This window comes from Marinococcus luteus, from assembly GCF_034497705.1.
Lineage (GTDB): Bacteria > Bacillota > Bacilli > Bacillales > Marinococcaceae > Marinococcus > Marinococcus luteus_A.
Map to the genome: position 1 here is coordinate 573,227 of NZ_JAXRUV010000001.1, position 57,671 is coordinate 630,897.

Genomic DNA, 57,671 nt, shown 5'->3' on the forward strand with positions numbered 1-57,671 from the left:
ACACTATCCAGCGCTACAAGGGACTGGGGGAAATGGACGCCTCCCAGCTGTGGGAGACGACGATGAATCCAGAAAGCCGGACTCTCATCCGGGTGACCGTGGAGGACGGCGCCCGCGCGGATCGACGCGTGTCCACGCTGATGGGCAATAAAGTGGAGCCCCGGCGAAAGTGGATTGAATCCAACGTGGCGTTCGGCATGGAAGAGGACTTGAATATTTTGGATAACACTGATTTGCAGATTATTAAGGAGGAACCGTAAGTGGCTGATGCAGAACAATACTTGGATCTTCGCCTCGAAGACGTTCTCGGGGAACGCTTCGGGCGCTACAGTAAATACATTATTCAGGAACGTGCCCTCCCGGACGCACGCGACGGGTTAAAGCCCGTTCAGCGCCGGATTCTGTTTGCGATGCTTCAGGACGGTAACACTGCGGACAAACCATTCCGCAAAGCAGCAAAAACGGTCGGTAACGTCATCGGGAACTATCATCCGCACGGGGACTCCTCCGTGTATGAGGCCATGGTGCGGATGAGCCAGGAATGGAAGGTCCGCGCCCCGCTCGTGGAAATGCACGGCAACAACGGCTCCGTCGACGGCGATCCGCCGGCGGCCATGCGTTACACGGAAGCGCGTCTCGCCAGCGTCTCGTCCGAACTGCTGAAAGATATTGAAAAACAGACGGTGGAGCACGTGACTAACTTTGATGACACGCAGGAGGAGCCGACCGTCCTACCGGCAAAATTCCCGAATCTGCTGATCAACGGATCCACCGGCATTTCCTCCGGTTATGCAACCGATATCCCGCCGCATCAGCTGGGGGAAATTATTGATGCTTCGGTCGCGCAGCTCGAAAAGCCGTCGGTGTCGACCGACGAATTGATGCAGTACGTGCAGGGGCCCGATTTTCCGACTGGCGGCGTCATTCAGGGCAAAGACGGCATCCGTCAGGCGTATGAGACCGGACGGGGGAAAGTCGTCGTTCGGGCCAAAACGAGCATCGAACAGGTACGGGGCGGCCGGGAACAGATTCTGATTACCGAGCTGCCGTATGAAGTGAACAAGTCCACGCTCGTAAAGAAGATGGATGAACTCCGGTTTGATCGTAAAGTCGACGGAGTAGCTGAGGTGCGCGACGATACGGACCGAACCGGCCTCCGGGTCGTCATTGAGCTCAAAAAAGATGCCAACGCCCAGAGCGTACTGAACTTTTATTACAAAATGACGGACCTGCAGGTTTCTTATAATTTCAACATGGTCGCCATCAATGACCGCACTCCGCAGCTGATGAATTTAAAACAGCTGCTTGAGGCCTACATCAGCCACCGGCGGAGCGTCGTCACCAACCGCTCCCAGTTTGACCTCAACAAAGCGGAGCAGCGCCAGCATATCGTGGAAGGCCTGATTAAGGCGATCAGTGTGCTCGACCAGGTGATTGACACGATCCGACAGTCGGAAAACAAGAAAAACGCGAAGGAAAACCTGGTGGAGCAGTTTGCCTTCACTGATGCCCAGGCCGAGGCCATCGTGAACCTGCAGCTGTACCGCTTAACGAATACTGATGTTACCCAGCTCGAAAAAGAAGCTGGAGAGCTCGAAAAAGAAATCAAGCGGCTCCGTGGTATCCTGTCGAGCGAAAAGAAACTGCAGCAGGTCGTGAAAAAGGAACTGCAGGAAGTTAAAAAGCAGTATGACGACACCCGCCGCACTGTGATTGAAGCGGAAATCGAAGAGCTGAAAATCGACCGTGAAGTAATGATTCCGTCCGAGGATGTTATTGTGACCGCCACGGCGGAGGGCTACATTAAACGAACGAGTCAGCGGTCCTATGCGGCTTCAAATACCGAACCACCAGGGATGAAAGAGGAAGACGCCCTGTTGTTTTTCCGCGACATGAATACGACAGATATGCTGCTGTTGTTTACGAAAAAAGGACAGTTTATCTACCTGCCGGTACATATGCTTTCTGAAATCCGCTGGAAGGATAATGGCCAGCATATCGGGAATATTTCTCCGCTTGATCCGGGGGATGCGCTGGTGGCCGTCGTGCCGGTCCAGGAGTTTACTGAAGAGGACTATTTTGTGTTTATCACCCGCCAGGGCATGATCAAAAAAACGGCGATGAACGCCTATCAGGCATCGCGATACGGCCGCTCCATGATTGGAGTGAATGTAAAGGAGGGGGACGAAGTGCTTTCCGTGTACCAGACGAGCGGGGAGCAGGAGTTTTTCCTCACGACCTATCAAAACTATGGTCTCCGCTTCCATGAACAGGAGGTTTCTCCTGTTGGTGTCCGGGCAGCCGGCGTTAAAGCGATTGATTTAAAAGACGGGGATGTGGTCACCGGGGCGCATGTAACCTCGGCCTATAAAACTGAGGATGTGGTCATGGTCACCCAACGCGGTGGCGTTAAACGCATGAGTCTGGATGATATTCCGATAACGAACCGGGCCAAGCGGGGGATCGTTCTCTGGAAGGAAGTCAAATCCAGGCCGCACCGGATCATTGCAAGCTCTATCCTGAACGGCGAGCCATTTGTGCTGCAGGCCCGTACGAAAAACATGACGGTTACGATTGACCCGACAAAATACCGGCGGGTGGACCGTTACAGCAATGGTTCCTATGTTATTGATACGAAAAAGCACGGAGTGATTGAAGCCGTATGGAAGGATATCCCGTACCAGTAAACCACACTCCGCTCGCTTTCAAAAAGGACGCTGAACAACCATGAAAGCAGGAACACATGTGATCGGAGCAGTCACGGGCGGCCTGGCCGTTCAGTGGCTGACGCCGGTGCCGTTTGCCTTTTTTGAATGGGAGACCAGTATTTATGTCGCAAGCCTGGTTTTCGGGGGCCTGGTCCCGGATATCTGCCAGCCAAACTCATGGATGGGGAGACGGGTGCCGGGCGTTTCCCATCTGATTTCAAAGCTGGTTGGGCACCGCACCTTTACCCACAGCCTCCTGCTTGTGCTGCTCGTCTTTCTGTCGCTTGGCCAGTGGCAGGAAGGATGGGGACTCGCGCTGCAGTGGGGCATCAGCCTTGGAATTTTAAGCCATATTGTGCTCGACATGATGACAACAAAAGGCGTCCACGTGCTTTTTCCGCTGCACTATGCCTTTCGGTTCCCATTTACGACAAAAACCGGATCCACCTTCGGCGAAGGGCTGATCAACGCTTTGCTCATCGCCGGTTTATTTTATGTGAGCTTTCAGCTGTTTTCGATTGATCTCACGCTATAAACCAATATGTCATAAAATCAATGGAGGAAGCGTCAGTACGGAATGATACTGGTGCTTCTTATTTGTTTTGTCTCAAAATACGAAGTTATCTTTAGTATTGAAACAAAATATCGTTAACTTCCGATAATATATATTATGTTAACTAGAAATAAATAAAGCACTCTGAGAGCTGATTCTAGCTTTATATCTCTGCCTTCCCTTTCATTAGCATCCTTTACCTCATATACAGTGCTTCATCTTTAATCGTTATTTCACTTCTGCAGTTGTCCTCCAGTCATAATTTATAAATTCTCTGCTGTTCTCGTTATTGATGGCCTTCATGCTATGCTAAGTTTTCCTTGCCGTACTCATTATTTAACTCTGCAGGAATTGCTGTCCGTTCCCGAAGCGCGATTATTCACTTGCAGCTGCCGGCGAATCTATTATTGGAATCACGATTTCTTAATCAGTCAGCTTATGAGAGCAGTATTTTCATCAGTCATTCAAATAAGTCTTTGTAAGTAGCTGGCAGCATTTTATTCGATTGCTTTCCGCGCATTTCCATTCTTTTCTTTAAATCATTGCCGTTCCTAAGAGTTTTTATATCTTTTGCTGTGCAAAAATAACAAGCTTATTCTCCGCTATCTTTGCATTGGTTTCCAATTCTGTGTCTGTCTCAAAATCAAATGAGACGAAGCTTGTTTCAATCCGTTCTCCTGAGCATTTGACGATGGGAAACGTTTCCGTATGTATCCAAAGACAACAATAAAGACCCCCCATAGGAGTCTTTTTAAGTCATTTCCGGAAAATCGCCGGCTGAATGACGTTCCCGCTCTTTATCACCACGAGCAAAAACTGTTTTGAGTGCCCTGAGACGCCATTCTGGGCCGCTTCAAAGGCAACGTACATTCTCAGCTGCAAGTTAAATCCTTGAGAGCGCGCTACTTATATTATAAAGGATGTTGTCAGCCGCTCTTCGTTAGACTGAAAAACTGGCGTAATCCCTACCACGGCTGGTCAGTGATTTCCTGCAGCTTCTTCCTGATGAGCTTCACTCGCTTCCACACCTTCATCGGTAAAAGCAAGCGCGGAGTGGTAATTTTCCATCGCCCCCTGTGCGGTATCGCCAAAAGCGTATACGTCGGCATCGCTCGCTTTAATGTAGGCGTACTGCCGGAACAGGCTAGCCGGATCGAGCGTATTAACCACTCACGTCGCATTTCCGTTAATGTTATACATGATCGGCATGCTGCCGATCCATTCTTTCTCAGGGAACTGGCAGTTCGCAATGCCGCGTGCGCCCTGCGTGTCTATGTCGCCTTTATACTCCTCGCCGTTGTACAGACGAAGCTCTCCGGTGCGGGCATCAGAGACAGGTGTGACCTTATTTTCCGTACTTGTTATTCATGTCACTCGCCATGGCGGGACTGTACGCACTTTCAATAAACGACGGGACGTTATCCGCTTTGTACTTGGAAACCGCCCCTGTTTCAAGATCAACGACAACTACCTGTGCGTTCGTATGATACGTGTGCCACGTCCAGTCGCGGTTCTGATAGACTTTTGAACGTACCACAGCTTCTCTTCCTCATCCACCTTCAGATAAATGCTCCCGCTCTGGTACCAGGACGGAAAGGCGCTATAAATCACACGGTTCAGTTTCTCGTTAAAAAAACTGCTGTTGGTGTATTGCATGGAGGATTCCACAAAGATCGGATTGTTGTTCGGGTCGACCGCAGAAATCTGGAAATATCCCGGCGTTCCATCACCACGGAACCAGCGGAACAGGTTCGTGTAAGCCACATTGGCGACATACATCGGCTCTCCGTCGATCACCTGGGCCTGAATGTCTCCAAGGTCATAAAACTGTGCATTATTCACTTCCAACATCGCTTTTTGCATTATTTTAGCCAGCGGTCAGTGCTTCACAGCTGACACGCTGGTTTTTTTACAGGTTCCTTTCGTTTAACGTTTATATGTACAGCCTTTAACCGCTCCCGATAGGTATATTTCCGCCAGTCTGGAGCAGCCCGGGCTCTCATGTTATGAGGGTATCCCCGCTTCTTCACCTGACAAATTATCGTCTCCTTTGGCATAGAGGAATGAAAGACGCTCCCGCTCCACCATAGCATATGCGTACATTGTGCTGTTCGTATTTTTCAACGGCTTTTGAGTTAAACTACGAAATGCACAATGAACCCCCTTAAAAGCAGCGAGTTGATGCGCTCTTCTTTTCGATTGCTGTTCTATATTGGATACGATATTCGCAAACTGCTTAAAGCGGAAATGACGAAGAGACGGAAACAAAGCTAAGTATTATTGTATCAGCCCTGCCACTTTAGAAATTTGGTTGCTTATGTAAAATAAAAAAGCCCCGGAGTCAGGGCTTAAAATTCCACTTGATCCTGATTGGTAACGACGAGCAGCGTTTTACCTTTTTGCAGTTCTTCTTCGAGGCGCTCGGCCTTTTCCGAATCAAAACCGAGCTTCTGCAGCTTAGTTAAAATCGTTTTCGATTTCCCACGAAAAACGTTTTTCAGGCTCGTGCCGAATCCGACTACTTTCATTCCCACTTTTTTGGCGTCAGTATCTTTTCTCGCCCGGCGGTCATGGTCATTATCATATGCCAGAATGTACATATCCTCATCCCGGATCCCGTCATTGCGAAGTTTATCAATCGTTTCACTCAATGTTTCATCGTTATGGAAAATTTTGAACTTAGGTTCCATTCGCTTCACCTCATTAAATTAGTATAGGTCATTTTAGGCATTCGATGCTTTTTTTAGTTTTTTCATTGTTTTTGCCGGCTTTTTCGTCGAGGCTTTTGCGCCTTCAAATTTTTCTTCTTCGTATTCCTCTTCCTGTTCCCAGGCGTCTTTGCTCCCGCTGCTCTCAGAAGTTTCTGCGGCGTTCTCTTCCGTTTCAGACGAAGAGGGCTCTTCCCTGTCTCCACTCTCTGCAGCGGTCCGCTCAGGGTCATACGCAGGTCCCTGGATTTTTTCACCGGTGTGGATGACGGCTTCCCCGACGTGATAGCGTAAAGTATAAATTTTCTTTTTGATTTTTTTCGGAACCTTGGCCATTGCAAAGGCAGCTGCTGATACTTTAGCAGCCCGCTTGACTGTTTTCACCGTACCCTTGGCTTTTTTCTCCATGCCCTGCCCGGATTTAATGGCCTGGTTCAGCGGTTCCGGGCTCAGCTTCCGTGCTTTTTTCGCGGTCTGTTGGACGTTTTTTTCTGTTTTTTTGCCGATATCTTTGCGCAGCAATGGCAGCGCCCCGCCGATTAAACTGCCGGCAGCCATGAACGCGTAGGTAAGGTTGTCATTGCTTTTGGAGCTTTTCTTCTTGCTGCTCACTGTCCCACCACCATTCAAAAGTATGATTGCATGTACCATACCCGTATCTGTTTGTTCTTAAGCCACACTCGTTTCATAAACATACTTTAGGTCCAGAGATACGAGGGAACATGCTCCCGCTCAAGCCCAAACTAAAAAGGTGCCCGGCGGTCAACGCATTCGTGCCACAAAAAAAGCGACCCTGGGAGGGGCCGCTCTTCTATCATGATATGCTGCCTGGTCTCGTAAAACCTGCAGCCATTATTCTTCGCGCTCCTCCGAATGCTCAAGCATCAGCATGTTGTTTTCCTGGCGGATGCGCTTTTCCTTCAACAACGAACCAACCGCCCGTTTGAACGCCGCCTTGCTAAGACCGAATTCCTTCCGGATGGTTTCCGGACTGCTCCGGTCTCCGAATGGCAGCGTGCCGCCTTCCTGCTGGATCCGATCCAGGATCAGCCGGGCGTCTTCCCCGATCGCTATTTCCTTCGGCGGATACATCGAGGCGTTTAACGACCCGTCCTCCTGGCGGTGAGTGATACGCACTTTCAGCTCTTCCCCTACGCGCGGCCGGTGGGTCCAGTCCGATTCATGGATAAAGATTTTGTAGCGGTCGGCGGTGAATAAAAAGGCACCGAACGGCGGGGAACTGTACACCGTAGCATTGAGCCACGTATGGTGCAGTTCTGCAGGGGCCGGCGCCATCAGCTGCTGTACGTCGTCTTCACTGGCTGGAAAAGCTCTCAGGCCGCTGGCTGTGTACTCCAGGTGTACAAACAGAAACTCCCCCGGAGCGGGCCAGTACGTCTCATCCTGCAGATAGTCATGCCGTTCCACCGGCGCCTTCCACCGTTCGTCGACCGCTACTTCGAGGCCATGGTCCGTGTCGCTTGTCACGACTGCCCGCCAGGCAAATCCTTCCTCTTCTACTTCCGGCTGATGAACGTCCAGCCGCTTGTTTCCTTCTTCGTCAAACCAGCTGATCGCTTCCACCTGGTCCCCGGAGGAAAACTCTCCGTCAGTATCTTCTTTGTACAGCCGGGCAATTTGCGCTCCCGAAGCGAGAACATAGTACTCGCCTTTATCATTCAATACGTTCCATCGCTGCATGCGTGAGAATAGTTGTTTCAATGGATTAGTCCTTTCGTTGTTCAAAATGTTTGGATAAAGCGACAATCATGGCGCCCATCCGTTCGTTTTCCGGCACTACGTAGTCTTCGATGCCTCTTTCTTTTAACGCTTCCGCCGTTACTTTCCCGACCGCCGTCGGCACCACCTGGCGGCGGAGCGCTTCCTGCAGCTCTTCCGTTCGGCCTGCCTCTCCGGCATGCTGAAAGAGAGCGTGCACCTGAATAGCGGTCGTAAAGCAGATAGCTTCACTTTCTGCATTCAAAAGGTCTTCGAGGCATGCGGATGCCACAGCTTCTTCCGGAGGCGTATGCTGATACGGCAGAATGTCATACACATCGGCTCCGTGGTCCTCAAGGTACCGGCGGAGCCTCGGATTTTCAATCCCGTGCAGCTGCACCATCACCTGCTTCTGCTGGAAATCGTGGCCATCAAGAGCGCGGATCATCCCTTCGGTCGTTCCGTCATCATCGCGGGCCGCAATAGCGCAGTCCAGGCCTTTTAAGACATTAGCGGTCTTGTATCCCCGGGCCGCTACCTTTGTCTGCTGGATCTTTTGCACAAATGCTTGCCGGAGTCCTTCCTCCTCTGCAATATCAAGCATTGCGTTCAGTCCCATGCCCGTCATGAATATACTCCAGTCCACCGGCTGTTCCAGATAGGCCCGCATTGGAGCCCGAAGCTGTTCTTCATTTAAAAATGAGGTTCCCTGGAGCGGGTAGTTAAGCGGCTCTCCCCCCTGCCGCCGAATCAACTCTTCCATTTCCTCTGTTTTCCGGGACGCGGCAAGAATCACCCGCCGTCCGCTTAATCCTTTGGCCACCGAAACGCCTCCTTTGGTCTCTATCCGTTTTCTGCATTTACTATATCATGCTTTTTCTGTATCTGACAGCAGTGCCGGTCTACTTTTCTGCGGAAAACCTTCCCTTCCCCTGTTCATTTTGAACCGCCGCGTGTTAGTATGAAACAGACTGTTATTTATAAAGGAGATATGAACATGATCGATGTACAAAACGTTGGGCTCCGGTTCGGGGATCAAATTTTATTTGAAGACGTTAATATAAAGTTCACTCCCGGCAACTGCTACGGCTTGATCGGGGCGAACGGGGCCGGCAAATCCACGTTCTTAAAAATTCTTTCCGGGGAAATTGATTCCCAGAGCGGAAATGTAATTATGGATAAAGATTCGCGGCTTGCTGTGCTGAAACAGGACCACTTCGCGTATGAGGAATATACGGTCATCGATGTGGTCATTATGGGCCACACCCGCCTGTATGAAGTGATGAACGAAAAAAACGAAATTTATATGAAACCCGACTTTTCCGACGAAGACGGCATGAAGGCAGCAGAACTTGAGGCAGAATTTGCGGAAATGAACGGGTACGAAGCGGAAACAGAAGCTGCCCAGCTACTGCAGGGTCTCGGCATTACCGAAGATCTGCATCAGAAGCCGATGTCTTCGTTAAGCGGTTCCCAGAAGGTTAAAGTACTGCTCGCGCAGGCCCTGTTCGGCGATCCGGACGTTCTGCTTCTCGACGAGCCAACCAATAACCTGGACGTGCAGGCGGTTCACTGGCTCGAAGAGTTTCTGATCAACTTTGAAAATACGGTCATTGTCGTTTCTCACGACCGTCACTTTTTGAACCAGGTATGCACGCATATTGCGGACCTCGACTTTAACAAAATTGAACTGTACGTCGGCAACTATGACTTCTGGTACGAATCCAGCCAGCTCGCCCAGAAGATGGCCCGCGAACAGAACAAGAAAAAAGAGGAACAAATCAAAGAACTGAAAGACTTTATCGCCCGCTTCAGTGCGAACGCCTCCAAGTCCAAACAGGCCACCTCCCGGAAAAAGACGTTGGATAAAATTTCTCTTGATGACATCAAGCCGTCCTCGAGAAAGTATCCATTCGTGCAATTTAAGCCGAACCGGGAGCTTGGCAAAGACCTGCTGACTGTTGAAAACCTGTCGAAAACCATTGATGGCGTTAAAGTGCTTGATAACGTCAATTTCACCCTTAACAGCGGTGACAAAGTAGCGTTTGTGGGCGAAGAGGAAACGAAAAAAACCGTTCTGCTGCAGATTTTAGCCGGCGAAATGGAACCGGACAGCGGCGACTACAAATGGGGACTGACCACTAGCCGCTCCTACTTTCCAAAAGACAATTCTGCTTACTTTGAAGGTCTGAACATCAACCTGGTGGACTGGCTGCGCCAGTATTCCCCGGACGACCAGAGCGAAACATTTATTCGCGGCTTCCTCGGGCGGATGCTCTTTTCCGGCGAAGAAGTATTTAAAAAAGCGGATGTGCTTTCCGGTGGCGAAAAGGTCCGCTGCATGCTTTCCAAAATGATGTTAAGCGGCGCGAACGTTCTTATTATGGATGAGCCGACCAACCACCTTGACCTCGAAGCCATTCAGGCATTGAACAATGGTCTGAAGTCATTTAACGGTTCAGTGCTCTTCACGTCCCATGACCATGAATTTGTTCAGACGATTGCCAACCGGATTATCGAGTTCACTCCGGACGGTATGATCGATAAAGAAATGAGCTACGATGAGTATATTGAAGAGCAGTATGCTCGCGCATAACGTTTTTATGTAGCCTATCAGGCATCAGGGTGTTTGAGCCCTGGTGCTTTTTAATGTTCATTTACAACCTTCTATTCCTTAATTATATTTTTTATTTTATAATAAATACGGTAAATGAAATTTTTATTTAATTTAAAATCATTACCACGAACCTGCACACCTCCGCGGTAATTTGCTGCTTTTAACTGTCTTCTGCTTGAGCTATTGCCTCGTGCACCTGCTCCACCGGTGCCGCGAGTCCGTATCGCTTGCCCTGATGCTCTCCGCTCGCAAACACGACCCCGGCCACCTCACCCGCTTCTGTCAGCACTGGGCTGCCGCTGCTTCCGTTGAACACGGGAGCATCAAGCACCAGCTGATCTTCCTCCCTGTCGATGATGTCTCCCCGGTTGGCGACATCTGAAAAGCCGAGCGGATTCCCAATCACGATAACGTCCGAACCGGCAGATGCACTCGTGTCCGCAAGTGTAACGCCACCCCCCTCCCACGGCTCCTTGAGCGTTACAACAGCAAGGTCAGCCTGCTTATCTACAGCTTCCACTGCTGCTTCGGCAAGGTCGCCCTCCCCGGTTTCGACCGCCACACTGTCCGCTCCTTCGACTACGTGATAATTTGTAACGAGAACGCTGGCGTCTTCTACGAAAAAACCAGTCCCAAAAGACGTTTCCCCGTTCTCTATTGCCTGTATTTTCGTGACTGCCTCCTGCCACTGCTGAACATCCTCCTGCTTGGAAAGCTGATAAGAAGCGGTTAAAAAAGACCACGCATCCAAACGGAAGGTATCAATTAAATAATAGGCAGATTGAAAAACCAGCATCCCTGCCATCAGCACTGCTATTATCCGAAACAAGCCGCGGCGTTTATTTTTCGGCTTCCGCGGCGGACCCGGCTCAAAGTCTTCCGGATCCGGTTCACCTTCGAGGCGTTCTTCCCCTTCTTCGTCTCTTCTCATACACCTCTCCTTTTCCGTCTCTTCTCATTCTCTACTTCTGTATTATAATGAGAAAAAGGGACTTCCGCAAAAAGGAGGATTATCTTATGCATTTTCTCCAATCTTTCTTTAAAAAAAGCATTGAAGATAAAATCTATGACATCGCGGCGCAGCTGGCTTATTACTTTCTTCTCGCTATGCTTCCGCTATTAATGCTGATGATCAGTATTATTGGATTTTTTTCCATCAATACAGACGATATCCTTACGCTTATAAGCACCTATGTTCCGGGGGGCGCCTTTACGATTATACAAAACAACCTGAATACCATTTTGAATTCCCGCTCCGTAGGCCTGCTGTCATTCAGTACAGCCGCTACACTCTGGCTGAGTCTTATGGGAACACTTGCCATTATCCGTGCAATTAATGCTGCCTACCGACTAAAGCTTCCTTCCTTTGTCTCCATGGTGGGAAAAGGCATCATTATCGTTTTGTCTCTGCTGCTCGCTATCATTTTATCCCTGCTGCTTCCTATTTATGGTGAACCGCTCGGTGCTTTTCTTTTTCGCTTCATCGGCCTTGATGATTATTTCCTGCAGCTGTGGAGCTGGATTCGATGGATCATCAGTTTTTTGGTCATAGGTGCGATTCTTGCCATGATTTACAAAGTAGTGCCGAACCGCAGAACTACCTGGAAAGAATCCCTTCCCGGAGCTACTCTTGCCTTGTGCACCTGGCAGGCAGCTTCTTTTGGGTTTTCATTTTACGTCAGTGTCAGTGATTATTCCATGATATATGGCAATTTAGGCAACCTAATTGTACTCATGCTCTGGTTTTATCTTACCGGGTTTGCAATTCTTCTAGGGGGAGAATGGAACGCCTGTCTCTATGAAAGAGATAATAAAACTATTTGAATATACCTTTAACTTTATCTCTGTCCCCCTCCAGAGGACAACAAATGTTCACGCCAGGATCCTGAAGGAATAAGTGGATAGCGTTCTGCCTGCAAATGGGAGTACGTGTATATCCACCCTTCTTTTTTCCCCTCAGCGTCTTCCACCCACACCCTTTCATATTCGTTCACAAGTCCCGGCTGTTCGTACTGCTCTAGCCAATCCAGCACACTCATAGCTGCATCATCTACTTGTATCCATTCTCCTACAACATCCATTCCGTTTGCATCGACAACAATTGCAGGGTACGGGCCTGTGTTGTATAAAAAACCCTTCACTTTTCCTTGTTCTATTTTATATACACTATTTTGAATGTAGTAATAATTGTTTAATTTTTGCAACAGAGTGCCATATACAAATACTGTCTGCATTTTGGACCTCCTCAAATTGACAAACTTCATGCCTGAAGCTATAATAATCCTTAGTAAATTAATCAGAATAGTTAACTTTAAAGGAGGAAATGTTCATGCCTCAGGCTCCCCGGGTGCTTCCTGGCGCTGAATCACTTTATTTTCCTGGTGGTGAAACGGCTGTACTGGTCTGTCACGGTTTTTTAGGCACCCCCCAGAGCGTACAGTATGTATGCCGCCAGCTAGCCCAAAATGGTTTTACTGTTTATGCTCCTAGACTACAGGGCCATGGCACCTCCTATCAAGATCTTAGACGTTTTACGCATCAGGACTGGATCAGGGACATTCATACCGCGTACCGGTCGCTTCACGCTGAACACAGCCGTGTTTTCATTGCAGGACAATCTATGGGAGGAACTCTCGCCCTTCATACCGCTGCTTTTTTTCAGGACGCTGCGGGAATTGCTTTAATAAACCCAGCCATAGACGTTCCAGAAATGGAGCGTGCAGTTAAGCAGACTTCCTCTGCTTTTATTAAAGAAGAGCGTCCTGATATCCGGACTCCTCAGGAAGAAGAAATTACGTATTCGCATGTGCCGACAGCTTCGGTTCATTCTCTGCTTGAGCTAACCGCCGCCGTGCGAACGCAGGTGCCTTCCATTTCATGCCCGGCATTTGTCGCAGCCTCACGGATTGATCATGTTGTGCCCCCTGCAAATGCAGTCGCTATACATGAAAATCTTTCTTCTTCGTCCAAATCGTTTGAATGGCTTGAACATTCCTATCACGTAGCGACACTTGATGCTGACCGGGATTTCCTCGCCGGGCGTTTATCTTCCTGGGTGTCTTCGGTCGTTGCTGCTGATTCTCATAATTACATTATGTAAATCTAAAGGAGCTGCAGCGACTGCAGCTCCTTTTTATGCTTCTTCAAAGTAGTCTTTATAAAATCCGCCGATACGACCGGTATTGTCGATAATGAAAATGAATTCATCCGTTTCGTTTTTCACGGGATACTGCTTCCCCGGGGTCAGCACGCTGTCGACCTTGTATTTGGCTGCTTCGGCGTGCCGGCATGTCACATATTTTAGGGTTTCACTGTTTTTCCACTGCTCATGGATCATGGTAGGCCTCCTAATCATTTGAGTATTTTTTTATTGTAGCATATCACCTGCTGCGACGCCGTAATTGATACAAAAAAGCGCCCCTTCGAAAAGGAGCGCCTGCGATGGTTCTGAGCTTACAGTACAAACATGCCGGCAATCGATGCACTCAAAAGCGATACTAAAGCTCCGGCTGCTACTGCCTTCAGTCCCATTTGGGCGATATCGTTGCGACGCGTAGGTGCCAGCGAAGCAAAGCCGCCTAAAATAATGGCAAGGGATGAAAGGTTCGCAAATCCACAAAGCGCAAAGGTAATGATAGCCTGAGATTTTTCGCTGAAGGAATCAATTTCCGGTGCAAAGTTCGCATAAGCGACAAATTCGTTTAATACTAGCTTCTGACCGATAAATCCGCCGGCCTGGAGAGCTTCACTCCATGGAACACCAATCATAAAGGCGACTGGGGCGAATACATATCCAAGAAGCAGTTCAAGCGTAATACCATCAGCGCCAAACCAACCTGTTACCCAACCGAGCAGCAAATTAATCATTGCAATCAAAGCGACAAACGCAATCAGCATCGCCCCGACGTTCAAGGCAAGCTGCAGGCCGGTAGAAGCTCCACGCGCTGCTGCGTCGATCACATTGTGGGATTCGGTGTCCTTTTCGACTTTGATTTCATCCGTGGTAAGGCTGAGATCCGGTTCCGGGAAAATCACCTTCGCAATAATTAGGCCGCCCGGCGCAGCCATAAAGCTTGCTGCAAGCAGATAATCCAATGGAATACCAAGCCCTGCATAACCAAACAGCACTGAACCAGCTACCGACCCGAGCCCCCCGGTCATAACCGCAAACAGCTCGGATTTGGTCATGTTCGGGAGAAACGGACGAACCACAAGTGGTGCTTCCGTCTGTCCAACGAATACGTTGGCTGCTGCTGACATAGATTCGGCTTTACTCGTTTTCAGCAGGGCGGAAAGCACCCCGCCGATAAACTTGATGATTACCTGCATAACCCCGACGTAGTACAAAATGCCGATTAGTGAGGAGAAAAAGATAATAACCGGGAGCACTGTAAACGCAAACGCGCCTGTCTCCGTAATCTCTTCACCAAACAGAAAGACATATCCTTCCTCTGCCGTATCGATTACGTCCTGCACGCGGACAACCAGCCACTCAAACGCAGCCCTTCCCCACGTGGAGCCCAGCACTAAAAACGCAAAAACGAGTTGGAATAACAGACCGACAAGAATGGGACGAAAACGAATTGATTTTTTGCGGGAAGATAGTAAAAAAGCTAAAAACAAGACAAAAACAATTCCCATCAATCCCCATAATATGTTCATATACCCACCACCATGTATGTAAGATTGATCTAATTCATAAAGAATAGATCAAAGTTAATGTATCAAAAGGAGGGCATGAAGTAAATAACTATCTCCTTTTATGCTTAAAAATTGTGTAATTTCTCAATTGTCAGTCAGGCTGATCCGCCTGTAATAAGAAAGCGGTTACGAAATTCGAAAGCAGTAAAATTAGAAAACCCTGGCAAATGCGCCAGGGCTTTCTATATAGCATTAAATTTACTCTACACTTAAGCGGAGATCCGGTAAGTGATTTAAAATAAACTGAGCTTTATTTGTGTCTACCTTCATTTTAAACTGGCGGTAATATTTCAGTGCGGTTTCAAAATGTGCAGGCATATGATGATATTCATCCATGACGCGGTCAAAGGCGTCATAGGCGAGCATTAATGAACTGACCATCTCTGTAAGCGGTAAAATATATTTATCAGTGCCGTGGTGCGGAGATGTGCACAGTGTCATCTGCTCTACCTGATCGTCAAAAAAAGCAGCTGCGTCCTCCACGTAAGGACGGTACACAGATTGAACACTTTTTGCTTTTTCTTCAAAATACGAGCGCCATTCGCGGCAGAAGCTGATCATGTACGGAAGATCGTCCCGCGTAATAACGATATCAAAGCCTGCCTGGCGGACACGATCCATACTCATTGGTTCCATCTTCTCCTGGTGTAAAGGCAGATAAAAGAATTTGCGACGATACGCTTTCATGCTGCACCCCGTCTTTCTACTTTTTCGAGCATATTTTAAAATATTATAACATCTTGCTCCAGTGTTTCCTACTGTTTTCCCTTACTTTTTTCAGATTCACCGTGGCTTATTTACCATTCAAAGGAAAAAGGCATATTCGTATCCACAGCCCCCCGGATTTTCGTGATCCGCAGCGACTCTTCGTTCAGCCATCCTGCAAACGGCAGAAGCACTGGATACCGGTTTCCGCCGATCCCGACGTATATCTTTTTTTCCGCAGGAAGGTACTGCGCTGTATGAATAGTTCCGGACCAATGCTCGTAGTCATTCGAATAAATGGAGTCGGTATCATGATTAAAGCGGGCGAACGCGCTGTAGGCCGTTTCCTGTTTCCAGTCAATGGAGCGGATGCGGGCTTCGCGTTCCCGGGAATTGCCCATCAAATGACGGTTTTCCTCCTGCAAGGATGGTACATTGAAATGATTGGTGCAGGCTACTTCCCCCGCCGGGCGCACAGCCGTCCCACGGGGCGACGCTTCCACTACTGCACTCTCTCCGGAGGCGTCCATCATGGAGTAGTTGAACGAGTGCCGGTGCGGAAGCTCCTGCAGAAGCCGCACCGCCTCTCCTGTAGTGCGGCACGTTTCAAGTACAATTCTGAGCAGGTTGGAGCAGACAATTCCGGGTTTTGGCTTAATACGGTGCACGAAATGATACCCGATAGAAAGACCGTATTCATTCATTGCATCCGAACGGCCGATAATCCGCTGGGCAAACCCTGCCGTCCCCGGTCCGTTGATTGGCTTTATGAACAAAAACCTCCCTTCATACGTACTCGGCAAATAGTCATAGTTTCTTATGTACATCCCGTTTGCCATCAGTCCGCTGCATCCGGAACGCACCTTCGATGCCTGATAGCCGCTGAATTCCTGGAGCACATCCGTAAACGGCCACTCAAGACCTTCAGCCAGCCCCTTTAATTCTTCCCATAAACCGGGCACGTACAGCTGATAAAGTTTTTTCACCTCTTCCACTGGAACCTCGAATTTTGCCAGTGAACGCTTTAAGCGCTCATTATAATGGTAACGAACGAGCGGGGTATGTTTTAAATAACGTCCCTGCTGATAACCGATATCTGCATAGGTTCCTTTGTATGCTTTTACGTCAACATGAATATTTTTCATCGATCTTTTGAACTCCTTTGCCCTGCTTTTCTATTTGCTTTTAAGTATAGAAAAAACTGCCCTGTTTATCGAACCATCTGCACCTCAGCATAAAAAAACGCCCGTAAACCGGGCGTTTAAAATAAATATCCAATTTTATAAGCAGGACCAGCGTCTTACATCGCTAATGAGCTCGAGGGTTTCACTGTCACGGAATGAAGTCTGTTCGAGGGTTTCTTTGAACAGATAAATGACAATGGTATGGCGGTCCCGGTTATCAATCATTTCTACGCCGGTTTTTCCCTCGTTGCCATGTACAATGTCGAGATCCAGGCGTTCGCTTACATCTTCAATGGAAGTTCTTCCTTTTGGAATATCAAGCACTATTTTCAGGAAATTTTCCCTGTCATCATTAATCATGCCCCAGCGTTTTCCGAACCAGGCCCGGCAGCCGGTCATACTTACTAACGTATATCCATACGGAGGAGTCGGTACGAGTTTTGTACTGGCCCACCCTCTTAATTCCATCGCATTTGACAATTCTTTCGCTTTTTCCTGAACGAATGTCAGTTGATTTTCCTGTACTTCCATTTTATAGCCTCCTTAAAAATCTCGTTTTACCGCTTGGTTTGCCTACCACTCCCCACGATATACATTCGTCCATGTGTGTAAATAAATATATCATAATCGAAAGCGGTTGTCGATAAAATGAAAGAAAATTCAAACAATGCTTGTTGTTGCACTCACTAAGAATGCTTTTTCATTATACCTTATTTTCATACTTTTAAAACATCTCGTAAAAATTGTACTTTTACTGTTAGAATACGAGAGAGAGTGTTAATATAAGGAGATGAGTTTTTGAGCTGTTCAAAGGTGAAAGTTCGAGGCGTTTCTTTAGATGAAGAAACAAGATGCGCCCATTATCATACATCTGTCGATATTGTTGCCATGAAGTTTTATTGCTGTGGCCGCTGGTACAGCTGCCACGCCTGTCATGAAGAAAGTGAAAGCCACCCCATAGAACCATGGCCTTCTTCATTGTTTGCCGAAGAGGCAGTTTTGTGCGGAAGGTGCCGGCACACTATGAGCGTGTCTGCTTATCTTCATGCTGATCATCGATGCCCGAATTGTCAGGCGGCATTCAACCCAGGATGCCAGCGCCATGCTTCCATCTATTTTTCGCTGTCACAGGGCTGAGAAATTTTTGAAAACCATTAGGTCTTCCTAACCTTTCTTTTCAGCGTAAATGCCTTTATTATAGATTAGTCGTCAATAGATGAGACGCTGGCGGAGTCAAATGACGTTCAAAAACTACTTAGATCATCCAGAAAGGAGTTTGACCCGACCCGTGAATGCACAAAAAATAACGTACATACTTGCTGCGGTAGTCGTTGCAGGACTACTCATTTACGTAGGAGTAACAAATTTTGGAGGAAGTGACCAGAGCGGCTCTGATTCAGAAGAAGAAAGCGCTCAAAACGATTCCAATTCCAGCTCAGGTGCTTCGAGTGACATAGCTTCCGGATCTGACTACGAAGGATACGGAGTCAGTACAGATAATGAACTTGCAACAGATGCCGGCATGGAAATTCTTGAACAGGGAGGTAACGCAGCGGATGCCGCGGTTGCCACCTCTTTTGCCCTGACGGTAACTGAACCGTACGGCTCCGGCATTGGTGGCGGAGGCGCTGCCCTCGCGATGGACGGTCCAAACGGAACCCCTGCCACATATGATTACCGGGAGGAGGCTTCCACTACTGACCGGGGAGCAAACTCAGGGGTGCCCGGTTTTGTCAGAGGAATGGAAACGCTGCTTGAAGAAGAAGGCAGCGGCCAGTTTACTCTTGCCGAGCTTATGGATCCTGCCATTGAATACGCAGAGGACGGGTTTGAAATCAATAATTACCTGTCCCAGCGTATGGCATATGCGCAGCCCCGGCTGAATCAACAGAATTCCCCTGATTTCTTTGGCGAGGACGGAGAGCCTCTCAGTGAGGGCGAAACGCTGGTGCAGGAAGAATACGCCCAGACGCTCCGCACGCTTCAGGAAGAAGGACCGGAAAGCTTTTACAGCGCAGACGGGAGCATCGCCCAGCAGCTGACAACAGATCATCCTCATATAACTACGGAGAGCCTCCAGCAGTATGATGTCCAGACGCCGAATGTAGCACAGGGAACATTTGAAGGACAGAATGTTTACAGTGCCCCGTCCCCTCTCTCTGGCGTTACGTTAATCCAGATGCTCGGCATGGGTGAACGCTTAAATATCGGCGAAGCGCTACAGGGAAATGAAGCGGATTACATTCATACGATGAGCGCTATTACACGGGAAGCTTATTATCAGCGCCTCGAAAACTTAGGAGATCCGGCGTTTAATGAAATCACGACAGAGGAATATGTGAGTGAGGGCACTATCGACGACCTGGCACAAAATGTCCGTGAAGATCGTCTTGATACTGAAGAACTTGAAACCGAGGTAGGCTACGAGTCTTCCGACGGGCAAAATACAATCACCCACTCCAGCACCACCCACGTAAATGTGATGGATGAGAATGGTAATACCGTAGCCCTCACCAACACACTTGGTAATTTCTTTGGCAGTGGACAAACGTCCGGCGGCATGTTCTTAAATAACCAGCTGAACAACTATAATGAAACGGAGTCTTCTCCGAATAATATCGAAGTTGGCAAGCGTCCAAGAAGCTTTATCGCCCCTACCATCGTTCAGGATCCAGAGGAAGGAACAGTGATGGGCATCGGCTCTCCGGGCGGTTCGCGCATCCCAGCTGCTATGGCTGAAGTTATCTTCCGCATGGAATACCTCGACCAGAGCTACGAAGAAGCCTTCGCAGCTAACCGTTCCTTTGTGGATGTCGTCGAAGGCCAGGCAACGCTGGCAGTAGAAAACGGAGACGAAGCGGAGAATGCCGAGCTTATTGAAGAAATCAATAATAAATACGGTGATCGTTATTTGATTGCTCCAGATAAAGGGCCTTCCTATTTCGGAAACGTCACGGCATTGATTAAAGATTACGACGATGAAGAAATGCAGGGAATCATTGACCAGCGCCGCGGAGGCTCTGCTCAAACACAATAAAGGAGAAGTGAATGTGAACATTTTAAAGAAAATCGGCCCTTACCTCTTTTTGTTTGCTTTAGTACTGTTTATGTATTTCTTTAAGGTGGATGCTGAGTTGTCTACGACTGAAGAACTTGAAATCAACAACGCATTGAATACCCAACCCGAAGAAGAATTACAGGAAAGTTCAGATACACAGTAACTATTTTCTTAAATTGGCGTCTTAGTAAAGGTATTGTTTGCAGGAGTGTCTCTTGAACACGAGAGACACTCTACGCTTGCAATGAGACGATTACTCTTGACAGAAGCGGGTATGGAATACTGTTGGTGTTATTTGACATTCAAAGGGAGACAATATTAGAGAGTACCGAGGAGGTAAAGCGTCGGATGTTATTATTATACGGTTCATGTATAGCGATCGCGGCAGTAGGCATTTTTGAACTGCGACGGCACCAGAAAAGGGTCGAGCAGATCCCGCTCCGCGTTAATGTGAACGGCGTTCGCGGCAAATCAACAGTAACCCGCCTGATTACGGGGATGCTGAGCGAAGCTGATTACAAAGTAGTTGGAAAAACCACAGGAACACAGGCACGCACCATTTACTGGGACCGAACGGAAAAGCCCATTGAACGTTCACTTGAAGGTCCAAATATCCGGGAGCAGAAAGAAATTTTAAAGCATGCTTCAAGTCTTGAAGCCAATGCATTTGTCAGTGAATGCATGGCGATCAACCCGGACTATCAGCGCGTTTTGCAGGAAAAATTTCTTCAAGCGAACGTCAGCGTCATTTTAAACGTATTTGAAGACCATATGGAAACACTCGGTCCAACCCTGAAATACGTAGCAGAAGCATTCAGCTCTACGATTCCGTACAATGGCAAACTTATTTTGTCCAACGGCCCTTACTTTCACTACTTCAGTGAAATAGCCGAAAAAAGAAATACGGAAGTATATCTTGCTAATCCGGAGGAAATCCCGGACGGTTTCATCGATAAATTCGATTACATGCTTTTTCCGGAAAACATTGCTGCGGCCCTAGCTGTAGCACGCGCTGTCGACATCGATAAGCGCACGGCTCTTTCCGGTATGCTTAATGCCAATCCGGATCCTGGTGCTCTTCGGATTGTGACTCTTGAAGACGGCAGCCGGGAACGTTCCCACTTTGTGAACGGCTTTGCAGCAAACGATGCCCGGTCCACACTTGAAATCTGGTCCCGCGTCCGTTCGTCAAGCTATATGACCGACAACCCGGTAATCATTATGAACTGTCGTGAAGACCGGGTAGACCGGACCGAAGAATTTACAAAATATGTTCTGCCTTATTTACCGGCAGAGAAATTAATTCTAATCGGCGGAAACGTACGGCCGATCACCCAGGCTTTTGATCAGGGCGAACTGCCATTTAATTCCGTTATCAATTTGGAAGGCGAAGATGCAGATGCCATTTTGGCCCGGGTGAAACGGGAAGCTTCCCATTCACTTATCTTCGGAATTGGAAACATTCACGGTGCTGCTGAAGAATTTATGGAAAAACTTTATGATTCACCAGAGACACTCATTAGTAAAGTCGGCGAGGAGGCCATGTAACATTGTTTGGTACAGATCTTTATATCGCATTAGTCGTAGGAGTTATTATTAGTTTGATATACGCAGAAAAGACAGGAATTATGCCGGCCGGGCTGATTGCGCCCGGCTATCTGGCAATTGTTTTTGATCAGCCTGTCTTTCTGTTAACAATTTTTCTTATCAGTTTTCTGACGTATCTGATTGTTGCCCACGGATTGTCCCGTATTATGATCCTTTACGGACGCCGGAAATTTGCAGCCATGTTGTCTACAGGGATTGTGTTAAAGTTAATCTTTGACTACTTTTACCCTATTCTGCCTTTTGAAATATACGAGTTTCGCGGTCTCGGGGTTATCGTTCCGGGATTGATTGCAAACGCAATGCAGCGTCAGGGCGTCGTCCCTACTGTGGCAAGTACACTGGTTCTTACCGCTGCGACATTTGTAATCATCACGCTATACTATTTAATTTAGGGGTTCTTACATATGGCCAAGCGATTATTAAACTTCAAAGAAAAATATCTAGCCTATACCAAACGCCAGCGGCGGAAAGCTGGTAAACATGCTGTACTCGGCATTATCATTTGTTTGGTGGCAATGACCCTGATCCGTGTGGTGGAACCCTCTGCTGCTGAAAGCGAGTACGAGCAGGAGCAGGATACCATCTTTACTTCTGCCATGGTCGGTGACATGATGACCGGCCGTCACGTAGAGGAAGTAGCCGAGCAGGAGGGATACGAGTCTCTCTTCCAGTATGCAAAACCAACGCTTAAATCTGCGGACTATACACTTGGCAACTTTGAAAACCCAATCGTAGACAATCCGGATGAAACCGAAGAAGCCGACAAGATTATTAACCTTTCTTCGAAATCAGGAGCGATTGATGGTTTGGAGGACGCCGGATTTGATGCTGTCAACCTGGCAAACAATCACTTGATGGATTATCAGTATGAAGGCTTGAATGAAACCCTCCAGGCATTTGAAAATTCAAGCATCGACGTCATTGGCGCTGGTGCCAATGACGATGAAGCCCATGGGTATACTATGAGCACGCACAACGGCATGGATGTAGCTTCTTTAGGCGTGAACGATATTACGTACGCGAATATGGAACAGGCTGGCCCGAATTCCCCGGGAATTTCCACAAGCCAGGATCCGAGCGCTTATATTGATGCTGTTCAGGAAGCCGATCAGGAGGCAGACCTGGTAATCGTGAACGTCCACTTCGGCCAGGAGTACGACAGTACGCCAACGACACGTCAGCGTCAAATGACAGAAGCCATCGCTGATGCCGGGGCTGACGTTATCGTAGGAACTCACCCGCACGTGCTTCAGTCTGCGGAAGTATACAACGATACATTCATCATGCACTCCATCGGTAACTTCGTATTTGACCAGGGCTGGACTAGAACGAGAGACAGCGTTATCGCGAACTACTCTCTTGCCTCCGATGGTACGGCTCATCTGGAGATGCAGCCATTCCGGGTATTTGAAGCATCCCCCCGCCCGGTCGATAGCGCGTTCCACCGGGAGCGGATCTTCCGTCAGCTGACGAAGGATACACAAAACAAGGATGCTATTGTTGAAAACGGAGAACACCTTGTGTTTGAAGCAGATCACTCCGATGTAATTGACAGTATGGAGGAAAACGGCAACCAGAATAACAACCAGAACAGTACTCAAAATTAATAAAAATGACCTTTGTGTACCTGCCGGTTTAAAACCGGCAGGTGTTTTTTATTGTAAATTTAAAATGATTAAATTACAGTAAATGAAATTTTATTTCTTTTGCGAAAAACCCCTGATTTCTCAGGGGCTACATCGTTTCCATCATTATAGTCGATCCATTACCTCCAGGGCTTGCCGGAGTCACCATCAGCCGTTTTGGCACCCGCTGCTGCATATCCGGCACGTGGCTGATAACCCCTACCGATAAATATTCCCCGTGAAGGTTTTCCAAAGCCTCCATTACTGTATCGAGCAGATCCTGATCAAGCGTGCCAAATCCTTCATCCAAAAAGAAGAACTCCAGGGGATATTGTCCTTTCAGCTGAATCGATGTTGAGAGCGAAAGGGCAAGAGCAAGGGAGGTTAAAAAAGTCTCTCCCCCGGAGAGCGTGGAAACTGGACGGTACACTCCTCCGTTTGCATCATCACGAATAACGAAAGCATTATGCTCGTTTACTTCAATTGCATAGCGCCCTCTCGTTAAGGCATGCAGCCGCTGAGAGGCTTCTCTTGTCACCTGCATCAGCTGTTCTTCGGCCAGAAACTCAACAAATTTTCTTCCCTTCATAATTTGATCGAGATCTGTCAGCCGCTCTTTTTCTGCCTGCCTCTCGATCCGGTTTTGTTCAAGTTCCTGATAACGTTCAACTTTCCTCTCGATATCTTCAAGCTTTTCTTTAATGCCGCCGAGCGTTTCTTTGTAATTATCCCACTCATCTGAAGCTTCGTGGTACTGCTCCTCTATTTTATTAAATCCTTCTTCGTTTACCCGGTCGTTCTGAAGCTTTGCCTGCAGCCGGTTCTGTTCGTACTGCAGTTCTTTTAGTTTCGTGTCAAACTCTTCTACCTGGCGCTGCAGCTCAGTTTTTTGCTCTTCCGATAACGAATAGGCAAGCACCTCTTCCGGAGAAACAGTTGAGTCTTTCTGCTGTTTCTGGCGAAGCCATTCGGCTTCAGCTGCTTTTCGTTTAACTTCAGATTTTTGCAGCGATTCAGCACTTTCCCTGCTTGAGGCTTTCGTGCGCTCGTATTCCCTTTCAGCTTCTCTCTGCAGCTCCTGCAACTCTTCTTTTTCTGATTTAAGCGCCTCTTCCCGCTTGTCCACCGCGTCTTTCCATTCCTGTTTGGTCCTTCCCCCAAGCTGTTCATTCAGTTTCTGTTCCGCATCCTGCCTGGCCTCTGCAGTCTGCTTCCATTCTGACACCGCTACGGCTTCCCGGCTTTTAACCTCATAAAATTGGCGTTCCCGGAAAGCTCGTTCGTCCCTTTTTTCCTCGAGGTATTTCTGGCCGTTATCAATACGCTCCTGGATACCTTTGATAGTCTCCCTGCGCGCTTTCGCCTGTTTGTATTCCTCGTCAAACTGGTCCAGGCGAAGAGGCTTGAATGTCTGTTCCCACTGATTTTTTTGTTCCTGCCACTGTTTTTGGAGCTGTTCAAGCTTATTTCCCTGCTCTTTAACTTCTGTTTCCTGCTCGGAGACTTTCACAGAAAGACGGTCCTTCCAGCGGTTCCACTCCTCCCAGGAATGGTTCACTGCCTGCGTCTGCTCCTTTAGCCCGTCTATCGTCTTCATCTCTGCTTCCCAGCGGGCAAAGGCGATGCTTTCCTCTGTCTCCTCCGGGTGATCCTCTTCTTTCAGCTCTTCTCCGTAAGAAAGAGACGAAGCCACATGCTGGAGGCTGACTTTCGTATGCTCCCAGGTCGTTTTCCACTGACGCAGTGCCTCGATTTCTTCCTCTGTGTGTCCCTCTGCCTCTTCTTCCGGGCCGGCAGCCGGGGCCGGGTGCTCCACAGCTCCGCACACCGGGCACGCTTCTCCGTCTTTTAGTTCTGCTGCTAGCGCATGCAGCTGCCGTTTCTGTTCAGCCTGCTGTTTTTTTTCAAAACGCTTTAACTCCTGCTCAATGAGCCTGATGTGCACTGCCGCCCGGCTGTACCAGTAAAAGATATTCTGCGCCGTCTCTTTCGTACGTTTCTGAAGCGCCTGTTGTTCTTTTTCTGCTTTATTGGTTTCTTTAAATGTCTCCGCCAATTTTTCCTTAGCCGCAGCTTCCCCGGCACGCTGTTCATTCAGCTGCTGGTGAAGGGCATCCAGCCATTGCTTTTTCGACGAAGCCTCCCCCATATCCGGCAGGTGCTCTTCTTTCTGCCGGGCATCGGTATATTCCTGCTTGAGCTTTTCGAGCAGCTCGCGCGCTTCCTGCTCTTTATTCTGCAAGTCGTTCACCTGATCGGAAGCTTCCTCGTATAACCTGCGCTGTTTTTCGACCTCCTGAAGCTTTTGTTTCTCCAGTTCGTTGTGCCGCTGATATTCAGCTTCAAGTGTTTCGATCTGCTCGAACCGGCGATGCCACTGCTGGAGCAGACGCTCTTCCTCTTCCCATCGTTTTTCGTTCTGCTCCGCTTTTTTTCCAGCCTGCTGTTTTTTGCGTTTTGCCTCTTCGTACGCCTTTTGTTTTTCTTTTAAGTCGCGCTCCTGCTCCCCGTGCTCCTGCCTTGCTTTTTGAAAGCCGTCCGCATACGGATACAGCGCTTCATATATTTCATTTTCTTTTAATGTATGCCGCTTGCTTTCAATTGTATGTCTCGTTTCCTCCCATTCCTGTATGGTGGCTTCCAGAAGCTTAAGCTCTTCGGTCCAGTGAAACTTCTGCCTCGCTTCTTCGTACTGTTTCCTTCGTTCCTCCACATGCTTCTGCTGCTTTTGAACAAGCTGAACCCAGCGGGCATGCTCTTCTCGGGCTTTTTTTAAGTCCTCCTGCGAAGCTGGGCCGAGCCCCTGCTGTTCTGCTTCGATGTTATGTACGTCCTGCTCTGCAGATGCTTTCCGGGATTTCACGGAGGCAATCAGCTGATTGCCGTACCGCTCGAGATGAAACAGCCGCTCGAGCATTTTGCTTCGGTCACTGCCCCCGAGATGGAGAAATTCGGCAAATTTCCCCTGTGGAAGTACGACCGCACGGGTAAAATCATCGAGGGTGAGGCCGAGAAGTTCTTCGATTTTCTGATTGACTGCTTTTGTTTTTTCCGCAAGCACTACCGGCTCCCCGGTCTGATCGGTTAACCGACACAGCTTTCCTGCCATGGTCGCCTCCCCGGTGCGTTTATAGTGGCGTTCGATATGATACACCGACGGGCCGAGCGAAAACGTAAAGGAGACGCGCAGCTCGTTTTCCGACTGGTTCATGATTCCTTCGGTTTTGGAAGCCCGCTCTACATTTCCGTATAAGGCTAACGTCATGGCATCGAGCAGCGATGATTTTCCGCTGCCGGTGGGACCGAAAATACCGAATACTCCGTTTTCACAAAGCGTTTTAAAATCCACCGTCTGTCTTTGGCGGAAGCTGTGCAGTCCTTGTATCTGCAGTTGTAATGGCTTCATTTTATCCGTCCTCTTGCTGAATAAGTTCTAAAAAGAGATTGGTCACCGACGGGTCAGGTACTGCTCCACCGGACTGTTTTTCATAAAAGCGTTCAAACAGCTGATCGATGGGGATATGTTTTTTACTTTCCACAGGTTCAAGCTCCTGCCGGGAATATACCGGACGAATCGTCAGAAGGCCGGTATGCTTTGTCCGCAGAGCATGAATGTCTTCAATGGACAGCTGGTTTTCCACGTACACATCCACCTCTACCCATGCATTCCAGTCCCGCTTCTCCTCCACCCACTGCTGCAGCTCTGCGAGTCCGTTTCTTGCTTTCCATATGCTGAGCGGCTTACCCGCCGTTAAAGGAATCGTAGAAATACAGGCTTCCTTCTGATTGTCATTTGTATCAATAATCGTCACCGATTTCTGCTGCCCTGCTTCAGAAAAGCTATAGGCAAGAGGGGAACCGGAGTACCTCGCCGGACCGCCTGCTCCGTGTACATCCTGAGGCCGGTGCATATGGCCGAGAGCCGTATAAACGGCATGTTCCGGCAGGCTGTCGGCGGTTACAGTATACGCTCCGCCCACTTCAATCGGTCTTTCGGAATCACTGGCGTCGCTTCCGGCGATAAACAGGTGACTCATCCCAACGATCGTATCCCCCGCCTGCCGGGAAGACGCAAGCCGCTGAAAAATCTCCTGCACTTTTTGATTGTAGGCATCGCGGAGATCTATTTCTGTTGCTTCCTGCATAAATGCCTGCTTCAGCCTCGATTCCGAAGGATACGGAAGCGTCTGCACATACAGCCGTTCCTCTGAAAACGGGACAATTACCGGGTCGATGCCCGGATATCCGCGCAAATGAATGCCGTGCTTTTGCAAAAGCGTCCGCGAGGCCGCCAGCCGTTCCGGATGATCATGATTGCCGGCAATAACGATGACCGGTACCCGTCCGTTATCACTCATCCTGGCCATTGCCTCGTAAAACATTTCCTCTGCAGCCGCGGGAGGATTGACGGAGTCAAACACATCCCCTGCCATCAGGACCGCATCAATATTTTCTTCTTCGATAATCTGGATAATTTCATCAAGTACTGCCTGCTGTTCTTCGAGCCGCGAACGCCCTTCAAGCGTCCGTCCTAAATGCCAGTCAGCGGTGTGCAGTAAGCGCATAAGCTATTGCCTCCTCTTCGTGCTCTTATCGGCCGTTCATTGAGATGGTCTGCATGCCGTCGAAAGCAAAAATGTATACTTCCGGTATAGCTGTTCCCCATATACTCTCCAGGGATGAACGGTATAAATCCAGCTGGGTCTGGTAGCGTTCCCGCAAAAATTCCTGCTGCTGCTTGGGATTTCCCGGGAACCGAGACTGCACCCGGTCTGTTTTATAGTCAATCAGCACCCAGCGGCCGTCTGCCTCCTTTATTACGAGGTCTGCAATTCCCTGAAGCAGCTGTTGGTTCTCAAGGCCGTCTCCGGTTACTCCAGCTGTAATAGGAACTTCCTTCTGAACTGCTTCGGCTGCCAGGACGCGCCGGCCCAATTCGGTTTCGAAAAAGGCAGTGACTGTAGCAGTATCGACGCTTTCCGCCTGGGCGGCAGTGATGTATTCTTCGGCCGTCAGTCTGCCAAGCAGCCGCTGCACCCGTTCTTCGTCCGGGACGCCTGTAAAGGAAAGCTGCTCCATAACGATATGGAGCACAGTCCCTTTTTCTGCCGGACTTACGGCTTCTTCCATCATAAATGACGGCCTTCGTGCATAAGAGGAGGTAAACGTAGTTGCATGCCGCTGCTCCGCCTGGGGATCCTCCGAGCGTCGTTTCCATTCGCTCACCGAAATTTTGGCCGCATGCCGGGTATCTTCCTCGTAAGGGTAACGAAAGTACATGCGGCGCCTGACTTCTTTGTCCCATTCCTCTCCCACCGGCACTTCTTCTTTACTTTTTACCGCCTGCATCCATTCCTGCGCTGACGTCTCCTCCTGCCCTGAGCCGATCTGCAGGCTTGAGGCCGGTACAATATGAACCTTCCAGGAGGAATGATCCGACAGGTTCTTTGAAGTCTGCTGCTCTAACGGGTCGACTTCCGCGTGCTGCAGCAAAACGGGCATCAGCCAGTCAAATGCGTGCTGTGCTTCCAGGCGGTCGTGCAGTTCAAGAGTGTTTCCGGCCTGAGCACTTTTCTGCTCCCATTCTTCAAATTTCTTTTCTGCCCGCTGCATTGAGCTTACGAGAATCAGCTGTTCCTCTGCCCTTGTAAACGCGACGTACAGCACACGTAGTTCTTCAGCAAGGCTTTCCGTTTTCATGCGGTGTTTAATCGCCGCATGCGGCAGTGTCGGCCAGCTGATACGCTGCTTTGGATCAACATATTTCATGCCGATGCCAAGCTCTTTATGAAACAGAAGAGGCTGCCGCTGATCCTGCACGTTAAAACCCTTCTGCAGTCCGGCAGCATAAACAATCGGAAATTCCAGTCCCTTGCTTTTATGAATGCTCATAAACCGCACAACATCTTCCTGCTCCCCAAGCGCCCGCGCAGTAACCAGATCTTCCTTGCGATTTTTCATGCCTTCAATAAATCGAAGGAAGCGGAATACGCCGCGAAATGACGTCGATTCATACACACGGGCACGGTCATACAGCGCAAGCAGGTTCGCCCGCCGCTGTTTACCTCCGTGCAGGCCGGAACAGAAGTCCAGGTAGCCGGTTTCTTCGAGCAGTGCCCATATAAACTCTGACAGCGGCTCATACTTGGACCGACTGCGCCAGCCTTCCAGCTGTTCGAGAAACGCCTGGGCCCGGGGCTGCATACTGGAGGTACCGGCAGCGGCCAGTTCTACACACTGATAAAAGGAAGCATTTTTGTCCTCCAGCCGCACTTCTGCGAGCATCTCTTCATCCCAGCCGACTATCGGCGAGCGGAGCACAGAGGCGAGCGGAATGTCCTGCAGTGGATTATCAATGATCTGCAGCAGGGAAATCATTATTTGAATTTCAACTGCCTGGAAATACCCGCCGGACACTTCTGCGTATACCGGAATGCCGTACGCCTGCATTTCTTCCATCATTTCATTCACCCACGGCATCGAACGCATTAAAATTACGTGGTCCCGGTACACCGGCCGGCGCTTTTCACCCGTCTTTTGATCGGTCACCCAGCCGTTCTGCATCGAATGGCTGACCGCCCGCGCGATCCACCGGGCCTCTGCCCGGGCGTTGGTCAGCTCCGCTGCCTGCGGATCATCCCCCGCGACATCCTCCTGATCAATCACCGTCACCTCGGTTACCATATCTCCAATGTCCGGATACTGGTCGTTTCCCCATTTCAGCTCGGCCTCGCTGTCATAGGCAATCCCGCCAAGGTCATTATCCATCAGCTGGCGGAATAAGTAGTTAACAGCATCAAGCACTTCCCTGCGGCTGCGGAAGTTTTTATCGAGCATAATTCGTTCGCCGTCATCGCTTTCCCCGTACCGCTTAAATTTTTCCAGAAACAAATCCGGCTCTGCCAGACGAAAACGGTAAATGCTCTGTTTGACATCTCCGACCATAAACAGGTTATCACCGGAGGAAAGCTGGGTGACGATTTTTTCCTGCACAAAGTTTGTGTCCTGATACTCGTCCACGAGCACTTCCTGGAAAAATCCGCGGTAATGTTCCGACGCTTCTTCAAAAGCCAGAATCTGCAGGCATGTATGCTCCAAGTCGGAAAAATCCATCATGGCCCGCTTTTGCTTTACCTGGTAGTACCGCTCGCTGAACGTCTGCACGAGCTGACAGAGCTCCTGGACTGACGGATACAGATCCGCAATATCGCTTAACGCATCCTCCGGGTTTTCTGCCACCATTTCCTCCTGCAGCTTCTGAATAACCTTTTTGGCTCCGTCCCGATTATTTCTTATCTGTTCCCGCCGCTCCGGCGCCGCGTCTGCCTCCTTTTTGCTGCTCAGCTTTTTAAAGGTAAAATCAGCGAGCGTCTGCTGCATCTCTTTCCACGTAGTGGCTTCGAGAGCCCTGCGGCACGTCTCAAGCTCTTCCTGCAGAAGCCCAAGGTTTGCTTTCGGTCCGTCCGGCTGCCCGGCAGCTGCAATCGCATTTTCGTATTTGAGCACAGCACCGGCAAGAGCAGTCTCTGCCTGCTGCATCATTTCACGTCCCCACGGAAGCTCTTCGATCGTCCTGCTTCCATCTGGGCGGTACTGTTCAGCCACCTCCTGCAGCCATGCCGATGGATCCGCGTGTGCCCGGGAATACTGAAACAGGCGCAGTACTGCTTCACGCAGCGAGTCATCGCTCCGGTCCTTATTCAGCCGGTCGGCAAGCAGGACAAACTCGTCGTTATTTTCAGCGGCGTAGTTTTCCTCGAGGAGCTCCTCGAGGAGCTCCTCCTGGATCATGGCCCCTTCATTCTGGTCCATGATGCGAAACTGTGGGTCCACATCCACAAGGTAATAATACGTACGGATAACGTTCATACAGAACGAGTGGAGCGTAGAGATGGACGCCCGGTTTAACAGCGCGAGCTGTCTGCGGATGTGCAGGTTGGAAGGATCTGCTTTTAGTTTTTCCTCGAGCGCCTTGCCTACCCTTGTTTTCATTTCAGCAGCGGCTGCGTTTGTAAACGTTACGATTAAAAGCCGGTCCACGTCCACCGGGGCTTCTGCCTGGGTAATTTTCCGGATAACCCGCTCCACGAGCACAGCAGTTTTTCCGCTTCCTGCGGCGGCAGAAACTAAAATATTTGATCCTTCCGCGTGTATTGCCTCCCACTGGCTATCCGTCCAGCGGGCGTCTGTTGGTTTTTCAGGAATGGTCTTCAGACTCATCGTTTTCCTCCTCCTGGAACAGCGTCTCCCATTTCATGCCGCCACTCCGAAAGCTTCGGAATTCGTTGCCCGGAAATCCGCGGTCAAATTGGCATACAGAATGAAATTCACAGTAGTCACATGCTTTCTTTTGTTTCATCTGAAAAGGCTGGATACTTGTATCGCCTGCTCTCAGCTGTTCGCCGATATGACGGATTTTCTCACGGATATGGCCGCGAAGACGCTCAAACTGTTCTTTTGAAACGACCGGTGACTGTTTATTAAACCCTCCGCCTTTATTCAGTCGCGCAGGGACGATAAACGAATCGGCTCCCGCCTCAAGCCGTTCATCCATCATTTTGGCGATTCCAGGGTCATCCGGCAGAATGCCTTTCATGCGGAACTGCTTCATCATCTCTTGTTCAATATCCTCGGGGGACCATGATCTTCCCGCCTGAATAATAGGATTGTGTACGTTGAAATACAGTACGCCGGCCGGATCTGCTTTCGTTCCGAGCCATTCTTCGGAAAAGGAGAGCACAACATCCAAATAGACGAGCATCTGCAGCGCCAGTCCGAAAAATACCTCTTCGGGACGCAGATCCTTGGCACTGGACTTGTAATCAATCACCCTAAGGAGCACTCCGCTGTCTGACACCGCCTGGTCGACGCGGTCAATTCTTCCCGCTACTTCCATCTGTGTACCATCAGCCAATTCAAACAGGAGCGGCGGTATTTCTTCGCTCGGCCCAAAGCCTACTTCAAGTCCGATAGGCGAAAAACGGCTGGATTTCGCCTGCTGGCTCAAAATCATTGAAGCCCGCTGCACGGTTTCTTCGAGCTTTTTCAGTAAATACTGGTGTCTGGAATTGCTTAAAAGAATCTGTCGCTGAATAGCCGGAGCCAGTTCATGCACTGCTTCTTCGGCATAATCGCGGGCGTTCTGCTCGGAAAGCTCCTCCCACGTCCGCCCGTCCCGGTAGACGGCTTTTGTGACGTCCTTTAAAGCCGCGTGAAACAGCTGACCGATATCCGGCGCTTCAAGCTTGTACAGCTGCCTCTCCTTCAGCTTTAATCCGTACGAAGCAAACTGACGGAAAGCACAGGCTTCGTACTGCTCCATCCGCGATACGCTCGTTTTCATTTTCCGGCCGTACAGTTCCCGGGTCGTTTCCCTGGAAAGCGCTACTGCTTCATTACGGTAAAACAGGCTTTTCGTCAGTTTTTCCAAACGGTTGTTTTTGACGAAGACATTGTATACGCTCCACCAAAGATCAGCCACGTCCTCTCCCTGTTTAGAGCGTTCGAGTTCCCCTATTAAAAAGCTCATCGTTTTCATGGAAGCATTCACAAAATAAAGCTGTCTCTCTTTACTGTAAACCCCTGGTTCGTTTTGAATCAGCACCGGCGTCAGGTCCGGAAACATGTCGAGCAGCTGTTGAATGACGATTGAAGGCTGCAGCCGCTTCCCTTCCTCATCAGCCATCGGATAGCTGACAATCAGTCTGTCGGAGGGCAGGCTCATCGTGCGGTAAATGAGAAAGTTTTCATTCAGGAGCTTTGCCTCCCCGCTTTCTTCAAGCTCAACTCCTTGCTGCTCTAGCCAGGCCCGGTCGGACTCCTGCAGCATGCTGCTTTCTTCGAGGGTGGCCGGAAGTATGCCTTCGTTTACGCCGAGCAGGTAGACCACTTTAATACCCAACAGCCGTGAACGTTCCATATCGGCTGCGGTTACCTGGTCCAGGGAAGGAGGTACAATCGAAAAAGTAGCTTTTGTAAAGCCTGCTTCCATCATCTGCTGAAAGGTCTGCATTCCTGCTTTATCGTCGCCGGCAACCTCTACCATCTGTTCAAGCAGGTCTACGGTCATGTCCCAGATCTGCTCATGCTCTCTCGCCATTTCCAGGCGGTTATGTTTGAGACAGTCATCGCGCATCATTTCAAGCTTTTCCGGTATACGAAGCTCCTCCAAAAATGTAAACAATGCGCCCGCTTTTTCCCGTACAGTCCGGGCTTTTTTTAGTCTTGCCTGCAGGGAAAACAACGGGGCGCTTAACCGCATTCGTGTCTGATGAATCTCTCTTTCGATCTCGTGGTTATCTTTATGCTCCCAGTCGTCCTCTACATTTGTGGCATGATACCGGTAGACCCACTGCTCTTCGCTTTTCCAGTCTTTTTCTTTGACGTTTCGTGCGAGCACATAATTTTCCAGAAAATCCACTTGTTTTCTCGCTTCCGTCCAGGACTCATGCACATCAAACAGCATATCTGTTTTGAACGTCCGGAACACCGACTCGTATCTCCACCGTTCTGCAATTGTCTCAAGCGCCGAACGGATAAATTCCACTACCGGGTGATTCAGCACCGGACGCGTTTCATCTACAAACACCGGGACGCGGTAATCCTGAAATACGGTCTCAATTATATGATTATAGTCCCCCGGGTTTCTGGCTACGACGGCAATGTCTTCATACCTGTAATCATGATCCCGGACAAGCGCTGCAATGTCCCGAGCGCATTCCTCAACTTCTGTCCGGCGGTTGACCGCATTTTTAACCGTAATAGCATCTTTGCCCGAACTTGTTTTATAGGAACGGTTTTCCATAAATCTCTCTAAATGCTGCAACGCTTCGTGCTTAGCTGCCGCGCCGCCATTAAACCAGTACGGCCTATTCACTGGTACAGCATGGTCTTCTGCCAGTCCGCTCAGCTGGTAATACGTTTTTGCTGTCTGTCTGAACATATCCGGAGCCGGATGTGCGTCTTCCTTGTTCGTTAAATCGTCGAGCGTCAACGCAACCCGTACCTCCTGCGAGTGCTGAAGCAGCTGCTCAACAACCGACAGCTCCTGCGGGGTGAAGCGGTGAAAGCCGTCAATATAAACGACTGCTTCTGCAATGTAAGCAGAAGAAGCTACCTTTTCAGTCAGCCAGAATAGCTGCTCCTCGCTTCCAATGTAGCGGTCACCGATGACCTTATCCATCTCTTCCCAAATCAGCAGAAGATCCTGCAGCTTGGCTGTCAAAATGCGGTCGCCCCCGGTTGCTCCGCTTTTTTCCAGCTCCTCCGCCATATCGTGCATAGCCGCTTTGGAAACGTTGTGGGTTTTCCATTCTGTGATTACTTCATCCACCTGGTCAATGAAGCCGTCCGTATAGCTCGACGTTTCATACAGCCGAAAATGCTTGCGCTGTTCACTGATCACTTTGCGAATCAGCATCTGTTTGCCTGTTTTCTGAAGCGCGGTTTTGGCCGCTCCACCTGTTTCCTGAAAAACCTTCCACGCAAGTCGCGGAAAGCTGTAGACCTGGGCTCTTGTCATCCCTTTTTCCGACAAACGGACAAGCTGCTGTTCTACCTGAAAAGTCATTTGGTCAGGGGTAATAACAATTACCGGCGGTCCATTGGGATCACGGGTAATCATTTCATTAATCTCTTGATGCATGGCGGTGGACTTCCCCGTCCCGGAACGCCCGAGATAAAATTGTAGGCTCATGAACATTCTCCTCTGCCGGATTAAAAACCGGATCATATGTTTGGTTTTATTATATCAGATTTTTATTTTTTTGTTTAATACAGTATGTGAAATTAATTAAATTTATAAGAAAAACGCCCTGCTGCCAGGGCGTTTTTCTTATTAGGAAACAGCATCTGCTGTTTTTTGTGGTTTGCTGAATCGTTTCACTCCCGCGCAGTTGAGATGTTCGAACGGACCAAATCCATGGAGGAATAGGCGCAATTCTTTTTTCAGCTGCAGGCGTTCATGGACGTACACGGAGATGTCTTCAAACTGGTAACGCGTATACATGGCAGTTTCAGCAGGAGTGCCTACCTGTACTACTGTATCTACTGGGCCTTTGTCTTTTTTCTGATTCCAAAAATAAAATGGGTCCAGCGTAACTACGCCTCCATCTCTTCTAATACGCGCAGCTGTTTTTCGGTCCATTTTAATATTGCTCATACTATCCCTCCTTGGTATATCGTGTTCTCTCAACGATCACATATATGATTATATCAATAGATAGAATCGGAATGCAAGCGTTAAACGAAGAAAAAATCATTTATTTTTATCTCAGCTCTATTTTTACGATAAAATGGCTAAAAATCAGAGATTATCGCGAAATATCAAAAAATGTGTGTTTTCTTATCACCGGGCGGGCGCCGGCAGAAATCATACCTTCCGAATTTCTGCACAGAAAAAAGCCCGCTTTCCAGCGGGCTTTGATCGTATTGTATTATCCTTCAAGCAGGAGGTTTTCCGGATCCTCAAGCAGCTGCTTAAGCGTTACAAGGAAACTTACTGCTTCTTTTCCGTCTACGATACGGTGATCGTAGGAAAGAGCCGTGTACATCATCGGCCGGTTCTCCATCGTATCCTGGTCAATGGCCACCGGGCGCCATTGGATCGTGTGCATCCCGAGTATACCTACCTGTGGAGCGTTTAGAATCGGTGTCGACAGCAGCGAACCGAAAACGCCGCCGTTTGTGATTGTGAAGGTACCTCCCTGAAGATCTTTCAAGGTTAATTTATTATCGCGGGCCTTTAAGGAAAGGTCCATAATTTCCTGTTCGATTTCAGCAAACGTTTTGCGGTCTGCGTCCCGTACCACCGGCACGACGAGGCCGTCGTCAGTGGAAACAGCCATGCCGATATCGTAGAACTGCTTTTTGATCACTTCTGTAGCCTGAATTTCCGCATTCAGAAGCGGGTATTTTTTCAGCGCTGCAATAACACCCTTCGTAAAGAAGGACATAAATCCGAGACGCACGTCGTGCTGCTCCTGGAACGTATCCTTCCGGCGTTTTCTCAGATCCATGATTGCTGACATGTCCACTTCGTTAAACGTCGTCAGCATCGCTGTTTCCTGCTGGACTTCCTTCAGCCGGCTTGCGATCGTCTGACGGCGCCGGGACATTTTGATCCGTTCAACCGGCTTGCCTTCAAATTCGTCCTTCTCGCTCTTAGCAGCAGGCTTTTCAGGCTGTTTTTCCTCTTTTTTGCTGCTTCCTTTTACTTCATTATCCACATCTTCTTTGCGGACGCGCCCCTTCGGATCACTACCGGACACTTCATTCAGGTCAATGCCCTGCTCCCGAGCGTATTTGCGCACAGAAGGAGACGCAACCGGCCGGTCTGCCGGGGATTCTTCTTTCGTGCTTTCTTCCGTTTTTTCAGCTGCCGGCTCTTTGGAAGGTTCCTGCTTTTCTTCGCTTTCCTTTTCTGGAGCCGCTTTCTCTGAGTTTTTTTCTTCTGAGCTTCCGCCTCCGGCTTCACCGTTTTCATCCACTACGGCAATTACTTCGCCGACTTCTACGTTGTCGCCCTCTTCTTTTAACAATTCCTGGAGGACACCAGTTTTCTCCGATGGGATTTCCACATTCACTTTATCGGTTTCAAGTTCAGCGATGTTTTCTCCCTGTTCGACTTTGTCCCCTGGTTTTTTTAACCATTCTGCGATTGTTCCCTCTGTAACGGATTCGCCTAGTTCTGGTACTTTGATCTCTGCCATGACTGCGTCCTCCTTATTCGTTTCCTTTTAGGGCTTCCTGAATGATGCGGTTCTGTTCTTTTTTATGGATTGTAGGGTCGCCTTCCGCCGGACTTGACCTTCTGCGGCGCCCGATATAATCCACCGATGCTCCTTTTGGTGCCAGGTTATGCAGAAGCGGATACATGTAATACCATGCGCCCATGTTCTTCGGCTCCTCCTGAACCCATTGGATCGATTTTACGTTTGGATACGCTTCTAAGATGTCACGGATTTCTTCTTCCGGAAACGGATAGAGCTCTTCAATCCGGACGATATGAATATCGCTCGGCACTTCACCGTCGGCCAGTGCTTCATGCAGGTCGATAGTCATTTTCCCTGTACCTACGAGCAGCCGTTTTACTTTCTTTTTATCCTTGCCCGTCAACGGGTCTTCCACTACGGATTGGAAAGCACCTTCCCCGAAAGCCTCCGGTTCGCTTGCGACGGTCTGATTACGCAGCAGGCTTTTTGGTGTCATGAGCACAAGTGGACGCATTTCGTCTTTTCCAAGAAATTCCGCCTGGCGTCGGAGCAGATGAAAGTATTGCGCTGAACTCGACAGATAAGCAACATTCCAGTTATTTTCTGCCGAGAGTGTCAGGAAGCGTTCGAGCCTTGCACTTGAGTGTTCCGGTCCCTGTCCTTCGTAGCCGTGCGGGAGCAGAAAGACCATCCCAGACTTTTGCCCCCACTTAGCGCGGCCTGCAGATACAAACTGGTCAAATATTACCTGCGCAGCGTTACCGAAATCACCAAACTGGGCTTCCCAGAGTGTAAGTGTTTCCGGCGCCTGCACATTATATCCGTATTCAAAACCGACGATACCGTTTTCGGAAAGCGGACTGTTGTAGAGTGCAAAGGCTGCGTTTGCTTTCGAGAACGCATGCATTGGGGAATAAATATCACCGTTTTTATAGTCATGAAGCACCAGATGTCTCTGTGCAAAAGTACCGCGCTGAGAGTCCTGACCGGTTAAACGCACTGGTGTACCGTCTGCCAGAATCGTTGCAAATGCTAACGCTTCGGCATGACCCCAGTCCACTTTGCCGCCTTCTTCCATAGCCGGTCCACGGCGTTCAAGAATTTTTCTTAATTTCGGAAAGACGTTAAAGTTTTCGGGCCAGGTAATGAGCTCCTGGTTAATTTCTTTCAGCTCGTTTAAATCATAGCCAGTTTCGACTTTAGGAAGACGTTTTTCCACTTCTTCCGGCACCGGTCCAAGCTCCGTTTCCGCTTCTTTATCCTCTGCTACTTTGTTGTACTGATCCCGTAGATGATTCAACGCATCTTCTTTCAACTGATCGGTTTCGGATTTTTTCCAGAATCCGATTTGGTCCAGATGATCCGCGTAATGCTCACGAACAGACGGATGCTCACGAATCAGTCCGTATAAGTATGGCTGGGTTGCTGCCGGCTCATCTGTTTCGTTATGGCCGTAACGGCGGTAGCCGATCAAATCAATCACAAAGTCTTTATTGAATTTGTTTCTGTATTCGTAAGCCAGCTGCACGGCCGCAAGACAGGCTTCCGGTTCGTCTGCGTTCACGTGAATAACCGGGATTTCGTAGCCTTTGGCCGGGTCACTTGAATAGGTGGTACTTCTTGCATCGTGCGTATCGGTGGTAAAGCCAAGCTGGTTATTGGCAATAACATGCACGGTACCGCCCGTCTGATATCCTTTCAGCCGGCTCATGTTCAAGGTTTCTGTTACGACTCCTTCGCCTGGAAAAGCCGCATCGCCGTGCACCAAAATAGCCATCGCCTTAGAGCCGTCCTGCTGCGGAAAGCCCGGCTCACTGACGTCATCCTGCGCGGCCCGTGTATAGCCTTCCACGACTGGATTGACGTATTCCAGGTGACTAGGATTGTTGGCCAGGGAAATACGGGATTCAAACGATTCCTGATTAATGTTTTTATCTGCTCCCAGGTGATACTTTACGTCTCCTGTCCAGCCGTAGTTGATCCCAACGGAACCTTCCGAAGGTACGAGGTCTTTGTTGGGGGAGTGCTGAAATTCGGAGAAGATCAGATCATAAGGCTTTCCGATAACTTTGGCAAGAACGCTCAAACGCCCACGGTGGGCCATACCGATCATAATGTTTCTTGCCCCGTCCTGCATCGCGCTGTGGGTAAGCTCTTCCATAATAGGAGCAAGAATATCAATTCCTTCTATAGAAAAGCGTTTCTGGCCGACAAACGTTTTCTGCAGAAACTGCTCGAAGGCTTCTACCTCCGTGAGGCTTTTCAACAAAGCTTTGCGTTTATCATCCGACACAGCACTGTAAATTTCGCCTGACTCCACCTTGCGATTGAGCCAGCGGTGCTCTTCCACGTCATGAACGTGGTCGAATTCAAAAGCGATGGTTTTTGTATACATCTGTTTTAAATGCTCGATTGCTTCGAGTCCGTCAGATACTGACTCCGGAGCGTCCGGACAGAGGATTTCCTTCGGGATGGTCCGAAGATCTTCTTCACTTAATCCGTATTCTTCTATGCGAAGAAATGATGTTTCTCCGTCTGGCTCCTGGAGCGGATTGATGTCTGCAGAAAGATGTCCGTGAATACGGATATTTTCAGCAAGTTTAACTGCATGTGCGATCTTTTCCATATTAAGTCCGGCACCGACTGCCTGGTCTTTTTCATCCACAGCAGGAGCATAGCTGACTGCTGCTTCCCCATTTGAAGACGGCGGTCCGTACTGGTCAAACCAGCTTTTAATCTCCGGTTCCACAGCGTCAGGATCTTCCTTGTACACGTCGTATTGTTCCCACATATAACCTAGATTGGGACCATAAAATTCCTGCCAGGCTTCTTCAGCCCTGGATTGATGCTTACTCATCGAGTGATACCCCCAGCTTATGTGATCAATAAGTTTTCTAAACTATCATAGTAGTCGTTTAATATCTATGAAGGTGAACCATTTGGAATGGAGTTTCCACCATCACTTCCCTTCTTCGACTCAACCAATTCTTCGAGAACATGCCTTTTCATAAATCAGACATATTTTAACATGCTTAAAGCAGGTGCTCAAAACCTTACACAGCCAAGTATACGAAAAATATGTATGCTCCTCGCTGCAGGAGGCCGAAAATCCGACTGATTTCCACTTTCCGGCATCTTTAAAGCGCCATCGCCTTATGAAGCGTTCTCACACACCTACATTGTACACTAATTCTTTTCACTTGACAGTCCCTAAACTGAATTATTTGCTTTTCCTGGCAGCAAGGCATATTTCTTTTTCTTAAACATTAATCGCTGTGCTATGATTTATACATATCTTTTCACTTTCACAGGGGGATTTTCATGAAAACACTTATTTTTGATTTAGACGACACCCTGCTCTGGGATAAAAAAAGCATCACTGAGGCGCTGCGGGCCACAGCCTTCGACGCCGAGATACGCACTGGTGTGTATGCACCGCTGCTTATGGAAACCGTACAGCAGACTGCACCAGAACTGTATAAGAACCTCTCAATATATGACTTCACTAAAACGATAGGCATTAACGCATTCGAAGGCCTTTGGGGACACTTTGACGATATTGAGCACCGGCGTTTCCAGGAAATGAGCCGGCTCATTTCTTCCTACCAAAAAGAAACATGGACGCGGGCGCTTGCAGCCCACGGCGTCCACCAGCCCGAAACAGGCGAATGGCTTAAAGACCGCTTTATTATGCACCGGCGTCACCTCCCCTATGTATATGCTGATACGTTTGAAGTCCTTCATACACTAAAGGATGACTATCAGCTGCTGATGCTCACCAACGGCTCCCCAAGTCTGCAGCGGCTGAAGCTTTCACTGACCCCGGCGCTCGTGCCTTTTTTTGACCATATTATTATCAGCGGAGAATTCGGGACGGGAAAACCTGATCCCGCCATTTTCACTCATGCACTGCGCCTTGCAGACGCTGCTCCTGAAGATACACTGATGATCGGGGACAATATGAACACCGATATTGCCGGGGCAAAAAAAACCGGTATCAAAAGCGCCTGGATCAATCATGACGGGAGCGTCCCGACTCATGAATTCCGGGCAGAACATGAACTGACGGCCCTCGGGGATCTGCTGCCTCTGCTCCGCTGAGCAAACGTCCGCACCTCCCGGTTCACAAAAACGGACGAAGTTTTTTGACGTAGCGCTTCACACGAAACAGCACCTCCCGCTGCAGCGCGGGCCGGGAGATCTGGGAGGCTACTGCTTTCACGTCAGGATAGACTCCGTAAGCATGGTAAGCCACCGGAATAACAGCTTCAAATAAAATATCACCCTTTTCACGGTGTATTACTTCCGTTCTCACCTCCGCTATATGCGTCCGGAGTTCGTCTTCCGGCTCTTTTAAATACACAGATTCAACGTCAAAGATATATTGCGGCATAGCCTGGTCGTGTCTCCTTTCCCTTGAGACGAATAAAAATGTTCTTTGCAAATGGCGGCTTTCGTGTTAATTTAGTACAATGTTTGTAGTAATTATACATAAAATTGTATGAATATCGAGGTGAAGAAAATGAGTTCCACTCCATCCACCAGGGCGTCGAGCGCCCTTAAGTTTATTATTCCTTCATTGATTGGGATCTTTTTATTTATGGTCCCCATTTCTACTGAGGACGGCTTAACCGTTCCGGTGGCTCTTCTTGCCGGATGGCTCGAAGGTTTACTGAGCGGTATACTGCCTGCGATGGGCGTTATTTTTATCGGCATCTCCGTAGTTGGCGCCATTATTGCCCGGTTCCGTCCGTTTTCCTCAGGTATTGCCGTGTCGTTGTTTCATGTAACCAACGGCTGGCTGCTCATCCGGATTTTAGGCTTTATTTTTGCCTTTTTAACACTTTTTCAAATCGGTCCGGGCTGGCTTATCGGGGATGCTACCGGTGGTCTTTTGCTCTATTCCCTGATTCTTCTCTTAATTACCGTCTTCTTTTTTGCCGGTTATTTTCTGCCTTTTCTGCTTAACTTCGGTCTGCTCGAATTTTTCGGTTCGATCCTGACGATTTTAATGCGCCCGTTATTTACTCTTCCGGGCCGCTCATCAATTGACGGTCTCGCTTCATGGTTAGGAGATGGCACAATCGGCGTGCTTTTGACAAGCCAGCAGTATGAAAGCGGCCACTACACGCAGCGCGAGGCGGCTGTTATCAGTACGACGTTCTCGGTAGTCAGCATCACATTCACCATCACCATACTCGGGGAACTTGACCTGCTTGCCTACACGCTGCCGTATTATCTCACCATCGTTGCAGCCGGCGTGGCATGCGCACTCATTATGCCCCGGATCCCTCCGCTGTCGCGGAAAAAGAACGAGTATTACAACCAACAGCCTGCAGAGGAAATCGCGAACGGTCATACAGGTAAAAATCCTGTGTCCTCCGGATGGGAAAAAGCCCTCGATAAAGCTTCACGCACCCATTGGTCTTCGGTGCTGATCAGCGGTACAAAAAACGTGCTCGATATGTGGATCAGCGTCATCCCGATTGTCATGGGCCTTGGCACCATCGCCGTTGTTATTGCAGAATTTACGCCGCTGTTCGCCTGGCTCGGTGCTCCGTTCGTGCCGCTCCTACAGCTGATGCAGGTACCGGAGGCAGTTGCAGCCAGCGAAACGATGCTCATCGGATTTGCGGATATGTTCCTGCCGGCTATTCTCGGTACGGATATTGAAAGCGAAATGACCCGCTTCATTATTGGGGCGCTGTCGGTCAGTCAGCTCATTTACATGTCCGAAGTCGGCGGTCTCCTGCTCGGGAGCAAGCTTCCGGTCCGCTTTATCGATCTTGTACTGATCTTTCTGGAAAGAACCATTATTTCACTTCCGGTCATTGTTTTGATCGCTCATTTTATCTTCTAATAAACCAACAGACGTATAGAAGAAACCGTAAAAAGCCGGCGGGGATCCGCCGGCTTTCTTTATGCTTCAGTACGCTGTTTTCCGTACCAGTCATCGAGCACTTTTGCATCGAGTATTTTGCTTTCAATAAATTCCTGTTGCTTCGTTTTGAACTCTTTCTGCCAGTCGATATTTAGTTCCTCTGCGAGCTCCACCGTAGTAAGCAGCTCCTGCCAGGCTACATACCGCTTATACCAAAAAAACTGCGGTTGTTCATTCATATACGGATACAGATCGTCAAAAGCGGTGTGCTTACAGTCAATGGTGCGCTCAAATTGAGTTTTGGCTTCCTGCAATTTGCCGGCAAAAAACGTGCTGAGATTCGTTTCGTTTTGACTCATCAGCTCTCCATCCCTTCTGTATATTTACCTACATTCTGCCACAGAAACGCCTAATCGAAAAGAATTATGTTCTCACTGGGTTTTCAAAGCAATAAAAAACGCTGCAGCTCTGCAGCGTTTTGTTCGTCTATTAACCGATCCGGTCAATCCGGCGCTCCATCCGCTCAAGCTGATGGTCTCCCGCTCTCTTTTTATTTGAGGATTTAATTACTTTCTTCAGCTTTTTCTTCGTTGTCCCTGCCGGAAGAAGGCCCTCACTGATCAGAAACTTGTAAAAGAAATCGAGTCGCCCGGTTTCCAGCTGATAAGCACGCGGCACCTGCTGCAGGTACGAAGTGACCGCATCTGATAAGGAAGCGTTGTGAGCATCCAATTCGCTGTAACGTTCTTTATACATGCGGTAATTGTTTTCACTGAGGCGGTTCATAAGCGTCAGCAGAAAACGTTCCTCATTTCCCTGAAGCTGAAAGCCTTTCTTTTCAATCAAACGAAGAAATACAGCAAGATCCGTGTTGTAAAAGTCGAGCGCAAGCTTCATTTCACTTGTGACAGAAAGCGTCAGCGAATACTTTCCCTGCGCACGGGCAAGCAGCCGGTTGTAAAGCGCCCGGTTCACACGGTCGTTTAAAAGAAATGATGGATGGATCGTATACAAATATTTTTCAATATCTTTATTGAGAAGTTCATCAGTCCAATCATCATTTTCACGTCTCTGCCTCATCTGCACCTGCAGATCCGTATTATAATCCTGAATCCGTTCTTCTGTTTGCCGGGCAAGCTGGTCACGCTTGTCCATCCATTTTTGCTTCATTGCTTTTAGCATATGAAAGCCTCCCTTCCTTATCCTCTCTCTTATAGGCTAGTTTATCCAACCCTCTCTTTATTTCCTAGAGCAGTGTATCACATCACAACTTAAAATAAAATAGAGCATTTAAAAGTTTTTCGTATGAATTTAAACCTTTGCGCTACTGAGAGCTTTTATTGGACTCACAGAAGGATATATCACATTACAAAGGCGTTCACTTCTTTTTTTGCAACAAAAAAACCTTTCCGGACCGGAAAGGTTTTACGTATCAATATGCAGGCGGGGGCCCGCAGTCGTTATGTATGATGGATTAATTGAACTCATGCAGGCCAAGGCTTATTTCCAGGCCTTTACGCACCTGTTCCATGGTTTCATCATCGAGATGGGTAATTTTATCAGTTAACCGCTGCTTATCAATAGTACGAAGTTGCTCGAGCAGGATAACGCTGTCACGGTCAAATCGATGCTTGGCTGCATCAATTTCTACGTGTGTCGGCATTTTTGCCTTTTTAATCTGTGCCGTAATAGCAGCCACAATCACCGTAGGACTGAAGCGGTTACCAATATTATTTTGAATGATAAGTACGGGGCGGACGCCTCCCTGCTCTGAACCAACTACCGGAGACAGATCCGCAAAAAATACGTCCCCCCGTTTAACTACTTTTTTATGATGCTGATTGTTTTGTTTCGAATCACTCAAACCACCCATTCACCTCCTTTTCCGGTTGCGCGCTTATGCTGCCGGACAGGATGAACAGCTAGTCTTGTTCGTGCAGCCGTCGTTCTGTCGTCTGTGTAGATTCTGTTTCGGCATATTCAAATTCAGCGCATATTTCAGCATTTAGTGCAGCCATTTCTGCATATCCGTTCTTCAATTGTTCCTGCATGTCTGTGGATTTTTGTTTTTCAATTTGATCTTTTAATACCTGATGAAAAAAAGAATCCTTTTCTGACTGGGACAGATGTTCGATTTCCGTATAGAGTTCTTTTGGAAGTTCTAGAGCGATCTGCTGAAGCTGCGACATACGTAATTGGCCCCCTAATGTTCTGTTTTCCCTCTCTCATTATATAAGAAAGATTCACTAAAATGAAACGTGTTTTTAAAAATTTTTTGACCACCCCGGGAGGAATCCGCTAAAACAGTTGCGGGGAAGGGATAAACAGAGAATATTTAATTATGTTTATTCACGCCAAAATCAGGCAATATAGAAAAGATAATTGATTTTCTGCCGTACTATTGTCTTTCGGGGCGTTATCTGCTATGGTGTAGTTAATTAATTTCATATCCTGCTTCTTTATTTGAGAAGTGAGGTTAGAGGCTGCGAAAACTATTAGTACGCTTTAGGAAGAGAATGAGCTCTGGTGATTAAAGCGGAAAGGGGTTTTTGCCGAAGCTGCGGACGACTCAATCGTTCAACGCTGGTCTCGTATTGAATAAATGCGGGACTGTCATACAGATTTTCTGTATGGAGGGCTATCTCACGCACGTGCGGTTCTGCTTAACAGCTGAAGCGTTCCTGCAACGATGGGCTCTTTCCATGGTTGCTTTTTTCGTGTCCGGATGGAGGCGAAGACGTGAAACCGCAAGCCCTCTCTTTTTAGGCAAGACTATACTTTTAAGAGGGTGAGTAAACATGAATTTTGGCAGATTGAGTACAGCAATGGTGACTCCATTTGATGAACACGGAGATATAGATTACACAGCATTAACCAGACTGATTAATCATTTGATCAGCACAGGAACAGAAAGCATTGTGGTGGCAGGGACGACTGGCGAATCCCCCACGCTCTCCCACGAGGAAAAAATTTCGTTGTTCCGTCATACTGTCCAGACTGTAAACGGGCGGGTGCCGGTTATTGCAGGCACAGGCTCCAACGATACAAGAGCTTCACTCGCTTTGTCACTTGAAGCAGAAAAAACCGGCATTGATGCCGTCATGCTTGTTACTCCGTATTATAACAAGCCTTCCCAGGAAGGTATGTACCAGCATTTCCGTACAATTGCTGAAGGAATTAACACTCCAGTTATGCTTTATAACATTCCGGGGCGGAGTGCGGCCGGTATGACACCAGAAACTATTGTACGGCTGGCCCATGTCAGAAATATCTGCTCCATCAAAGAAGCGAGCGGTGATCTTGAAGCTGCGGCCTATATTCTCCAGCATGCACCGCAGGATTTTACTTTATACAGCGGCGATGACAGCCTGACGCTTCCACTGCTGTCTGTTGGAGCTACCGGCGTCGTTTCTGTTTCTGCCCATGTGGCCGGAGAGAGCATGCAGGACATGATCCAAAGCTTCTTTAATGGACAGCCAGTTTATGCCGCTTCCCGGCACCGCGATCTGCTGCCGCTTATGAAATCCATGTTCGCAGCGCCTAGTCCGACTCCGGTAAAAGCAGCTCTTGAGATGCGCGGCATTATTTCCGGCGATGTCCGCCTCCCAATGGTACGTTTAAACGAGGAAGAAGAGGCACTTCTGCGCCAGGTTATTGAACCAGCAGCCTCCTTTTACGTCGGTTAATACAGATGTATCGTTTTAAACCCCGCCGGTTCAGGCGGGGTTTTTTAGTTCTGCTTTCATTTATGCTACGCTTTAAGTGCAAAAAAGACTATAGGAGTGCGTATGTATGAAAAAATTGATAGTGGCGCTGATCCGGCTGTATCAACGTTATATCTCCCGGTTCACACCCCCTTCCTGCCGGTTTTACCCCACCTGTTCACAGTACAGCATTACCGCCTTTGAGCGTTTCGGTTTCTGGAAAGGGGCCTTTTTAACAGTCCGGCGCATTGTTAAATGCCATCCATTTCACCCGGGTGGCTTTGATGAAGTTCCGAAAAAAAAGCAGGCGTCCGCTAAGCATCATACTTAGCAGGTGCCTGTTTTCGTTTTTTTAACAGCAGCTGGTCCACCCACCCGGTGCCAAGCAGCACTCCGGCCACAATAAATATGAATCCTCCAAGCTGAGCCGGTGATACGTTTTCTCCAAGAATAAGCGCCGAGCTTAACAGGCCAAAAAAAGGCACAAAGTTATTAAATATGGCAGTTTTCCCCGGGCCGATTTTCGAAATCGACGCGTTGTATAAAATCTGGCCAAGGCCGGTGGCAAATACTCCGGAAAGTAAAAATACGAGCCACACCCAGCCAGGAGCCGTAATATACGATTCCCACCCGGACGGAGACAGTACAAAACTAACCGCGAACAAGCCAACAGAGCCGAGCATCAGCGTGTAGATCGTTAATACTCTCGGCGCTACCAGTTCAGATGCTTTTTTAATGAACAAAAAGCTCACAGCCTGGGCAGTCATTGCTGCGAAAATAAAAGCATCTCCCCTCGCTGCTCCCTGAACAGCTCCCCCGCCTTCTCCGGTGATATTAATAAGTACTGCCCCTGCAAACCCTGCAAACACCCCGAGCCAGCGAAGCTTCGTAAAGGCATCTCCCAAAAACAGCATGGACAAAAGCGCTGTTGTAATAGGAAGAAGAGCCAGTATGAGCGAGCTTTTTACAGCGGTTGTTTCACTCAATCCTATAGCTAAAAACGTATGGTGACCGGTCATGCCAAACACTGCAGCCAGCAGAATGTACATGAAAGCAGCCCTTGGCACCCGCTCATGCTCTTTGCGCAGAAAAACAAACAAGGCAACAGACAGGCCCGCGAGCAAAATGCGGGCCGCCTGCATATACACCGGATTTATTTCAGCCACCAGCACCTTCAACGCCACGACATTAAGTCCCCACATCAGCATGACAAGCATGACGGATCCGTATAATTTTCCAGCCTCAAGTGGACGCATGCTGTATTCTCTCCTTCATTTTTACATTACCGTTTCTCCCAGTACAAATAATACAAGGCTCAGCACGACGGCAGCGCTTAGAATAAATGCTGTATTTTTCCTGATTACCTGAATGGTAGTCGCCCCCATTAAATGCGAGGTCATAAGTATTGCTCCTGTAAACGGAGACACCTGAACACCGAGCATCCACGACATGAGCAGCAGCACGGCCATAAACGGAGCACCTACCCCAAAGATTTCCGGCGAAAGGGCCCCGCCGAGACCGGTGACAATTATTACGGGGTGAATGCCTACCGCAGAGAGCACCATTACGATAGCGACCACCCAGGCAATCAGCAGAATCATATAGCCCTGCGACAAAAAGCTGATGGCTTCAGAAAGCCATCTTCCAGCATCGCTGCTTCGAAGCGCCACACTGAAAAATCCAGCCGTCACAAAAATACCAATTTCGTTGTACAGGCGTTCAAACGAACCGCTTACGTGTTTCCACGTGGACTGTGCGAACGAGGCAGCCTGTCTTCGCGCAAGGGCCCACACCCACGGATACAAAAGAGCGAGCACCGAAACAATCGTCAGCATGCTGAAGGGCAGCAGTGCTTCAAGCAAAAAAGAAACAGCAAGCAGAATGCCTAAAAATAGTAAAAATGTGCGCATCGAAGACACAGGTGGATTGGCTTCTTTTTCTTTCTCTGGAACTGTCCACGTATCATCGGCGAATGCTGACGAACGAAAAAATACAATGACCAGGGCTGTCAATACAGCAGCCATCACGATCCCGTAGGGCCCGACTTCTCCCCAGCTTAAATCATAGATGCTTAAAATCAGGGCCATATTTACAAAATACGGTGACCAGAGCATACACGAGCCAAATCCCCTGAGCACCGTTAATGCCATTCTTTTTTTCTCAAAGGATGGAAAGCTTTCTTTGGCAATGCCATACACAAGCGGCATGGAGCCGAGATTCAGAATGGCACCGATGCTTGCTGTCACGCCGTAGCCAAGCCGGTGCGGCGGCACTCCTCTTTTTTCGTTCTGGCGTTCGAGATACTGCTGAAAAGCATGCAGATGTCCCGCTTCCGACATGTACGTCCCAATCAGCGGCACCGTCAAAAAGAGGGCGAGCAGCGGCAGGTTTTCCCCGAAGCTTTTCCACACTCTCTGCCAGGAAACACCGTACGTCCAGAACAGAGCAATGCCGACAGCAATCAGTACGTAAACCACACGCCGGTTCAAGGACGGCATAACAGGCATTGATGCCACAAGCAGCACCCCGGCAATAAAACTGTACCCGTATTCGACAAACGGAACGTTTAAAAGCACTTCTAAAAAATAGCAGAATACAGCTGCAAAAGCTGCAGCTCCCAGTGTTGGTTTTATGTAGGCCTGCCGGTTCATGATCATTCCCCGTTTTAGTCAAATCTTCATTGCAAACACCTTTATGCTACCACTATCCGGAAAAAATAGCCAACACCCGCCTAACATTCATAAAAAAGCGGACTCCCCGTAAAGGAGCCCGCTGCCTGTTTCTTATCTATAGTGGGCGTTCAATCGGTTTTCCGCAAAACCGTCGCCGAGTACCCCGGGTTCTTTTATATACATATCCCGTGGCACGTGACTGAGCAGCTCACACCCATTTTCCGTAATGCGGATCGATTCGGTAATCTCTACCCCGTGATCATCGAGCCAGATGCCAGGCATCAGGTGAAACGTCATGTTCGGCTGCAAAATAGTGTGATCACCCTTGCGGAAGCTGACAGTATGCTCTCCCCAGTCCGGCGGATAGCTGAGTCCGATGGAGTAGCCAAGGCGGGATTCCTTGAAATAACCGCGTCTTGCGATCGTCCGGCTCCACACGCTTTCCACTTCTTCTGCCGTCATCCCCGGCTTAATCGCATCCATCGTAGTTTCGATGCCTTCCACGACCGTTTCCGAGAGATCATACATTTTTTCGGGAGCCTGGCCGATCGCCATCGTCCGTGCCATTGGGGTATGATAGCGCATATACGCTCCAGCAATTTCAATCGTTAAAAAGTCCCCGTAGTTATATTTCCGGTCCGTCCATGTCAAATGCGGGGTAGCTGTATTTTCGTTCGCGGGGATCATTGGCACAATCGACGTATAATCTCCGCCGAATTCCTTTGTTCCAAGAATCTGGGCATTGGTGATAGCCGCAGCTACTTCATTTTCACGAACGCCGACATCTACCGTATCAAAACCAGCCTGCATGGCATTTTCTAGTATACGTCCGGCGCGGTACATGCACTCAATTTCCGCTTCTGATTTTACCAGCCGGACCCAGTTGACAAGCGTGCTGAAATTACGGAATTCGGCATTTGGGAGACCAGCCTGGATTCGTTCATAGCACATGGCGGTAAAATAGAATGCATCCATCTCCAGTCCAATTTTGCGGTTGCCCTGACCGATCTCGGTCAGGATGTTCGCTGCGAAATCCATAGGGTGCTTGATCGTCGACTGCACAAATTCATCAGGATACGGAATGATATGGTCTTCGTCAAGCCATGTAGTGACAGTAGCGCTGTGGGCATCCATTTCCCGCCCGATCCATAATGGCTGATCTTCGTCAATCATCACAATCACCATCTGGTGCACATAAAACGACCATGCGTTATACCCTGTTAAATAGTACATGTTGGATGGATTGGAGACCAATAGCACTTCAATACCATATTCCATCATTTTCATTTTCGTCTGGTTCATTCTCGTCAGGTACTCATCTTTTTCAAATAACATGAGCTGATCCCCCCTTTTATCCCGTTTACATTTAATTATTCATCAATGGTGAAGCATACTAGCCGTTTTTCCGACATTTCTTCAATGGCAAATGCTACGCCTTCGCGGCCGATGCCTGAATGCTTAACGCCGCCAAATGGCATGGCGTCGATCCGGAAATCGCTGCTGTCGTTAACCATGACGCCGCCGACGTGAAGCTTGCGTACAGCCTTCAGCGCTAGATTGATATCATTCGTATAAATGCCGGCCTGCAGGCCAAAAGGCACACTGTTCGAGCGTGTAACTGCTTCATCAAACGTTGCCACAGAAGCAAGTATTACTACCGGGCCGAACACTTCTTCCTTTACAATTGTTATATCCTCCGGCACGTTCGACAGAACAGTCGGCTCGATGAAGGCCCCGTGCCGTTTACCGCCGGCAAGCACTTTGGCTCCTGCCTCCACTGCTTCTTCAATCCAGCTTTCAATTCGTTTGGCTTCTTTTTCATTGATCACCGGTCCAATATCCGAATCTTTGTCCATCTTTCTGCCTGCACGCACCTGTTTGGCTTTATCCACAAACGATGCTTCAAACGCTTCGTAAATTTCTTCGTGAGCATATACCCGCTGGACACTCAGGCAGTTCTGGCCGGCCGCTCCAAACGCTCCGTCCACGCCTGACTGGGCCGCTTTTTCAATGTCTGCGTCCTTCCAGACAATAAACGGGGAATTCGAGCCTAGCTCCATGGAAAGCTTTTTCAGTCCTGCTTTATGGGCAATGCTTTTTCCTGTTTCATAGCCGCCGGTAAAGCTGATCATCTGAACGTCTTCTGCTTCAACCAGAATGTCGCCGATGTCACGGCCTCTTCCTGTAATTACTGTGAGTACTTTTTTTGGAAGACCAGCTGCAATAAACGCTTCGGCCAGCTTTAATGCACTGAGCGGTGTTTCTGTTGCCGGCTTCACAATGACAGCATTCCCGGCGGCAATCGCCGGCGCTACCTTGTGCGCCACCAGGTTCAATGGATCGTTAAACGGCGTGATAGCTGCTACAACGCCTACCGGGAAGTGATAATAGTACCCCATCCGGTTCGTATTGCCTTCCATCTGATCGAAATTAATCGATTCCCCGGAAAGGCGGCGTGCTTCTTCTGCCCCAAGACGTATCGTCTCAGCGGTCCTCCGTGCCTCACCGGAAGCTTCCGCTATCGTTTTGCTTCCTTCAAGAGCAATGATTTCCGCAAATTCTTCTGCACGATCAAGCACATAATCCGCTACTTTATTTAATATATCCATACGTTCCCGGACGCTCAGCGCTTCGGCGATTTCCTTTCCTTCCACAGCAATCCGCACAGCTTCGCGCGCATCGTCACTGCTTGCCATCGGCACTGTGCTGATAACGGACTGATCCTCGGGATTGACGACGTCTAGCGTCTGCTCCCGGCCAACCCATTCTCCGCCGAGCAGCATCTTTTGCTCTGTGATTTTTGTTGTCATATTATCCCGCCTTTATATAGTATTTCGGTCCATGTTAATCAAGTCGATCAACAGTGCAAATCCTGTTTCCGGCACGCCGGCCCCGGCGCCCATCAGCGTAATCGGACCGCTCAGGTCGCATTCATAAGTAACCGCGTTTACCGCACCTCCGACGTTGGCGAGGGCATCGCCTTCGGAGAGCAGCTCCGGTTTTACAGAGCCTTTAATAGTACCGTTGACATTCTCAACGCGCCCGATCAGCTTCCAATGCTTATTTTCATTTTTTGCCTGCTGCATATCTTCTGCAGAAAGAGATGTAATTCCCTGGCGTTCTACATCCTCTTTTTTCAAATCTGCTCCCATAACGACGTTGGCTAGAATGACTACTTTATACAATACATCATAGCCTTCAACATCGCTTGTGGGATCTGCTTCCGCGTAACCGCGGGACTGTGCTTCTTTTAAAGCTTCGCTGTATTCCATGCCCTGCTCCATCTGGGTGAGCATGTAATTGGTCGTTCCATTCATGATTCCTTTAATGGAAGTAATCCGGTTTCCGGAAAGGCTCGTAAGCGGCATCCGGAGTGCCGGTGTTCCGCTCATGACCGTTCCTTCGAATAAAAACCGTACCCCGTTCTCTTCCGCCAGTGCCTGAAGCTCTTTATAGGCAAGGGCCACAGGGCCTTTATTCGTAAGAACGGCATTTTTGCCGGCCTTGAACGCCGTTTTGCAGTGGTCAATTGCCGGCTGGCCGGTCTCTACATTGGTAAACGTAATTTCGATTACGGTATCAGCGTTCGACTGGGTAATCGTTTCGATGCTGTCCCATCCGCGAACAAGTCCATCGGTATCAGGGTAGTTTTCGACCGTGCCGTCTTTTTTCAGGCAGTCGAGCACCTTCTGCATGTCCAGGCCGTCCGGGTGATGAAGGGAGCCTTTGTACAAATCGGAAACAGAAACCACCAAAAAGTCGGAACCAAATGTTTCCTTCAGCCAACTTCCTCGTTCCAATAGTATTTCTGCAAGGCCCCGGCCCACTCCGCCAAAACCGATAAAATCTAATTTATGCGGCATATTTTTTCCTCCCAGTCTAATCTGTCTTGTGCTTTGTCATATAGTGTACAGCTGCTCCTGCAAGCAGGGAAGCTCCAATTGGTAAAATGGTTTCTTCAATATCAAACTGGGGCATGTGCAGCCCGCTGTCTGCGCGATCAGGATAGCCTGCGCCCAGAAACATCATGCAGGACGGTACCTGGCGGGCCATGTAACTAAAATCTTCTCCGCCCATACCGTAGGATTCTTCGTGAATAACCGTTTCCGGGTACAGTTCTTCGAGCACGGTCCGGTAGGCCTTCACAGCTTCGGGACTGTTGACGAGCGCCGGCTCTCCCTCAGCGATCGTTACCTCCTGGGAGGCATTCATTGTCTCAGCTATGCGGAAGGCCTGCTGCAGCTCCTCACGCAGCCGCTCGCGGGTGGCGTCCGAATAGCTGCGCATGGTGCCCCGGATACGGACTTCGTCCGGTATAACGTTGGTCGAAGCTCCTGCTTTTAATTCGCCGATACTCACCACTGCCGGCTCGAGCGGAGACGTCCGCCGTGAAACAATTCCCTGCATCGCCTGCATCACAAATGTGCTGATCCAGACCGGGTCAGTGGCAAGATGCGGATAAGCCCCGTGGCCTCCGCTTGCGCGAATGACTCCTTCAAACGTATCAATGCCTGCCATGCTCGGACCCTCCTGCAGCCTTACATGACCAGGCGTGAACTCAGGGTCCATATGAAGGGCAAATGCTGCCTGAGCGCCCTCGAGCCAGCCACGCTTGATCAAATACGGGCTGCCGGTGCTGCCGTGCTCATCCGTATCTTCTTCTGCCGGCTGAAAAATGAAACGAATGGTTCCGTTCAAATGCTCCTGCTGTTGATGAAGCACAAAGCAGGCACCGAGCAGCATAGCGGTATGGGCGTCGTGCCCGCACGCATGCATTTTCCCTTCATACGTGGAAGCATAATCACAGTCGTTTTCTTCCTGGATCGGGAGAGCGTCAATATCTGCGCGCAAAATGACGAGAGGGCCGTCACCGGCCCCAAGCTCTGCGATTACGGCCGTATCGAGACCCGTTTCCTCTCTACCGCTGTATACTGTTAAATGCTGAAGTCCGGCAAGCGTCGCTTTAATAAACGCTGCCGTTTCATGCTCTTCAAAGCTCAGCTCGGGACGGCGGTGCAGGCCGCGCCTCCATTCCACCAGCTGCTCCCGGATCGCTTCTGCTTCTTCTTTAATCGTTTTGGTCACTATAGTCATCGCTCAAACCGTCCTTTAGTTTTTCACGCTTTCGGCTTTTGGCAGCGAAGCCAGCGCCTGTTGCAGATCGTTAATGAGATCATCTGTATCTTCGATTCCGACCGAGTAGCGCACGAGGCTTTCCGGAATACCGAGCGCCGCCCGTTCTTCCGGCGTATTTTCTACGTGGCTCGTCGTTCTTGCCGGTCCTACCGTCGTTTCCACCGATCCCAGGTTTGCTGCACGGTTGGCGTACTCGAGCTTTGGCAGGAACTGGCGAACGGCATCCATTCCGCCTTTTAACGAGAAGCTGAACATACCGCCAAACTGGTTCATTTGCTTCGCTGCAATGTCATGACCCGGATGAGTTTTGAGTCCCGGATAGAATACCTGGTCCACCTGCTCATGATTTTGCAGGTGTTCGGCGATTTTCATCGCGGATTCGCACTGCTGACGTACCCGGAGATGGAGCGTCTTCATGCCCCGGATCATCAGGTAGGCAGCCATTGGATCCATCGTCGCTCCGTTGATTTCGCGGTAATGGAAGATCTTTTCGACCAGATCCTTCCGGCCGCATACTGCTCCGCCGAGGGCATCTGCATGCCCGCCCAGAAACTTCGTGGCACTGTGAATAACAAGGTCCACACCAAATTCAATCGGGTTCTGGTTGATCGGGGTGGCAAATGTGTTGTCAACAAACACAAGTGCTCCTACTTCCTTTGCAACCCTGGTCATTCGTTCAATATCAGTAATTTTCACCGTTGGATTGGTTGGTGTTTCAAGATATAAAATATCGCAGCCTTTACGGACTTCTGCTTCAATCTCTTCATGGTTGCCCGTTTCGCAGAGCGACACCTCAATATCCATATGCGGCAGAAATTCGGTAAAGATTTTATTTGTACCACCGTACGTGTCCCTCATGGATACTACCCGGTCGCCCGGACGGAGGAACGTAGCCAAAGAGTTACTGATGGCAGCCATGCCGGTCGAAAAGCTCGTAGCCGCCTCAGCGTCTTCCAAAATCCTGATTTTTTCTTCGAACGATTGCAGGGTAGGGTTCGTATTCCGACCATAGATATGCCCTTCTTTCTTTCCTGTTGCCACGTCATACCAATGGTCCAGATCGTCATACGTATAGGCAACACTGTGGACTACCGGAACCTGGGTCGCTCCAAATGCCCGGTATTCTTTTTCCCCTGCCCATACTGCTTTTGTTGAACGATTAATGTGTGTGTGTGTCATGATTGAACACAACCTTCCCTGTTACTATTTTTTCTCTACCTTCAGTGTATAGATTATCTGTTTAAATTCCATTCACACAATTGTATGAAGTTTTGCACTTTCTTTTGCACAAAGTGCATGACACATTATCTTCCATGCAAATATGGTAAAATAATAATCAGAAGATGAATTTACGTTTTGGTATTGTAAAGGGGTGTCTGGCGATGATTTCTATGCAACAAGTATTACAGCTTCCGATTATGAACACGGCCCTTCCATTAACATCGAATGCCGATTCAAGCTCTATTACCGTTTACTGGGCATCGGTTATAGAAACACCTGTGGAGGATTTCGTCCGGCCCAGGGAATTAATTTTAAGCTCGGGGATCGGCTGTCAAAATGAAAGGGATCTGCTTGAGTTTATTGAAGAGCTGATGGAAGCAGGAGCGAGCGGTTTGATTTTGTCTGTCGGCCACTATATCTCCTCCATACCTGACAATGTAATCGACTTTTGTGAGTCAAAAGCGTTTCCGCTCGTCGAAATTCCGTGGGAGATCCGTTTTTCGGATATTACAGAAGCAATTTCCGAAGCCCTTCATAAAAGCTCTCTACGCTCCATCGACGTTTCAAATAAAATCCGCACAGACCTTCTCGAAATCATACTTGAAGGCAAAGGCATGGAGGCAATTGCCTCTTACGTATACGAACAACTGCATATACCAATGCTTGTGGTCGATAAGCGCGGACGCCTGAAGACCCAGACGAACCGTTCGTCGGACCTCGCCGAATGGTGGAACCAGTATTTAAGCCAGGGAGGGAATCCACTTTTTCCCCCTTTTCAGCAGTCTGATCCCGAAAAAAGTCTGCCAGCCAACATGGAATGGATGGATACAGACACCGGCACCTTGCTGCGCCTAACCGTGCAGACCACCCAGGATATCCAGGGCTATATGATCCTTCAGTGGCCGACGCACAAAGAAAAGCACGATGTATTTGAAGAATACACCCTGCTTCTGCTTGAACATTCGGTCACCACTTCCGCTCTATGCTTTTTGCATGACCAGACGGCGCTTGAAACCGAGATGCGTCTGAAAGATGATTTTGTCTGGAGCCTGGCAAAGGATAATTATGAATCCCGGGACCAGGCGCTTTCGCGCGGAAAATCATTAGGCTATAACCTTGAGCTTCCTTATATCTGCTTTGTAGCCAAGCCTGAAAATGTCGAACGGGTCTTCCATGCAGAATCCCCACCGCTTTCCTATGACCACTGGCTTGAACAGATTGGCTATATGTTTGAGGAAGAAGTCTCCCACGCGAGCCGTTATTTAAAAGCACGCGTAATGAGCACCTTCCAAAAATCTGAACTGATAGTGTATCTGGAAATGCACCCAACCATGATGTATGACACGGTATACTATTTTGCAGAAACGGTACAGTACCGCCTCGAACAAAAAATACCCCACCTCGTCATTTCCTGGGGAGTAAGCAAGACAGCTGCACCCTGGGAATTTGTGACAAGCTTTTCGGAGGCTTCCTCTGCTCTTGATGCCGGACGCAGGCAGCGGGGATTCGGCTACATTCATACGTATGAAGACACGCGCTTTGACCGGGCTCTGATGTCTCTTTCTAAAAATGAGGAAATCCGCCAGATCGCTGAAGCTACAGTTGCCCCGCTGCATCATTATTCCGTCGAACGGGGCATTGATTTAATGAAAACGGTCCGTACCTACAATGAATGCAAGGGCAATGTGAGTCAGACCTCCCGGGAGTTAAATCTCCACCGCCAGTCCTTACTATACCGTTTAAAAAAAATCGAATCACTTACGAGCTGTGATTTGAATAATTCCGATGACCTGTTTTTAATTGAACTGTCTATTCGGCTTCACACAGCCGGAGCCCTGTTTGTCACCGATGAGCGCACTCCTCATGTATAAAATACAAAAATAACTCTGCCCGCGGGCAGAGTTATAGTAGTTTTTGCCGTTCATAATCAGCTTTTACCGCATGGAGCGTTTTCAGTGATTTCTGGGAAAATTCATCCTCTTTACTTTCGAGCTCCCTCTCGTAAGCATCAAATGCCTTTCGAAGAGATTCTTTATACGTCATGTCCGGGACTGTTTCAAGCGGCTTCACCGCTTTTTTCTGCACCCAGATTTTTTCTTTTTCCGCCAGTGCCCGGCGTTCATGGAAAATCGGCACATTTGTCTTCTTCGGCTGGTGCA

At 48.9% G+C, this 57,671-nt stretch carries 50 protein-coding genes and 1 riboswitch (2 of these 51 running past the window's edge); of the genes, 17 read left to right on the forward strand and 33 right to left on the reverse strand.

Annotated elements, in window-relative coordinates; all coding sequences use genetic code 11:
• The 3 genes in view from parE to Q9M42_RS02995 are tightly spaced (at most 40 nt apart) and all read left to right on the forward strand, a layout consistent with a single transcriptional unit that may run on beyond the window.
• Window positions 1-260: the 3' portion of a DNA topoisomerase IV subunit B gene (parE, locus tag Q9M42_RS02985; protein ID WP_322525043.1), read on the forward strand. It extends 1,717 nt beyond the left edge of the window; only the last 260 of its 1,977 coding nucleotides appear in the window; its start codon lies off the left edge, out of view; the stop codon is at window positions 258-260.
• Window positions 261-2,687: a DNA topoisomerase IV subunit A gene (gene parC, locus Q9M42_RS02990; RefSeq protein WP_322525044.1), complete on the forward strand. Its 2,427-nt coding sequence runs from the start codon at window positions 261-263 to the stop codon at window positions 2,685-2,687.
• 40 nt (window positions 2,688-2,727) lie between these two features.
• A complete protein-coding gene (locus Q9M42_RS02995; RefSeq protein WP_322525045.1) occupies window positions 2,728-3,243 on the forward strand; it encodes a metal-dependent hydrolase in 516 nt (171 codons plus the stop codon).
• A 996-nt stretch (window positions 3,244-4,239) separates the two neighbouring features.
• Here Q9M42_RS02995 and Q9M42_RS03000 read toward each other — a convergent pair.
• The 6 genes from Q9M42_RS03000 to Q9M42_RS03025 form a co-directional block, all read right to left on the reverse strand.
• Entirely contained in the window at window positions 4,240-4,431 is a 192-nt protein-coding gene (locus tag Q9M42_RS03000) for a hypothetical protein (protein WP_322525046.1), read from the reverse strand.
• Window positions 4,432-4,728: 297 nt separating this feature from the next.
• Window positions 4,729-5,124, reverse strand: a complete 396-nt coding sequence (locus Q9M42_RS03005; protein WP_322525047.1) for a hypothetical protein — start codon at window positions 5,122-5,124, stop codon at window positions 4,729-4,731.
• Window positions 5,125-5,609: 485 nt separating this feature from the next.
• Window positions 5,610-5,951, reverse strand: a complete 342-nt coding sequence (locus Q9M42_RS03010; RefSeq protein ID WP_322525048.1) for a general stress protein — start codon at window positions 5,949-5,951, stop codon at window positions 5,610-5,612.
• A gap of 33 nt (window positions 5,952-5,984) precedes the next feature.
• Window positions 5,985-6,581: a hypothetical protein gene (locus tag Q9M42_RS03015; protein ID WP_322525049.1), complete on the reverse strand. Its 597-nt coding sequence runs from the start codon at window positions 6,579-6,581 to the stop codon at window positions 5,985-5,987.
• Window positions 6,582-6,821: 240 nt separating this feature from the next.
• Entirely contained in the window at window positions 6,822-7,670 is an 849-nt protein-coding gene (locus Q9M42_RS03020; protein WP_322525050.1) for a hypothetical protein, read from the reverse strand.
• Window positions 7,671-7,695: 25 nt separating this feature from the next.
• Window positions 7,696-8,511, reverse strand: coding sequence for a uroporphyrinogen-III synthase (locus Q9M42_RS03025; RefSeq protein WP_322525051.1), 816 nt, complete (start codon window positions 8,509-8,511; stop codon window positions 7,696-7,698).
• 174 nt (window positions 8,512-8,685) lie between these two features.
• Here Q9M42_RS03025 and Q9M42_RS03030 point away from each other — a divergent pair, with 174 nt between their 5' ends.
• Window positions 8,686-10,284 carry an ABC-F family ATP-binding cassette domain-containing protein gene (locus tag Q9M42_RS03030; RefSeq protein ID WP_322525052.1) on the forward strand — a complete coding sequence of 533 codons (1,599 nt, stop codon included), beginning with the start codon at window positions 8,686-8,688 and terminating at the stop codon, window positions 10,282-10,284.
• Between the two features lie 181 nt (window positions 10,285-10,465).
• Here Q9M42_RS03030 and Q9M42_RS03035 read toward each other — a convergent pair whose 3' ends face one another.
• A complete protein-coding gene (locus Q9M42_RS03035) occupies window positions 10,466-11,236 on the reverse strand; it encodes a S1 family peptidase (protein ID WP_322525053.1) in 771 nt (256 codons plus the stop codon).
• Between the two features lie 86 nt (window positions 11,237-11,322).
• Here Q9M42_RS03035 and Q9M42_RS03040 point away from each other — a divergent pair, with 86 nt between their 5' ends.
• The gene (locus Q9M42_RS03040; RefSeq protein WP_322525054.1) at window positions 11,323-12,129 is read left to right on the forward strand and encodes a YihY/virulence factor BrkB family protein; all 807 of its coding nucleotides are present in this window, start codon (window positions 11,323-11,325) and stop codon (window positions 12,127-12,129) included.
• Window positions 12,130-12,143: 14 nt separating this feature from the next.
• Here Q9M42_RS03040 and Q9M42_RS03045 read toward each other — a convergent pair whose 3' ends face one another.
• Window positions 12,144-12,539, reverse strand: a complete 396-nt coding sequence (locus Q9M42_RS03045; RefSeq protein ID WP_322525055.1) for a gamma-glutamylcyclotransferase family protein — start codon at window positions 12,537-12,539, stop codon at window positions 12,144-12,146.
• Window positions 12,540-12,634: 95 nt separating this feature from the next.
• Here Q9M42_RS03045 and Q9M42_RS03050 point away from each other — a divergent pair, with 95 nt between their 5' ends.
• A complete protein-coding gene (locus tag Q9M42_RS03050; protein WP_322525056.1) occupies window positions 12,635-13,405 on the forward strand; it encodes an alpha/beta hydrolase in 771 nt (256 codons plus the stop codon).
• Between the two features lie 33 nt (window positions 13,406-13,438).
• On the opposite strand, the gene Q9M42_RS03055 is transcribed toward Q9M42_RS03050, so the two are convergent.
• From Q9M42_RS03055 to Q9M42_RS03075, 5 genes are all read right to left on the reverse strand, one after another.
• Window positions 13,439-13,642, reverse strand: a complete 204-nt coding sequence (locus Q9M42_RS03055; protein WP_322525057.1) for a DUF6501 family protein — start codon at window positions 13,640-13,642, stop codon at window positions 13,439-13,441.
• A 116-nt stretch (window positions 13,643-13,758) separates the two neighbouring features.
• Window positions 13,759-14,967 (reverse strand): NupC/NupG family nucleoside CNT transporter, encoded by a 1,209-nt coding sequence (locus tag Q9M42_RS03060; protein ID WP_322525058.1) that lies wholly within the window; start codon window positions 14,965-14,967, stop codon window positions 13,759-13,761.
• A 237-nt stretch (window positions 14,968-15,204) separates the two neighbouring features.
• Window positions 15,205-15,633: a hypothetical protein gene (locus Q9M42_RS03065; protein ID WP_091610979.1), complete on the reverse strand. Its 429-nt coding sequence runs from the start codon at window positions 15,631-15,633 to the stop codon at window positions 15,205-15,207.
• A gap of 170 nt (window positions 15,634-15,803) precedes the next feature.
• Entirely contained in the window at window positions 15,804-16,856 is a 1,053-nt protein-coding gene (locus Q9M42_RS03070) for a C45 family peptidase (protein ID WP_322525059.1), read from the reverse strand.
• Window positions 16,857-16,991: 135 nt separating this feature from the next.
• A complete protein-coding gene (locus Q9M42_RS03075) occupies window positions 16,992-17,426 on the reverse strand; it encodes a hypothetical protein (protein WP_322525060.1) in 435 nt (144 codons plus the stop codon).
• A gap of 282 nt (window positions 17,427-17,708) precedes the next feature.
• Here Q9M42_RS03075 and Q9M42_RS03080 point away from each other — a divergent pair, with 282 nt between their 5' ends.
• The 6 genes from Q9M42_RS03080 to Q9M42_RS03105 all read left to right on the forward strand — a co-directional run bounded on the left by Q9M42_RS03080 (window position 17,709) and on the right by Q9M42_RS03105 (window position 23,168).
• On the forward strand, window positions 17,709-18,032 hold the full coding sequence (locus Q9M42_RS03080; RefSeq protein WP_322525250.1) for a CHY zinc finger protein: 324 nt from the start codon (window positions 17,709-17,711) through the stop codon (window positions 18,030-18,032).
• Between the two features lie 151 nt (window positions 18,033-18,183).
• Window positions 18,184-19,932 carry a gamma-glutamyltransferase gene (locus tag Q9M42_RS03085; protein ID WP_322525061.1) on the forward strand — a complete coding sequence of 583 codons (1,749 nt, stop codon included), beginning with the start codon at window positions 18,184-18,186 and terminating at the stop codon, window positions 19,930-19,932.
• A 13-nt stretch (window positions 19,933-19,945) separates the two neighbouring features.
• Entirely contained in the window at window positions 19,946-20,116 is a 171-nt protein-coding gene (locus Q9M42_RS03090; RefSeq protein ID WP_322525062.1) for a hypothetical protein, read from the forward strand.
• A 185-nt stretch (window positions 20,117-20,301) separates the two neighbouring features.
• Window positions 20,302-21,501: a poly-gamma-glutamate synthase PgsB gene (gene pgsB / locus Q9M42_RS03095; protein WP_322525063.1), complete on the forward strand. Its 1,200-nt coding sequence runs from the start codon at window positions 20,302-20,304 to the stop codon at window positions 21,499-21,501.
• Window positions 21,502-21,503: 2 nt separating this feature from the next.
• On the forward strand, window positions 21,504-21,953 hold the full coding sequence (pgsC, locus tag Q9M42_RS03100; RefSeq protein ID WP_022792185.1) for a poly-gamma-glutamate biosynthesis protein PgsC: 450 nt from the start codon (window positions 21,504-21,506) through the stop codon (window positions 21,951-21,953).
• 12 nt (window positions 21,954-21,965) lie between these two features.
• Window positions 21,966-23,168 carry a CapA family protein gene (locus Q9M42_RS03105; protein ID WP_322525064.1) on the forward strand — a complete coding sequence of 401 codons (1,203 nt, stop codon included), beginning with the start codon at window positions 21,966-21,968 and terminating at the stop codon, window positions 23,166-23,168.
• Window positions 23,169-23,295: 127 nt separating this feature from the next.
• On the opposite strand, the gene Q9M42_RS03110 is transcribed toward Q9M42_RS03105, so the two are convergent.
• From Q9M42_RS03110 to Q9M42_RS03140, 7 genes are all read right to left on the reverse strand, one after another.
• Window positions 23,296-26,592, reverse strand: coding sequence for an AAA family ATPase (locus Q9M42_RS03110; RefSeq protein ID WP_322525065.1), 3,297 nt, complete (start codon window positions 26,590-26,592; stop codon window positions 23,296-23,298).
• Between the two features lies 1 nt (window position 26,593).
• Window positions 26,594-27,751, reverse strand: coding sequence for an exonuclease subunit SbcD (sbcD, locus tag Q9M42_RS03115; protein WP_322525066.1), 1,158 nt, complete (start codon window positions 27,749-27,751; stop codon window positions 26,594-26,596).
• Window positions 27,752-27,776: 25 nt separating this feature from the next.
• Window positions 27,777-31,406 (reverse strand): helicase-exonuclease AddAB subunit AddA, encoded by a 3,630-nt coding sequence (addA, locus tag Q9M42_RS03120; RefSeq protein ID WP_322525067.1) that lies wholly within the window; start codon window positions 31,404-31,406, stop codon window positions 27,777-27,779.
• Window positions 31,384-34,881 carry a helicase-exonuclease AddAB subunit AddB gene (gene addB / locus Q9M42_RS03125; RefSeq protein WP_322525068.1) on the reverse strand — a complete coding sequence of 1,166 codons (3,498 nt, stop codon included), beginning with the start codon at window positions 34,879-34,881 and terminating at the stop codon, window positions 31,384-31,386. The genes addA and addB overlap by 23 nt, the downstream gene beginning before the upstream one ends.
• Window positions 34,882-35,022: 141 nt before the next feature.
• Window positions 35,023-35,346 carry a hypothetical protein gene (locus Q9M42_RS03130; RefSeq protein ID WP_322525069.1) on the reverse strand — a complete coding sequence of 108 codons (324 nt, stop codon included), beginning with the start codon at window positions 35,344-35,346 and terminating at the stop codon, window positions 35,023-35,025.
• Between the two features lie 274 nt (window positions 35,347-35,620).
• Window positions 35,621-36,895, reverse strand: coding sequence for a 2-oxoglutarate dehydrogenase complex dihydrolipoyllysine-residue succinyltransferase (odhB, locus tag Q9M42_RS03135; protein ID WP_322525070.1), 1,275 nt, complete (start codon window positions 36,893-36,895; stop codon window positions 35,621-35,623).
• Between the two features lie 13 nt (window positions 36,896-36,908).
• On the reverse strand, window positions 36,909-39,755 hold the full coding sequence (locus tag Q9M42_RS03140) for a 2-oxoglutarate dehydrogenase E1 component (RefSeq protein WP_322525071.1): 2,847 nt from the start codon (window positions 39,753-39,755) through the stop codon (window positions 36,909-36,911).
• A 464-nt stretch (window positions 39,756-40,219) separates the two neighbouring features.
• Here Q9M42_RS03140 and Q9M42_RS03145 point away from each other — a divergent pair, with 464 nt between their 5' ends.
• On the forward strand, window positions 40,220-40,999 hold the full coding sequence (locus tag Q9M42_RS03145; protein WP_322525073.1) for an HAD family hydrolase: 780 nt from the start codon (window positions 40,220-40,222) through the stop codon (window positions 40,997-40,999).
• Between the two features lie 22 nt (window positions 41,000-41,021).
• On the opposite strand, the gene Q9M42_RS03150 is transcribed toward Q9M42_RS03145, so the two are convergent.
• On the reverse strand, window positions 41,022-41,291 hold the full coding sequence (locus tag Q9M42_RS03150; protein ID WP_322525074.1) for a hypothetical protein: 270 nt from the start codon (window positions 41,289-41,291) through the stop codon (window positions 41,022-41,024).
• A 129-nt stretch (window positions 41,292-41,420) separates the two neighbouring features.
• On the opposite strand from Q9M42_RS03150, the gene Q9M42_RS03155 reads away from it, so the two are divergent.
• Window positions 41,421-42,758, forward strand: coding sequence for a YjiH family protein (locus tag Q9M42_RS03155; protein ID WP_322525075.1), 1,338 nt, complete (start codon window positions 41,421-41,423; stop codon window positions 42,756-42,758).
• A gap of 59 nt (window positions 42,759-42,817) precedes the next feature.
• Here Q9M42_RS03155 and Q9M42_RS03160 read toward each other — a convergent pair whose 3' ends face one another.
• The 4 genes from Q9M42_RS03160 to Q9M42_RS03175 form a co-directional block, all read right to left on the reverse strand.
• Window positions 42,818-43,138: a hypothetical protein gene (locus Q9M42_RS03160; protein ID WP_322525076.1), complete on the reverse strand. Its 321-nt coding sequence runs from the start codon at window positions 43,136-43,138 to the stop codon at window positions 42,818-42,820.
• Between the two features lie 130 nt (window positions 43,139-43,268).
• Window positions 43,269-43,949: a hypothetical protein gene (locus tag Q9M42_RS03165; RefSeq protein ID WP_322525077.1), complete on the reverse strand. Its 681-nt coding sequence runs from the start codon at window positions 43,947-43,949 to the stop codon at window positions 43,269-43,271.
• 304 nt (window positions 43,950-44,253) lie between these two features.
• Window positions 44,254-44,643 carry a type II toxin-antitoxin system PemK/MazF family toxin gene (locus Q9M42_RS03170; protein ID WP_022792199.1) on the reverse strand — a complete coding sequence of 130 codons (390 nt, stop codon included), beginning with the start codon at window positions 44,641-44,643 and terminating at the stop codon, window positions 44,254-44,256.
• A 58-nt stretch (window positions 44,644-44,701) separates the two neighbouring features.
• Window positions 44,702-44,968: a hypothetical protein gene (locus Q9M42_RS03175; protein WP_322525078.1), complete on the reverse strand. Its 267-nt coding sequence runs from the start codon at window positions 44,966-44,968 to the stop codon at window positions 44,702-44,704.
• 280 nt (window positions 44,969-45,248) lie between these two features.
• Window positions 45,249-45,428: riboswitch (Lysine riboswitch) on the forward strand.
• Between the two features lie 149 nt (window positions 45,429-45,577).
• On the opposite strand from Q9M42_RS03175, the gene dapA reads away from it, so the two are divergent.
• Together dapA and yidD are read left to right on the forward strand one after the other, a co-directional pair.
• Window positions 45,578-46,465: a 4-hydroxy-tetrahydrodipicolinate synthase gene (dapA, locus tag Q9M42_RS03180; protein ID WP_322525079.1), complete on the forward strand. Its 888-nt coding sequence runs from the start codon at window positions 45,578-45,580 to the stop codon at window positions 46,463-46,465.
• Window positions 46,466-46,571: 106 nt separating this feature from the next.
• Window positions 46,572-46,814 (forward strand): membrane protein insertion efficiency factor YidD, encoded by a 243-nt coding sequence (yidD, locus tag Q9M42_RS03185; protein ID WP_322525080.1) that lies wholly within the window; start codon window positions 46,572-46,574, stop codon window positions 46,812-46,814.
• Here the strand turns inward: yidD and Q9M42_RS03190 are convergent.
• From Q9M42_RS03190 to Q9M42_RS03220, 7 genes are all read right to left on the reverse strand, one after another.
• Complete coding sequence (locus Q9M42_RS03190) at window positions 46,798-47,739, reverse strand: DMT family transporter (RefSeq protein ID WP_322525081.1); 942 nt, start codon at window positions 47,737-47,739, stop codon at window positions 46,798-46,800. The two genes, yidD and Q9M42_RS03190, sit on opposite strands and share 17 nt — an antisense overlap.
• Before the next feature lie 21 nt (window positions 47,740-47,760).
• On the reverse strand, window positions 47,761-49,134 hold the full coding sequence (locus Q9M42_RS03195; RefSeq protein ID WP_322525082.1) for a hypothetical protein: 1,374 nt from the start codon (window positions 49,132-49,134) through the stop codon (window positions 47,761-47,763).
• 132 nt (window positions 49,135-49,266) lie between these two features.
• Window positions 49,267-50,490: a M24 family metallopeptidase gene (locus Q9M42_RS03200; protein WP_322525083.1), complete on the reverse strand. Its 1,224-nt coding sequence runs from the start codon at window positions 50,488-50,490 to the stop codon at window positions 49,267-49,269.
• 35 nt (window positions 50,491-50,525) lie between these two features.
• Window positions 50,526-51,965, reverse strand: coding sequence for an aldehyde dehydrogenase family protein (locus Q9M42_RS03205; RefSeq protein ID WP_322525084.1), 1,440 nt, complete (start codon window positions 51,963-51,965; stop codon window positions 50,526-50,528).
• A 12-nt stretch (window positions 51,966-51,977) separates the two neighbouring features.
• On the reverse strand, window positions 51,978-53,018 hold the full coding sequence (locus Q9M42_RS03210) for a homoserine dehydrogenase (protein ID WP_322525085.1): 1,041 nt from the start codon (window positions 53,016-53,018) through the stop codon (window positions 51,978-51,980).
• Between the two features lie 16 nt (window positions 53,019-53,034).
• Window positions 53,035-54,249: a M20 metallopeptidase family protein gene (locus Q9M42_RS03215; protein WP_322525086.1), complete on the reverse strand. Its 1,215-nt coding sequence runs from the start codon at window positions 54,247-54,249 to the stop codon at window positions 53,035-53,037.
• A gap of 15 nt (window positions 54,250-54,264) precedes the next feature.
• On the reverse strand, window positions 54,265-55,470 hold the full coding sequence (locus Q9M42_RS03220; protein WP_322525087.1) for a cystathionine gamma-synthase family protein: 1,206 nt from the start codon (window positions 55,468-55,470) through the stop codon (window positions 54,265-54,267).
• Between the two features lie 203 nt (window positions 55,471-55,673).
• On the opposite strand from Q9M42_RS03220, the gene Q9M42_RS03225 reads away from it, so the two are divergent.
• Window positions 55,674-57,383: a PucR family transcriptional regulator gene (locus Q9M42_RS03225; protein WP_322525088.1), complete on the forward strand. Its 1,710-nt coding sequence runs from the start codon at window positions 55,674-55,676 to the stop codon at window positions 57,381-57,383.
• 31 nt (window positions 57,384-57,414) lie between these two features.
• On the opposite strand, the gene kapB is transcribed toward Q9M42_RS03225, so the two are convergent.
• Window positions 57,415-57,671, reverse strand: partial view of a sporulation phosphorelay system protein KapB gene (gene kapB / locus Q9M42_RS03230; RefSeq protein WP_322525089.1) — the 3' portion only. It continues 121 nt past the right edge of the window; the window shows 257 of its 378 coding nt (coding positions 122-378); its start codon lies beyond the right edge, outside the window; its stop codon occupies window positions 57,415-57,417.

Bases quoted from the DNA above. Each gene is read 5' to 3' on its own strand.
- Q9M42_RS02995 (WP_322525045.1), top strand. From the start codon at position 2,728: ATGAAAGCAGGAACACATGTGATCGGAGCAGTCACGGGCGGCCTGGCC.
- Q9M42_RS03005 (WP_322525047.1), bottom strand. From the start codon at position 5,124: ATGCAAAAAGCGATGTTGGAAGTGAATAATGCACAGTTTTATGACCTT.
- Q9M42_RS03010 (WP_322525048.1), bottom strand. From the start codon at position 5,951: ATGGAACCTAAGTTCAAAATTTTCCATAACGATGAAACATTGAGTGAA.
- Q9M42_RS03020 (WP_322525050.1), bottom strand. From the start codon at position 7,670: ATGCAGCGATGGAACGTATTGAATGATAAAGGCGAGTACTATGTTCTC.
- Q9M42_RS03030 (WP_322525052.1), top strand. From the start codon at position 8,686: ATGATCGATGTACAAAACGTTGGGCTCCGGTTCGGGGATCAAATTTTA.
- Q9M42_RS03035 (WP_322525053.1), bottom strand. From the start codon at position 11,236: ATGAGAAGAGACGAAGAAGGGGAAGAACGCCTCGAAGGTGAACCGGAT.
- Q9M42_RS03040 (WP_322525054.1), top strand. From the start codon at position 11,323: ATGCATTTTCTCCAATCTTTCTTTAAAAAAAGCATTGAAGATAAAATC.
- Q9M42_RS03045 (WP_322525055.1), bottom strand. From the start codon at position 12,539: ATGCAGACAGTATTTGTATATGGCACTCTGTTGCAAAAATTAAACAAT.
- Q9M42_RS03050 (WP_322525056.1), top strand. From the start codon at position 12,635: ATGCCTCAGGCTCCCCGGGTGCTTCCTGGCGCTGAATCACTTTATTTT.
- Q9M42_RS03055 (WP_322525057.1), bottom strand. From the start codon at position 13,642: ATGATCCATGAGCAGTGGAAAAACAGTGAAACCCTAAAATATGTGACA.
- Q9M42_RS03060 (WP_322525058.1), bottom strand. From the start codon at position 14,967: ATGAACATATTATGGGGATTGATGGGAATTGTTTTTGTCTTGTTTTTA.
- Q9M42_RS03065 (WP_091610979.1), bottom strand. From the start codon at position 15,633: ATGAGTATGGATCGTGTCCGCCAGGCAGGCTTTGATATCGTTATTACG.
- Q9M42_RS03070 (WP_322525059.1), bottom strand. From the start codon at position 16,856: ATGAAAAATATTCATGTTGACGTAAAAGCATACAAAGGAACCTATGCA.
- Q9M42_RS03075 (WP_322525060.1), bottom strand. From the start codon at position 17,426: ATGGAAGTACAGGAAAATCAACTGACATTCGTTCAGGAAAAAGCGAAA.
- pgsB (WP_322525063.1), top strand. From the start codon at position 20,302: ATGTTATTATTATACGGTTCATGTATAGCGATCGCGGCAGTAGGCATT.
- Q9M42_RS03105 (WP_322525064.1), top strand. From the start codon at position 21,966: ATGGCCAAGCGATTATTAAACTTCAAAGAAAAATATCTAGCCTATACC.
- Q9M42_RS03110 (WP_322525065.1), bottom strand. From the start codon at position 26,592: ATGAAGCCATTACAACTGCAGATACAAGGACTGCACAGCTTCCGCCAA.
- sbcD (WP_322525066.1), bottom strand. From the start codon at position 27,751: ATGCGCTTACTGCACACCGCTGACTGGCATTTAGGACGGACGCTTGAA.
- addA (WP_322525067.1), bottom strand. From the start codon at position 31,406: ATGAGTCTGAAGACCATTCCTGAAAAACCAACAGACGCCCGCTGGACG.
- addB (WP_322525068.1), bottom strand. From the start codon at position 34,881: ATGAGCCTACAATTTTATCTCGGGCGTTCCGGGACGGGGAAGTCCACC.
- Q9M42_RS03130 (WP_322525069.1), bottom strand. From the start codon at position 35,346: ATGAGCAATATTAAAATGGACCGAAAAACAGCTGCGCGTATTAGAAGA.
- odhB (WP_322525070.1), bottom strand. From the start codon at position 36,895: ATGGCAGAGATCAAAGTACCAGAACTAGGCGAATCCGTTACAGAGGGA.
- Q9M42_RS03140 (WP_322525071.1), bottom strand. From the start codon at position 39,755: ATGAGTAAGCATCAATCCAGGGCTGAAGAAGCCTGGCAGGAATTTTAT.
- Q9M42_RS03145 (WP_322525073.1), top strand. From the start codon at position 40,220: ATGAAAACACTTATTTTTGATTTAGACGACACCCTGCTCTGGGATAAA.
- Q9M42_RS03150 (WP_322525074.1), bottom strand. From the start codon at position 41,291: ATGCCGCAATATATCTTTGACGTTGAATCTGTGTATTTAAAAGAGCCG.
- Q9M42_RS03155 (WP_322525075.1), top strand. From the start codon at position 41,421: ATGAGTTCCACTCCATCCACCAGGGCGTCGAGCGCCCTTAAGTTTATT.
- Q9M42_RS03160 (WP_322525076.1), bottom strand. From the start codon at position 43,138: ATGAGTCAAAACGAAACGAATCTCAGCACGTTTTTTGCCGGCAAATTG.
- Q9M42_RS03165 (WP_322525077.1), bottom strand. From the start codon at position 43,949: ATGAAGCAAAAATGGATGGACAAGCGTGACCAGCTTGCCCGGCAAACA.
- Q9M42_RS03175 (WP_322525078.1), bottom strand. From the start codon at position 44,968: ATGTCGCAGCTTCAGCAGATCGCTCTAGAACTTCCAAAAGAACTCTAT.
- dapA (WP_322525079.1), top strand. From the start codon at position 45,578: ATGAATTTTGGCAGATTGAGTACAGCAATGGTGACTCCATTTGATGAA.
- yidD (WP_322525080.1), top strand. From the start codon at position 46,572: ATGAAAAAATTGATAGTGGCGCTGATCCGGCTGTATCAACGTTATATC.
- Q9M42_RS03190 (WP_322525081.1), bottom strand. From the start codon at position 47,739: ATGCGTCCACTTGAGGCTGGAAAATTATACGGATCCGTCATGCTTGTC.
- Q9M42_RS03195 (WP_322525082.1), bottom strand. From the start codon at position 49,134: ATGAACCGGCAGGCCTACATAAAACCAACACTGGGAGCTGCAGCTTTT.
- Q9M42_RS03200 (WP_322525083.1), bottom strand. From the start codon at position 50,490: ATGTTATTTGAAAAAGATGAGTACCTGACGAGAATGAACCAGACGAAA.
- Q9M42_RS03205 (WP_322525084.1), bottom strand. From the start codon at position 51,965: ATGACAACAAAAATCACAGAGCAAAAGATGCTGCTCGGCGGAGAATGG.
- Q9M42_RS03210 (WP_322525085.1), bottom strand. From the start codon at position 53,018: ATGCCGCATAAATTAGATTTTATCGGTTTTGGCGGAGTGGGCCGGGGC.
- Q9M42_RS03215 (WP_322525086.1), bottom strand. From the start codon at position 54,249: ATGACTATAGTGACCAAAACGATTAAAGAAGAAGCAGAAGCGATCCGG.
- Q9M42_RS03220 (WP_322525087.1), bottom strand. From the start codon at position 55,470: ATGACACACACACACATTAATCGTTCAACAAAAGCAGTATGGGCAGGG.
- Q9M42_RS03225 (WP_322525088.1), top strand. From the start codon at position 55,674: ATGATTTCTATGCAACAAGTATTACAGCTTCCGATTATGAACACGGCC.